Consider the following 56,239-nt stretch of genomic DNA (forward strand, 5'->3'; position numbering starts at 1 on the left):
GGCAGCCGGTGCGGATGCGAAAGAAGATGCCGTTGACCAGGGACCGTAGGTCCCAGGTGCGGGGGCGTCCCCGCCGTGACGGGGCCGGTAGCAGTGGGACAAGCAGGTCCCATTCAGCGTCGGTGAGGTCATGGCGTGCTGAGGGCGGTACAGTAGGCAACGAGGGTTTCCTTGCGAGCGTTGATGATTCGACACCAACAGCGTGCGCGGGGAGACCCTCGTTGCTGTTTATGACACGCCGGTCTCACTCACCGGATTTTCGTAACACGCTCTAGCCGCGGAGGACTTTCCCCCGATACACTGGGACAACAATCCACCACCCGCCACGGAAGGAGCGGCAGACACATGGGCACCAACAGCAACGGCTCACGGGGAGTCCACCGGCCCGCGCTGCCCCAGTCCGACCGCCCCTCCCTGCTCGACCGCGTCCGCTCGGTGCTGATCGGACCGACCGCCTCCCCCCTCGACTCCGGCCTGGCCCGCATCAACGAACGCCTCGGCCTCAACACCGGACTCAAGCCCGAGGCCGTCCGTGCCGCCGCCGCGAACATCCGCGTCGAGGCCACCGAACGGATGAGCCGCAACATCTATTACGCCCCCGACATGGACGGCCAGGCAGAACCCGGCGAGGTCGTGTGGATCTGGGCCCCCTCCGACGGCCCCGACCTGCCGCCGCGGGAACGCGCCATGCTCGTCATCGGCCGCGACCGCCACACCATCCTCGGCCTGCTCATCTCCCCCAACCCGAAACACGCGGGCGCGGAGACGTGGCTCGACATCGGGGCCGGCGAGTGGGACGCCTCCGGCCGGCAGTGCTGGATCCGCCTCGACCGGGTTCTCGAGGTCTCCGAACAGGGCGTCCGCCGCCAGGGGGCGCTGTTCCCGCAGCGCCGATTCGAGCGCATCGCCAACCGCCTGCGCAACCACTACCACTGGGGATAGCGGTTTGGGTTTCCGCTGGTCGGACTGCTAGTATTTCCGCTGTTATTCACTTCCGGGCGCGCCGGTCGGGACGGGCAGGACCTTGGGTCCGTTCATCGAACACCGACGCCGAGCGATCGCTGCTGGTCAGCAGGTCGCGGGACATGTCCGCTGGTGGGTTACCGACACCATTTCTTCGAATCCCAAGAGGTATCTTCATGGCAAACATCAAGTCCCAGATCAAGCGCAACATCACCAACGAGAAGGCACGCGTCCGCAACCAGACCGTCCGCTCCGCCGTGCGCACCGAGATCCGCAAGTTCCGCGAGACCATCGAGGCCGGCGACAAGGCTGCAGCCGAGGCTCAGCTGCGCGTCGCCTCCCGCGCTCTGGACAAGGCTGTGACCAAGGGCGTGTTCCACCGCAACAACGCCGCCAACAAGAAGTCCGCCATGGCCCTGGCCTTCAACAAGCTCGGCTAAAGCACTTCTGAGAAAAACCCGGTCCTCGGACCGGGTTTTTTGTTGTCGATCGCCGGTGAACATCGTGCTTCTCGACGCCCCCGGGGCGCGATCCTCACCGGCGATCTACCTCTGCAGATCCTCCATGCCGTTCCACACGAGCACCAAGCCGGCGACGAGGAAGAACACCCCGGAGATCACGTCGATCCACGGTCCGGCACGCAGGAGCTTCTGCCGCATCGCCGGGGTGGACACCAGCAGGGCCATGCCGAGCTGCAGGATGACCGACGAGATCGAGAGCATCGCCACCACGCCGATCGCCAGCCACACCGACGGGGACGCCGGCAGCAGCGGGGCGATGAGCGCGGAGAGGAACAGCACGATCTTCGGGTTCGACAGGTTGGTGGTCAGCCCGTGGAGGAAGGCGTGGCGCAGCCTGCCGAGGCGGGCCTGGGCCTCCTCGAGGTCGGCGGGCGGGGACTTCCGTTCGCTCAGGCCGCCGGACACCATGCCGTAGCCCATCCACACCAGCCAGGCGCCGCCGATGAGCTGGAGGAATCCCAGGATCGCCGGGAACGCCGTCAGCAGGGCCGCGAAACCGAGGACGGTGAGGGTGCACCAGAACAGGACCCCGACCTGGATGCCCAGGACCGTAGCCACGGCGTGCCGACGCGAGCGGATGGCCGTCCGCGTGATGAGCAGGATGTCAGGCCCGGGTGACGCCGCGCCCGCGATGTTCAGGATGAGGAGTGCGCCCCACTGCGCGGGGCTCACTCCGTGGCGCCGAGGCGGACCAGTGCGTCGTGCATCTGGAACAGTCGGGCGGTCTCCACGGCGGAGGGCGCACCCGCCTGCGGATCGGCTCCCGCAGCCACGAGCGTGTCGACGACCTCGTCGTACTTCTTGAACACCGCGCCCGCCAGCGGGGTCTGTCCGCGGTTGTTCTGCTTGTCGACGTCCGCCCCGCGCTCCACCAGCGCCTGCACGATGCCGTTGTGTCCGGCGTAGGCGGCGAGCATGAGGAGGGTGTTGCCGTCCTGGTTGGCCAGGTCCGGGCTGACGCCGTTGTCGAGGTACTCGATGAGGGCGTCGTCACCGGTGCGGGCCATGTCGAAGAGACGCGTGGCGAACTCGCGCACGTCGTCGGGGATCTCGGTCATGGGGTCAATTCTAGCCAGCGAGTTCGGAGACGCGTCGCACGGCGTGCTCGATCGCGAACTCCGGGTCGCCGCCCTGTCCCTTGACCTCCGCGTCGAGCTCCGCCATGAGGATGACGGCCTTGGAGACGTTGTCCCCGGTCCAGCGGCGGGCCACCCGGGAGGTCTTCTCCGCCAGCCACGGCGGCATGCCGACCTGCCCGGCCAGCGCGTTGAAGTTGGTGGTGCGCGTCGAGTACAGACGGGCGATACCGGCGACCTTCATGCTCAGGGCCGTGGCCAGGGCGACCGGGTGCATGCCCAGCTGGAGGGCACGTCGGCAACTGGCGACCGCCCGGGCGGTCTGCCCCGTGACGGCGAGGTCGGCGATGTCGAAGCCCGACACCTCGGCGACGCCCTCGTAGTAGTTGCGGACCGTCTCGACGGTCACCTCCCCGTCGGTGTCCGAGACCAGCTGCGACACCGCGGAGGCGAGCTCCCGCAGATCCGAGCCGACGCCCTCGAGCAGGGCGTGGATGACGTCCGGGGTGGGGCGCACGCCGTGGGAGCGGAACTCGTTGGTCACCCAGGCGGGGCGGTCGCCGGGCTTGAGCGGGTTCGCCTCGTGGACCTCGGCGAGCTTCCGGTACTTGGCCACCATCGCCTTCTGCCGTCCACCGCCGGTGTGGTGGATGATGATCGTGATGCCCGGCGCGACGCTCCTGCAGGTGGCCAGCAGCAGCTCGTTAGGTTCCTTGCCGGCAACCTCGGTGTGGGTGATGATCACCGCGCGGTCCTCGCCGAACAGGGAGGGGCTGGTGGCGTCGATGAGCTCGGGACCGCTGACCTCCGAGGCGCGCATGACGGTCAGTTCGAGGTCGGGTGCCTGCGCACGCAGCTGATCGAGGATCGAACGGCGGATACGTTCGCCGATGAAGTCCTCTTCGCCGAGGATGAGATGGACGGGCGCGACTGTCATGGGAACCACCTTAGAACCTCCCGTCGCGGGCGTGCTGCGAGCCGTCCGTGTGGAGGGTGACCTCGCCGTCGCGGTGCGGGAACAGCACGGGCACCCCCTCGCGGGTGACCGTGGGCCGGGTCGCCGGGCTGCCGGCGGGGTCGAGCACGACGATCACCTGGGTTCCGGCGGGGGCGTGCTCCACCTCCCCGAGCTTCTCGACGACGTGCACCACCAGGCCCTCCAGCGGGACCTCCGGCGGCGGGCGGGAGAGGTCGGCGTTCCACGCCCACCACGCGGCCACGATGAGGAGGGTCATCCAGGAGCGGCCCGCGAGCAGCCCGGCGAGGATCCAGCCGTAGGCGAGGAGCACCCACACGGGTCCGGCGGGCACGGTCGATACCGGCAGCCCGGCGCACCAGGTGGCGACCGTGTGGATCCACCACGTGCACGGCTCGAGGAGCGTCAGCGGGAGCCAGGCCAGCGGCCCGGGAATGAGTGCCAGACCGGCGGCGAGGAGCCCCAGCACGGTCACGGGTGCCACCGCCGGGGCCACGAGCACGTTGGCCAGCACGGAGACCACCGACACCTCCCCGGCCATCAGCGCGATGAGCGGGAGGGTGACCAGGTCCGCCGCGATCGCCACCGCCAAGGCGCGGACGAGAATGTCCGGTAGCCGGGTGCGTGCCAGGGCCGGGTAGAGCAGCGGGTGCAGGGCGATGATCCCGGCGGTCGCCGCCACGGAGAGCGCGAAACCGTAGCTGACGGCCAGGTCGGGGTCCCACAGGACGAGCCCGATGACCGCCAGGCAGAGTCCGTGGATCGGCTCCAGACGGGTGGAGCCCAGGACCGCGAGCAGGCCGACGAGCCCGGTGACGGAGGCCCGCAGCACCGAGGGCTCCGTGCCCACCAGACCGACGAAGACCGCCAGGGACAGGACCGCCGCCCCCACCTGGGCACGGGGCCCGAGGGTGAGCAGCCGGCAGGCCAGCACGGCGGCGGTGGTGACGATGGCGACGTTGGCACCCGACACCGCGCTGAGGTGCGAGAGGCCCGTGTCGGTGTACAGCTGCTGTTCCGCCCCGGACTGGGCGGAGACGTCACCGAGCACCATCCCCGGGATGAGGCCCCGCGAGGACTCCCCCACCGTCGCGTCGACGGCCGCCCGGAGCGACGCCCGGACCGTCGCCGCCATCCCCGTCGGCTCCGCCAGCACCGTGAGGTCGCCGTTGCCCACCACCTCTGCGAGGCCGGGGCGGCGGGAGGGGGACCAGGTGGCGTGGACGGACACCAGCGACCCCTGCTCGGCCGTGTCCGTGGTGAACACGGTGAGCAGCGCCGGGTGTTCGGGGGCGCGGAGGCGCACGAGGCCGGGGCCGGTGTTCACCACGCGGCCGATGAACTCCTCCGGCGCGGTCCACGCCGCCGCCAGACGCTGCCGCCACCACGTCGCGGCGGCGGCCAGCCCGCCGAGCACCCCGGTGAACAGCGCCTGCCCCGCCTGCCTCCCGAGGAACAGCCCGGTGGGGACGAGGAGGAGGAGAAGGGTGAGGAGGGGGACGTCGAGAAGCAGCGTCAGCGCGACCGCCCACACCACCACCGCGGCGGGCAGCAGGCGGAGTTCGCTCACAGGGTGACCTGGTCGCGGAGGGACTCGAACTTGGCGGGTCCGATGCCGCGGACGTCGAGAAGCTGCTCGACGCTGCCGAAACCGCCCGTGGACTCGCGGTGGGCGACGATGGCGGCAGCGGTGGCGGGGCCGACGCCGGGCAGTGCGGTGAGCTCGGACTCGGTGGCGGAGTTGAGGGAGATCCCCGAGGACGCCTCCGCGGGCGTCACCCCCACCACCGGGACGACCAGCTGCTGGCCGTCCGTGAGTTTCTGGGCGAGGTTGAGGGCGGTGAGGTCGGCGTCGGGAAGCGGGCTGACCTGCTGCAGCGCGTCGTGCACCCGCGCGCCGGGGGCGAGGGTGAGCAGACCGGGCTCCACCACCGCGCCGACGACGGAGACCACCAGCTCCTCCTGGTCCGCAGGTGGGGCCTCCACAGCGGGGGCCTCGAAGGCCACGGGCTCGGGGGTGCGGGACTGGGCAACGAGCAGCACGCCGACGACCACGACGACGCTCAGGGCGGCGAGGACGGCGTGACGGACGCTGAGATGCAGGCGTGGGGTGGGGTAGGCGACGTCGAGAAGATCCTCCTGCCCCGTGGGGCGGGTGAGGTCCTTGAGGCGGTCGAGCGGGCTCATGGCCCCGACGTTAGGGTCCCGGCACCACCTGTGGAAGGCAGGCGACCGGAACCTGTGGACAACTTTGTCCGGATGTCACCTATCTGGGGACAAGATCCTCCGGCTGCGACATGAACACCGCGGAGACCCCGATCGCGCCGGCGCCCGTGTGCACCGCGAGGGTCCGCTCCATCGGCAGGGTCATGAGGCTGGAACCGTCGGGCAGCACCTGCTCGAGCATCGACTCGAGGTGGGCGGCGGCCTCGGCGGCGTCGTTGTGCTGGATGGCGACGAACACGGGGCGGCCGTCGGCACGCTCGATGACCAGCTCCACCAGGCGGGTGAAGGCCTTCTCCTGGGTCCGGGTCTTGCCGACGAGCTCGAGACGACCGTCCGTGATCGACATGATCGGCTTCGTGGCCAGCAGCGTCGCCGACAGCGCCGTGCCGGTGGAGATACGCCCCGACCTCCGGATGTCCTCGATGCCGTGGAGGTAGACCCAGGTGGCGGAACGCGCCAGGGTGTCCTCCGCGATGTCCTGGCAGGTCTGCAGGTCAGCCCCCTCGGAGGCGAGCTTCGCGGCGGTCATCGCCGCAGCCCCCACCGCCATGCCGACGGAACCCGTCTCGATGACGCGGACCTGCTCCTCGGGGAAGACCGCCGCCGCCTGCACCGCCGCCGACCACGTGGAGGACAGCTCCTTGGCCAGGTGCAGCGCCAGCACGCCCTCGTCACCGCCGCGCTCCAGCTGGCGGGCGTACGCCGCGACCAGCTCCAGGGAGGACAGACCGGCCGTGGAGGAACCGTCACCGTCGGACATGACGTGCAGGTCGACGACGGTGATGCCCAGCTCCTCGACGACGTCGGCGGGCAGCCCGGAGGACGAGTCGGTGACAATACGGACCGGCATTTATCCCATGTTCCATCCGTCGAGGTACCACTGGGCGTCCCCGACGGTCTCCGGGGTGAAACGCGGCGCACCGACCTGGGTGCCACCGTTGCCGGACTCCACGCCGTGGGAGACGTCATCCAGGGCGTCACTGCTGCCCGGCTTGTAGCGCGGACGGGCGGTGAGCTCGGAACGGCGGGTGTTCTTCAGACCCGAGAGCATCGGGTACATGCTCACGTCGAGGCCCAGCAGGCTGGAGGTCAGGGCGGAGATGGTGCCGCCGTGCGCGACGATGAGGACGGCATGGGAGTCCCAGTCGTCGTAGTCGCGCATGAGCTCCTCGATGACGGGGCGGGCACGACCCGCCACCTGCACGCGGGACTCACCCCCGGGTGGGGCCCACGTGGCGTCGTGACGCCACGCCGCACGCGCCCCCGGCAGCTCCTCGTCGACCTCCGCGGAGGTGCGGGACTGCCACTCCCCCAGGTGCGTCTCCCGGAGACGGGCATCCGTCTGCACCTCGAGGCCGAGCTGCTCGGCAATGATCTGCGCGGTGTCGAAGGCACGCGTCAGATCGGAGGAGATGATGCGGGTGATCGGTGCGTCACTGAGCGCACGCCCCGCACGGGCCGCCTGTTCCCGGCCGAGATCGGACAGGTGGGTGTCCAGCTGACCCTGCATACGACGGGTCGCGTTGTAGTCGGTCTGACCGTGACGGATCAGAATCAGGCGGCGGGTCATGGTGTCAGTACTCCTCGTCGGCGTCGCCCGGAGCCTCCGCGGCGAGCGGGATCTCATCGATGGAGGCCACGGCGCGGGTGTCCACGTCATCCTCGGTCCAGGACCCCGGACGCTCCGGCGGCTCGAGGCCCTCGACCTCGATGAGCGGGCAGTCCCGGTACAGGCGGTCCAGGCCGTAGAACTCGCGCTCCGCGTCGCGCTGCACGTGGACGACGATCCCGCCGTAGTCGAGCAGCACCCAACGGTTCTCGCGGTTGCCCTCCCGTCGCAGCGGCTCCACGCCGGCCTTGGTGAGCTCATCCTCGACCTCTTCGACGATGGCGCCGACCTGGCGCTCATTGTCCGCCGAGGCCACGACGAAGATGTCGCTGATCGCCATCACGTCGGAGACGTCGATGACGGCGATGTTGCGGGCCAGCTTCTCGTCGGCGGCGAGAGCCGCAATGGTGGCCAGTCGGCGGGATTCGTCAGAAACAGTCACAGATGTCCTTCACAGTCAGCGTTGATGTGCCTTAAATCGCGTTCAGTTTCCCACGAAACCGGCGCTTTTCCTAGTCTACGCGGCCACCCGCGCCGCCGAGATCAGTACAGATCATTCTTCGCGATGTACTGCACCACCCCGTCCGGCACCAGATACCAGACGGGACGCCCCTGCGAGGCCCGCTCGCGGCAGTCCGTCGAGGAGATCGCCATGGCCGGGACGTCGATGAGGTGCACCCGCTCCTGGCGGGCCTCCGGCAGCATCTCCTCGGTGAGCTCATAGCCCGGGCGGGTGACGCCGACGAACTGCGCGAGGTCGAACATCTTGTCCCAGTCACGCCAGGTCAGGATGGACTGCAGGGCGTCCGCGCCGGTGATGAAGAACAGCTCCGCGTCCGGGTACTGCGCCCGCAGGTCCGTGAGCGTGTCGACGGTGTACGTGTCTCCCCCGCGGTCGATGTCCACGCGGCTGACGTGGAACCGCGGGTTGGAGGCGGTGGCGATGACCGTCATCAGGTAGCGGTCCTCCGCCGGGGAGACCTTCTTCCGCGCCTTCTGCCACGGCTGCCCGGTGGGCACGAAGATCACGCGGTCGAGTTCGAAGCGGTCCGCCACCTCACTGGCGGCCACGAGGTGCCCGTGGTGGATCGGGTCGAAGGTGCCACCCATGACACCGATACGCTCAGTCATGGCTCAGGATTATATCCCGTGACCCATCCCGCGAAGGTGTCCGCGACGTGCGCGTCCTCCTCCGTCGCGGTCTCGTCCACGTCAAGGAAGTACCGGTTGTGCACTCCCCCACCGGACCCCAGTGCGTCGCCGAGGTTGCTGGACGTCAGCTGGCAGGCGTAGTCACCGTCGAGGCAGTGGCGGTGTTTATTACTTATCGACGCCCCCGGCACCCCACCCGGACTGCCGAAGTACAACGCCCCCACCAGCTGACCCCGGTCGTGCAGCGCACGCTCCTGGGTGGCGAGCACCACCGCCCCCTGCGAGTACCCCACGAGCAGGTAACCGGGGGTGCAGCCGGTCGCGGTCTCCCAGTCGTCGATGAAGCCCGGCGTGCCGGTGACGGCCGAGTACATCCCGCCGACGAGTCCCCCGACGGCGTCCCCGACGATGACGTGCGGCGGGGTCGAGCTGAGCAGGGTACCCACTCGGCCGCTCATCTGGAGTGCGTCGAGGTCCTCGTCCTCCCCCGCCAGGGCAGGCAGCGGCATGCGTGCGGGGTAGACGGTGTCGTCCAACCCGAGGACCTGCACGTTCTCCATGGTCCCCGGGTGGCGCGCCTCCACGAAGTGCAGGAAGGCGCGGATGTTCTCCGCCTCGAAGCCGTTGGACGTCCACGGCGAGTCCGCGTGGTAGCGGGTGGGTTCCAGGTGCTCGTTCTGCTCGCTGCCGCGGGCGGCGAGCACGACGAGGTCAGGACAGGTGCCGGTGGGATCCTGCGCCTGCGCCGGCGGGGCGAGGAGCAGCCCACCGGCCAGCAGTACCGCCGCGGGGATCCTCATGCGTTAAGGACGGGTCTGTCCGGTGCCCTGCAGGATCCACTTGGTGGAGGTGAGCTCCGGCAGTGCCATCGGGCCGCGGGCGTGCAGCTTCTGGGTGGAGATGCCGATCTCCGCGCCCATGCCGTACTGCTCGCCGTCGGTGAAGGCGGTGGAGGCGTTGACCATGACGGCCGCGGCGTCGACCTCGTCGGCGAACTTCTGCGCGGTGGCGATGTTGCCGGTGGCGATGCCCTCGGTGTGGCCGGTGGTCCAGCGGGCGATGTGCTCGATGGCGCCCTCGACGCCGTCGACGACCTTGGCGGCGATGTCCATGGACAGGTACTCGTCGCCCCAGTCGGTGTCGTCGGCCGGGACGATGTCCTGCGCGCCGAAGGCCTCGAGCTCGGCGACGTCACCGTGGACGGTGACCCCCGCCTCCTGCAGCGCGGTGACGATGCGCAGCTTGTCGGCGTCGCTGAGGGCGGCGTCGATAAGCACCGTCTCGGTGGCGTTGCACACGGAGCAGCGGCGGGTCTTGCCGTTGAGCAGCATGGCGATGCCCTGCTCGAGGTCACCCTCGGCGTCGATGTAGAAGTGGCAGTTGCCGGTGCCCGTCTCGATGGCCGGGACCGTGGCGTTGGTGACCACCGTCTCGATGAGGCGGGCGCCGCCACGCGGGATGACCACGTCGACGAGACCGCGGGCGGTGATCAGGTCCTGCACGGAGTCGTGGGTCTCGCAGGGCAGCAGCTGGACGGTCTCACGCGGCAGACCGAAGTCGGCGACGACGTCCTGCAGGATCTCCACGAGCTTCGCGTTGGAGACCTTCGCGGTGCGCGAACCACGCAGCAGCGGCACGTTGCCGGACTTCAGCGCCAGACCGAAGGCATCGACGGTGACGTTCGGGCGGGCCTCGTAGACCATGCCCATCACGCCGAGGGGGACACGCACCTGACGCATCTGGATGCCGTTGGGCATGACGCCGCCGGTGAGGACCTCGCCCACCGGGTCCTTCAGGCCCGCGACCTGGCGCAGGCCACCGGCGATGCCCTCGATGCGGGCGGCGTCGAGGGAGAGGCGGTCGATGAGTGCCTCAGTGAGGCCCTCGGCGCGGCCGGAGTCGATGTCCTGCTGGTTCGCGGCGATGATGTCCTCGGTCTTCGCGACGAGCGCGTCCGCGGCCGCCAGCAGGATCTCGTTCTTCCGGGAGGTCGGCAGCTGCGCCAGAAGCGGGGCGACGGCCTTGGCCGCCCGGGCCTTGGTCAGTACTTCTTCACGTTCAATGGCGCGGGTGTCAGTCATGGGTCCCGAGTCTAGCGAAAGCTGCTTTCCGACGTGCCCCCTTCCCCTAGTAGCCCGCCTCCAGGTCGACCTCGTTCGGCATGCGCTCCCCCGCCTCGAAGGCGGCGGCGTTGTCGACGACGAGACGTCCCGTCCGCTGCTGGATGACCGTGTACGTGTTCGCGGTGTGCGGGGTGATCATGCAGGTGTCGATGTCCCACAGCGGGTGGTCGTCGGGCAGGGGTTCGGGGTCGGTGACGTCGAGGGCCGCCCCGCCGATGACGCCGTCGCGCAGGGCCTCCACCAGGTCCTCCGTGTGCACGAGGGGGCCGCGTGCGACGTTGACGAGCACGGCGGTGGACTTCATCTGCGCGAACACGTCCCCGTTGATCATGTGCCGGGTCTCCGGGGTGAGGGGCGCGAGCACGACGACGACGTCGGCGACCGGCCACACCTCGTCCACCTCCGCGATGGCGCGGGACTCGTCCGCCCCCGCCACCTCCCGCCCGGACCGGGTGACGGCGATGATCCGCACGCCGAAGACCCGGAGCATCTCGATGAGCTTGACGGCGATGCGGCCCGCCCCGATGATCGCGACGGTCTTGCCGTCGAAGAGCCACTGCTTGCGCCGGTCCACCTCGCGGCGCACCGACCAGCTGCCCGCCAGGGTGATCATCTTGTGCTGGTGCATCTGGGCCAGCAGGATCGCGATCGTCGACTCGGCGACCGTGTCGTCGTAGAGGCCGGAGGCGCAGGCCCAGCGGACGCCGCCGGGACGGATGAGGCCGGCGTCGACGAGCGCGTCGATGCCCGCGAACGTCGCCTGGACGTAGCGGATGTTCTCCGGCAGCGGGTCGGGAAACTTGCCCGGCCCCCCGTTGAACACGAGGAAGTCGGCGTCGTGGACGTCCTCGACGTAGGTGTGGCCGGCGGCCTCGATCTCGGCGATGGCGTCCGGCCACTGCTGCGGCTGGAAGGCGAATCTCATGGGTGACTCCTCCGGGGTGACCTGTGTCACCACGTTACCGGAACTCCACCCCTGGGCGGCCACCCTGTCTTTCCCCGGTTTTTCCGGGATAATGAAGACATGCGCTGGCCGTTCGGACGTCGTCCCCCGACTCCCCCGCCCCTGCCCTCGCCGCTGACCGTGGCGGAGCAGATCTCCCGGCTCGCCGAGCTGGGCATCCGCCTCCGCCCCGGGCTGACGGTCGCGGAGCTCGAGCGGGAGATCGTCTGGGCGCATGTCGCGGCCGACGACCTCGGGCATGACCAGCCCTTCCCGCCGGACCCCGCGCGACGTTGTCTCTACTGGTGGCTGCTCACGCAGGACGCGGTGGAGGGGGCCCGGCAGGTGCAGTACCCGCTGCGCAGCGAGTACGCGACACTGCTCACCGCGGAGCGGTTCCTCGCCCGGGTGCAGGAGCAGACGGACCTGCCGGTCGAGATGCTCGCCTGGCACCCCACCTGGCAGTCCACCGGGGCTGACCTCGTCACCATCGGGGGCCACGAGGTCATTCTCCTGCACGACTCCACCCTGGACTCCCGGCGGGAGTTCTTCACCGCGCTTCTCGACGCCCCCTCCGTGTTCGTCACCTCCGACCGCTGGATGTACAGCGCCGGCAGCGTCGTCCCCGTGCCCGCGGAGCACCGGGAGGAACTGCAGCGGCTGGTGGACGAGACCGTCGCGGTCGCCTTCCTGGGCACGGGGCAGGAGCCGCCCGAGCACCTGCTCACCGCCGGGCTGCCTGCGCAGCCGACGATGATCGCCACGACGGACCGTCAGCGGGCGACGGTCGCGCGGCGCCGCCACTACCTGGAGACCACCGGCGCTCCCCCGCTCACCCTGGAGCACAAACTCATGCTCCTCGAGAGGATCGGTATCCCGCCGGTACCCGGCGCCGACCTCCACCAGGTGGACGTGGACGGCTTCTACGCCCAGGCGGAGGACGGGGCCCCGCTCCTCCGGTACGTCCACTGGCAGGACCTCGAGTCCTTCGGGTCCTTCGCCGACTGGACGCCGCTCGTCCACCGGTTGTCGGAGGTAACGGGCACGCCGGTCACCGGCGTCTCGACGGGCGACGGCGTCGTCCGCCTCACCGTCGCCGGCACGACGCACGAGATCCCGGCGGAGGACCTCTCCCACGAGAGGTACACGACGCTGGACCTGGAGGCACTGGACCGGATCGCCGAGCTGCTCACCCCGGAGGGCCGCGAGCTCATCAGCACCGGCGACCTGCTCCTCTACCCGCGGGCGGGCACCTGGCAGGCCAATCCCGAGGTCCGCCGGATCTGACCCCGCTACAGGCGGGTGGCGTAGTTCGACAGGTAGTCCGCGTGGACCACCGGGCGGCGCTGCCCCTCGGGGAGCTCGTCGGTGTGCTTGCCCAGCATGTCGACGAGCACGTCCGAGTCGTAGGAGACCTCGCCGCGGCCGATGACCTGACCGTCGGGGCCGATGATGTCGACGATCTCACCTGCCTGGAACTCACCCTCGACGGCGGTGACGCCCACCGCCAGCAGTGAGGTGCCGCCAGCTGTGACGGCCTTGACGGCGCCGTCGTCGAGACGCAGCGTGCCTCCGGTGTCGGCGGCGTACAGCGCCCAGAACTTCCAGGCGGAGAGACGCTCGTCGCGCGGGTGGAAGACGGTGCCCACGGAGGCGTCGTCAAGTGCGGGGCCGATGTTGTCGGCGGAGGTCAGCAGCACCGGCACCCCGCCGCGGGAGGCGAGGCGGGCGGCGGAGACCTTCGAGGCCATGCCACCGGTGCCCACGAGGCCGCCGTCACCGGCGACGACCCCCTTGAGGTCACGTCCCGTGCGCACCTCGGAGATGAAGCGGGCGTCCGGCTCCGCGGGGTTGCGGTCGTAGAGGCCGTCGACGTCGGAGAGCAGCACCAGCGCATCGGCGCTGATGAGGTGGGCCACGATCGCGGAGAGGCGGTCGTTGTCACCGAAGCGCATCTCGGAGGTGGCGACCGTGTCATTCTCGTTGACGATCGGGATCGCCCGCATCTGACGCAGACGGTCGATGGTGCGCTGCGCGTTGCGGGCACGGTCACGGCGTCCGGCGTCGGAGGCGGTGAGCAGGACCTGGCCGATGGTGCGGTGGTAGCGGGCGAAGGAACGGCCCCACTGGTGCGCCAGGTGGACCTGGCCGACGGCGGCGGCCGCCTGCTTGGTGGCCAGGTCGGTGGGACGCTGCGTGAGACCCAGCGGGCCCATGCCGGCGGCGACGGCACCGGAGGACACGACGATGATGTCGGAGCGGACCATACGCGCCTGGAGGGCGTCGACGATGTGGTTGATCTTGTTGGGGTCGACCGTGAAGTCGTCGTTCGTCAGCGAGGACGAACCGATCTTCACCACCACCCTCTTGGCCTCGGCGATGTGGCTGCGCATCGCCGATTCGTGTCCGAACGCCGGACTGTCCTCCGGGGAAATGGCCGGGGCCGGGTACTCGACGTCGTCGTCATGATTCCGGTACGGGGACAGGGGCAGTCCATGAGGGCGCGTAGTCATATCCACTCAGCCTACCTAACTAGCCCTCCCAGCGTTCGCGGGACGCCTCCTCGCCGTCGCCGTAGTCGTACTCGTCGATGAGTCCACGGCGGGCCTGGGAGGCGCGCTTGCGCTCCGCGGCGGAGACACGGTCGGTGGACAGGAGGCGGGCGTCCCGGCCGCGACCTGCGACGGTCGGGTCGACGCCGGCGCCGGTGAGCGGCTCCCAGTCGAAGGAGATGTCGCCGATGGTGACGTGCGCCCCCTCCTTCGCCCCGGCCTTGTGCAGGGCGTCCTCCACACCGATCCGGTTGAGGCGGTCCGCCAGGTAGCCGACGGCCTCGTCGTTCTCGAAGTCGGTCTGCCTGATCCAGCGCTCGATCTTGGCGCCCTCGACGATGAAGCCGCCCTCGATCTCCGGGTCCTCCTCGACGGTGAACTCCGGCTCGCCACGACGGCGGGCGTCGACGGCCTGCGGACGGATGATCGTGTGCTCCGTGTCGACGGCCACCTTCGGGCGTCGACGACGGTCGGCCTTGACGATCTCCAGCAGCTTGTACTTCAGCGGGTCGAGACCCTGGTGGGCGACGGCGGAGATGATGAACACCGGCCAGCCGAACTTCTCCTCCAGATCCTCCCTGAGGAACTCCGCCAGCTCCAGCGCCTCGGGCACGTCGGCCTTGTTCAGCACGATGACGCGCGGACGGTCCCGCAGGTCGCCCAGGCCCAGGTCCCCGTCGAGCACGGACTCGTAGGCGGCGAGCTCGGCCTCGAGGGCCTCGATGTCGCTCACAGGGTCGCGGCCCGGCTCCATCGTGGCGGTGTCCACGACGTGCACCAGGACGGAGGTGCGTTCAATGTGCCGCAGGAAGTCGAGGCCGAGGCCCTTGCCCTCCGAAGCACCCGGGATGAGGCCCGGGACGTCGGCCATGGTGAAGGACTCGTGCCCGACGTTGACGACGCCGAGGTTCGGGGCGAGTGTGGTGAAGGGGTAGTCGGCGATCTTCGGCTTCGCCGCCGAGAGCACCGAGATCAGCGAGGACTTGCCCGCGGAGGGGAAACCGACGAGACCGACGTCGGCCATGGTCTTCAGTTCGAGGATGAGGTCGTGCTGCTCACCCTCCTCACCCTTCAGGGCGAAACCGGGCGCCTTGCGGCGGTGGGACGCCAGCGCGGCGTTGCCCAGACCACCGGCGCCACCCTCCGCGGCGATGAAACGGGTGCCCGGGACGGTGAGGTCCGCCAGGAACTCACCGCTCTCGGACATGACGACCGTGCCCACCGGCACCTCCAGCACGAGGTCCTCACCGCGGGCACCGTGACGGTGCCGGCCGGCGCCGTTGGCACCGCGGGAGGCCTTGAGGTGCGGGCGGAAGTGGAAGTCCATCAGGGTGTGGACCTGCGGCGAGACCTCGAGGATGATGTCACCGCCGTGTCCGCCGTTGCCGCCGTCGGGGCCGCCGAGGGGCTTGAACTTCTCGCGGTGGACGGACACGCAGCCGTGGCCGCCGTCGCCGGCGGACAGGTGCAGGACAACGCGGTCTACGAAGCGGGACATGGGCGGATTCCTCCTGTTGTGGTTCAGGTAACCGTCAAGATTACCCGTGAATGCGCCGGAGCCCGCCGCTCCCCAGCGGGGTGCGACGGGCTCCGGACACGGAACGTGGCGCCTTAGGCGTCGACGGCCACAGCCTCGTTCTCGACGATGTTGACCATGCGACGGTTGCGCTTGATGCCGAACTGGACGGCACCGGCCTTCAGGGCGAAGAGAGTGTCGTCGCCACCGCGACCGACGTTCTCGCCCGGGTGGAACTTGGTGCCGCGCTGACGGACCAGGATCTCACCGGCCTTGACCTGCTGGCCACCGAAACGCTTCACGCCGAGGCGCTTGGCCTCGGAGTCGCGGCCGTTGCTGGAGCTGGATGCACCCTTCTTAGTTGCCATTGGTTACCCTCCTTGGCTTACTTGATACCGGTGACCTTGACCACCGTCAGCGGCTGACGGTGACCCTGGCGCTTCTTGTAGCCGGTCTTGTTCTTGTACTTCATGATGTTGATCTTCGGGCCCTTGGTGTGCTCGACGATCTCCGCAGCGACGCTCACCTTGGCGAGGTCCTCGGACTTGGAGGTGACGTTGGCACCGTCGACGAGCAGAACCGGGGTGAGAGCCACGGACGCGCCCGGCTCACCCTCGATCTTCTCGACCTTGACGAGGTCGCCTTCGGCAACCTTGTACTGCTTGCCGCCGGTCTTGACGATCGCGTACATAGAGGGTTACCCCTTATCTAAACTCGGCTCAGGCCGGCGGATGCAGACCTGAATGGACGTATTTCACTTGCGTTCCAGGGCGGCAGCACGCTTGACCTGCTAAGATCTGGCGGCGCAATATCCCCAAAACAGCGACTGTCAAAGACTACCCCGCAAGGGTGTCAAAAGACAAACCGCCTCTACCGTCCACTCATCCGCCGTGCCACACGACGTCGGCCACGGGCCCGCTTCTCGACGCCGCCCTCCACCGGCTCCTGCCTCCGCTCCGGTTCCGCCTCCCGGACCGGGGTCTGGGTGGGCTGGGAGGTGCGGGTCGCGCGGCGCACCGCACGACGGCGACCACGGGAGCGGGTCGGCGCTCCGGCAGACACCTCGGAGGGGCGGTTGGAACGCTGCTTCACAGGCTCCTTCTCCTCCTTCTCCTCCTTCACCTCGGGTGCCTCCGGCTGCACGGCCCGGCCCCGGGTGACGCGACGACGGCGACGACGACCGGACTCCTCGGTGGTCTCCTCGGCCTCGGCGACCTTGATCATCGTCTCCTCGGCCTGCGCCACCGGACCGGAGGCCGCGGAACCCGGGTAGTCCTCCGGACGCGGACGGTGGTCCGAGCGGGAGTTGCCGCGGGTGCGGCGACGTCGGCGCGGGGAGGCCTCGAACTCGGCGACGGCCTGCTGGAAGGTCTTCTCCGGCACGTAGTCGGCGCCCGAAGGCTCGTCCGGGTCCTCGTCGTCGGCGTGGTCGACGGCGGCGTCGACAATGTCGACGATGTCAGCCACGTCGCTGCGACCACGGCTGGTGCCGCGGCGGCCGCGGCGGGAACGGCGGCGTCGGGAAGCGGTGTCCGCGGTGTCCGCGGTGGCCTCAGCCTCCTCGGCGGCCTCCTCACTGTCCGTGACCACCACGGCGGCGGCGAGCTCCTCGATGTCGTCGGACTGCGGCTTGTCGCGCTTCATGGCGGCGGCCGCCGGGTGCGGCTGGGCCGGCTTGCGGCGCGGCTTCTCCTCGATCTCGACGGGCGCCTCCACCGGGTCGTCGTGCAGGATGAGTCCGCGGCCACCGCAGGCCTCGCACTCGGTGGAGAAGGTCTCCAGCAGGCCGGTGCCCAGGCGCTTGCGGGTCATCTGGACCAGGCCCAGGGAGGTGACCTCCGAGACCTGGTGACGGGTGCGGTCGCGGCCGAGCGCCTCCTTGAGGCGGCGCAGGACGAGCTCCTGGTTCTCGGGCAGCACCATGTCGATGAAGTCGACGACGATCATGCCGCCGAGGTCACGCAGGCGCATCTGGCGGACGATCTCCTCGGCCGCCTCCAGGTTGTTGCGGGTGACGGTCTCCTCGAGGTTGCCGCCGGAGCCGGTGAACTTGCCGGTGTTGACGTCGATGACGGTCATCGCCTCGGTGCGGTCGATGACGAGGGAACCGCCGGAGGGCAGCCACACCTTGCGGTGCAGCGCCTTCTGCAGCTGCTCGTCGATGCGGTGCCGGGCGAAGGAGTCGGCGCCGTCGTGGGAGCTGCGCTGGTACTTCTGCACGCGGTCCAGCAGGTCCGGGGCGACGGACTTCACGTAGGCGTGGACGGTGTTCCAGGCGCGCTCGCCCTCGACGATGAGGGAGGTGAAGTCCTCGTTGAAGAGGTCACGGATCACCTTGACCAGCATGTCCGGCTCTTCGTACATGGTGACGGGCTTGGAGCCGCGGGAGTTGATCTCCCTGTCGGCGCGCTCCTGAATGTCCTCCCACAGGTGGTGCAGACGGTCGACGTCGGCGGCGATGGCCTCCTCCGACACGCCCTCCGCGGCGGTGCGGATGATCGCGCCACCCTGGCCGGGGACGACCTTGCCCAGGATCTCCTTGAGACGCTTGCGCTCCGGGGCGGGCAGCTTGCGGGAGATGCCCGCGCTGCGGCCACCCGGGACGTAGACGAGGAAGCGTCCGGCCAGGGAGATCTGCGTGGTCAGGCGGGCACCCTTGTGCCCGACCGGGTCCTTGCTCACCTGGACTAGCACCTGGTCGCCGGACTTGAGGGCCTGCTCGATGCGGCGGCTGCGCCCACCGAGGCCGGCGGACTTCCAGTCGACCTCACCGGCGTAGAGGACACCGTTGCGTCCCTTGCCGATGTCGATGAACGCCGCCTCCATGCTGGGCAGCACGTTCTGCACGCGGCCGAGGTAGATGTTGCCGATCATCGAGGCCTGCGCCTCGGACGTGACGAAGTGCTCGACGAGCAGCTCGTCCTCCAGCACGCCGACCTGGGTCACCATGCCCGGGTGGTCGTGGCGCTGACGCTCGCGCACCACCATCGTGCGCTCCACCGACTCCCGGCGCGCCAGGAACTCCGCCTGGGAGACGATGTGCTTCTTGCGCCGCCCCTCCTCGCGCAGCTCGGCGCGGCGGCGGCGCTGCGACTCCAGGCGGGTCGAGCCCTTCAGGGCGACGGGCTCCTCGGGGAGGTCCTCCTCCTCTTCCTCCGGCTCCTGCTTCTCGACGACCGCCTGCTCCCCCTGCTCCTCAGTGCCACGCCCGCGGCCGGCGCCGCGGCGGCCGCGACGGCGGCGTCGGGAAGCGGTGCGCTCCTCCTCGGACCCGGAGTCGTCGGACTCCTCCTCCGGCTCCGCCACCGGCTCCGGGGTCTCCGTCTCCGGGGCCATGAACAGCGGCACGAACTGCTCCACGGCCGGTTCGACGGCCGGCTTCGGGGTGATCTCCGGGGTGATGTCCTCCAGGAGTTCCTCGTCCGGCTGTTCCTTGAGCAGCTCGGCGAGGTCGGCCTCGACCTTCTCCTCGATCTGAGAGATCTCGTTGGCGACGTTCTTGCGCACCCGGGTGCGGATCTTCTCCTCGTCCGGCTCCGGGGTCGGCTCCGCGAGGGCGGCCTTGACCTTCTCCACCTCGTCGACGGTGAGGGTGGACTGCGCGACCTTCTTCAGGTCCATGCCGGCGAGGACCTCGATGAGTTCCTTCGAGGTCTTGCCCAGCTCCTTGGCCAGGGCGTGCACGCGGACCTTCGGGGCGGCCGGTGCGGTGGTCTTGCGGGTCGCCCGCCGGGTGGCGCGGCGCTTCTTCGGCGCGTCGGTCCCGTTCTGCTCGGCGTCCGGGTGGGTGGGTTCGGTGGAATCAGCCACGGATACTCCTGTAGTTGTGTTCGGCCGGCACCCCGGGCGCTGGCGAGGTGTCCTCGCCGCCGCCGCACAGGGGCCGTCCGCAAAATTCTTCTTCGGGTCTATTCATTTGTGCACTTCTCCGGGCCACGCTCGGCGCAGCCCGCGCTCCATTGTGGCACACCCCGGGCCACACGGGCAGGTTCCGCTACGGTGGCGGACATGCGCAGCTCCCTGTTCCCCGCCCGGGCGACGGTTCCGTTCAGCTTCGGCATCGGCGCGGTGTTCACGCTCATCCACATGGAAATGTTCCTGGCTGCGCTGGTGGTGTTCATCGTCGCCGCCGGAATCGCCCTGGTGGCGTTGCCGCGGGACGCGTGGTCCCCGGGGCTGGACATGAAGACCACCGCCGACACGGACTTCACCCGCCGGGACCATCTGCGCCTGCTCGTACCCGGCGCGCTGGTGTTCATTCCCGGCACCTGGGTCGGGGGAGCCGGGTGGCCGCTGTACTTCCTGGGTGTCTCCGGCCTCATGATGCTGAGTTTCCGCGCCGCGAACCGCCGGACCGCCGCGATGGGGCGGCGCCGCGCGCAGAAGGTGCTGGAGTCGACGTCGCTTGCCGACGCCACCCTCCCCCGCCTCACCACCGCCGACGAACACCGCGACGTGATCCGTGCGTTGGCCGACATGGGGGCCGTCGACGGTATCCGGGCGCGCACGTGGCTGCTGGCGAAGGAACTGGGGCGGGACGTCGGGAAGCTCAGGGCCGAGGTGGGGGACCTGGAACGCGACGGACTGGTGTCGGTGAGCACCGTCGACGCCGGCGCCGACATCTCCCGGCACCTGGTGGAGCTGACCCCCGTGGGGGTGCGGGTGCTCACGGAACTGTCCCGGAGATGACGAAGGGCCGCACCCCCGTGACGGGGATGCGGCCCTGCCGGAACCCTAGAGGTTCGGGAACCAGATGTTGATCTCGCGCTCGGCGGACTCCGGGGAGTCGGAGCCGTGGACGACGTTCTCGCCGACGGTCAGGGCGAAGTCACCGCGGATGGTGCCCGGGGTGGCCTTGGAGACCGGGTCGGTGCCGCCGGCCAGCTGACGCCATGCCTCGATGGCACGCTCGCCCTCGACGATGCCGGCGACCAGCGGAGCGGAGGTGATGAACTCGACGAGCTCGCCGAAGAAGGGCTTGTCGGCGTGCTCGGCGTAGTGCTGCTCGGCGGTGGCGCGGTCCGCGACGCGCAGGTCCAGAGCGGCGAGCTTGAGGCCCTTGCGCTCGATGCGGGCGATGATCTCGCCGACGTGGCCGTTCTTGACGCCGTCCGGCTTGATGAGGATGAGAGTGCGTTCAGTCATGGTTGGAGAGTGTACCGGAGTCCCCTCCCCGGGGCGCGGGAAGGCTGTGGGACCCGCGTCACTTCAGTTCCTGCACCGCCGCGCGGGCCGTCTCGGGCGTGGCGTCGCGGAACCACAGCTGGACCTGGCGGACGGCTGCACCCTCGTCGCCGCGGTCGAGCATGCCGCGGAGGGTGGTGCGCTTCTCCTCGTCGAGTTCGATCGGCGCGGCCTCCCGCCCGGCTGCCGCGGCCTTGAGGCCGAGGACCAGGAAGGCCCCGGCGAGCAGCAGTGCGATGACGGAGGTGAGGTTGGGGGCGCCGGAGAACTTGAACACGAGCGCCGCCACGCACAGGGCGGCGGCGAGTCCGAGGTAGAGAGCACGCATGGCGCCAGCCTAGTGCGGTCAATGGTTGGGTACATGTCAACATCTTCTCTGGTAAAGTGGCCTCATGTCCGTCACCGAACAGAACTCGGAGGAGCTCGTCCTCTCCCCGACCACCCCGCACTGCACCGACGGTGCCAAGGTGGAGATCATCACCTCCCGCGCGGTCCCCCTCGGCGGCCCCCGCGCCATGACCGTCCGCCGCACCCTCCCCCAGCGTCAGCGCAGCCTCATCGGCGCGTGGTGCTTCGTCGACCACTACGGCCCCGACGACGTCTCCGTCACCGGCGGCATGGACGTCGCCCCGCACCCCCACACCGGGCTGCAGACCGTGTCCTGGCTCTTCGAGGGCACCATCACCCACCACGACTCCGGCGACCACCACGCCGTCGTCCGCCCCGGCGAGGTCAACCTCATGACCGCCGGCGCCGGCATCTGCCACTCGGAGGTCACCACCCAGGCCACGACCACCCTCCACGGCGTCCAGCTGTGGACCGTGCTTCCCGACGCCCACCGCCACGGCCCCCGCCGCTTCGACCACCACGCCCCCGAACCCGTGCTCCTCGACGGCGCCCGCGCCCTCGTCTTCCTCGGCTCCCTCCTCGGCTACACCTCCCCCGTCCCCACCTTCAGCCCCCTCGTGGGGGCGGAGCTGCGGCTGGAGGCGGGGGCGTCGATAAGCATCGACGTGGGCCCCACCTTCGAGCACGGACTGCTTGTCGACGCCGGCGACGTCGACCTCGAGGACGTCACCGTCGCCCCCAGCGAACTGGCGTACACCGGCATCGGCGAGGAACGGCTGCGCATCCGCAACAACGGCTCCACCGAAGCCCGCATGCTGCTCATCGGAGGCGAACCCTTCGAGGAGGAGATCATCATGTGGTGGAACTTCATCGGCCGCACCTACGAGGAGATCGAGCAGTACCGCCAGGAATGGCAGGACGAGGACGAACGCTTCGGCGTCACCGAGGGCTACATCGGCCGCGACCCCGCCGGTCTCAGCCGCCTGCCCGCCCCGGCGCTGCCGCACGCCAGCATCCGCCCACGGAAGAACCCCGCCCCCATCGCCCGCCCCGACGAGAGGATCTGAATGGTCACCCACGGACACAACCAGTTCATCATCCACGCCGACGGACAACGCGTCGGCCACACCGACTACCGCGACCACGACGGAGAAAGACTCTTCTACCACACCGAGGTCACCCCCGAATTCGGCGGCCGCGGACTCGCCGGCCAGCTCATCTCCGATGCACTCGCGCAGACGGATCTGCCGATCGTCGCGATCTGTCCCTTCGTTCGTGGTTGGCTGGAGAAGAACGACCACGACCACACCTGGCGCAAGCCCACCCCCGCCGACATCACCTGGCTGCAGAAGGAGCTCCGATGACCCGCAAGGCCCCCTACCTCGACAAGTTCTACCCCGAGGTCTACAAGTCACTGACCGAGGTGTCCCGGAAGCTCACCATGCTCTACCCGGACGTCGACCTGCCCAAGTCCCTCATCGAACTCATCGCCGTCCGCGTGAGCCAGATCAACGGCTGCGGCACCTGCCTGTCCATCCACGTCCCCGCCGCCCGCAAGGCCGGCGTCCCCGAGAACAAACTCGACGCCCTGCCCGCCTGGCGCATGGTCGACGAATTCACCGAGAAGGAGAAGGCCGCCCTCGAACTCGCCGAGACCCTCACCCTCCTGCCCAAGGACCGGGACAACTCCCGCGCCGCCCTGCCCGCCTGCCAGGTATTCGCCGAGGAACAGGTCGCGGCCCTGGAGTGGTCGATCATCATGATCAACGCCTTCAACCGCGTGTCCATCGCGTCCGGGCACCCGCTGCTGTCGCGCTAGCGTCGCGCCGGAGGCAGGCGGGGACGCCCCTCGCTGCACGATCAACGCATCCCGATCGCGCCCGGCTGCCTCCACACCACGTGCCACCGCCCCATCAGCTCCACCTCCCGCTCCTCACCCCGGATCACCGCGACGATGAAGTCGACCACCCTCTCCAGGTGCAGGTCGACACAGATGTCGGAGAAGCTCAGGTGCCGGTACCCGCGGGCGGTGGCGTCGTTGGCCTTCCAGTAGTCCTTGATCTGCACGTCGATGGCGTTGTGGTGACGGTGACCGTGGACCTCCACGATCAGCTTCGCCGGCTCGTACACGCCGTCCCGGAAGTAGTTGCCGATGAGCCGGTTGTTCTCGAAGGCGTAACCACGCCGCCGCAGCGCCCGGAAGAGCACGCGCTCCGTCTCGGAGTCCGTGCCTGTCGACGCCCGGTTCACCCGCTCCCGCAGCACCTTCGGCACCCTGCCGAAGTCACCCAGGTCCTTCTCCAGCCTCCCGCGGGCGTCGCGTCCCGTGTAGTGCCGTTCAATCAGCCCCACCGCGTACTGGCTCCTGCTCTCGGGGATGTCACGGGCGGCGCGGAGCGGGGTGGCCACCCGCAGCCCGTCCATGAGCTCCCACGGGCGGTGCGCCGCCCGGATGACCGTGACCAGACCGGTGGACCGGAAGGTCCTGTTGCGGGCCACGAGCACGGTGACCGGGGTGGTGATCCGGTGGCCGTTCCGCAGCTGCCCGGCGGTCATCCCGGTGAACACGAGGTCGGGCCGCTGATGCTGCAGGGCGCGGAGGAGGAACTTCCCGTGCGGCCGGGAGGTGGTGTACAGACCCGGGACGACGCGGTGCAGCGTTCCGCGGCGGACCAGGGTCCGGATGTTCTGGGGGGCTGATGTCGGCGTCGGCGAGCTCCCTGGTGGTGAAGATGGAGCGTCCGGTGGGTAGGTGAACCATGTCCTCTTAGACTCCGCCGGACCCGGGAAGGTTCCGTGCGGCAACCGGAAGATGCCGCGAGGCCCCTCCCCCGGTGTGCGGGGAGGGGCCTCGCGGTACGTATTGGTTGGCGGCCCTACAGGTGCTGCGTGGTCAGCCAACCGCGCTTCATGCGCTCGATGAGCGTGGAACGCAGATGCAGCAGGTACCACCACACGATGATGAAGATGATCGCCACCATCACCGCGGAGTAGTGGACGAAGAAGCCGCCCACCAGCAGGATGACCTGCAGCGCCAGGTTGACCGGCAGGGCCCAGCTGAACCGCTGCAGACCGGACATCAGGACGTGCGCCACACCGACGACAGTGATGAACACCCAGTTGAAGGTCGTCCAGTAGGCGCCGTCGTTGACCTTGAGGATCACGGTGAGGATGAGCAGGATGGTGATCGCCTCGAGGAACAGCGTGCCGGCCATGACGCCACGGATGCCCTTCATCGGGTCCTTCTCCGGGGCGTGGCCGGGGCCGAGGGGGCTGACCTCGGGCTGGTCTGCGGGGGTACGACTCATGCGGGGTCCTTTCCGAACAGTGTGCGTGCCTCGCCCGCGGTGACCACGGAACCGGTGACGACGACTCCGGCACCCGACTGGATGTCCGCGTCCTCGGCCAGCTCCACGGCCAGCGCGTAGGCCCCGGCGAGGTCGTCGTCGACGTGGACGCGCTCCTCACCGAAGATCTCACGGGCGTGCTCCGCCAGATCGTACGCGTCGAGGGCACGGGGGCTGGAGTTCTGCGTGATGACCACCTCGGAGAGGTAGGGCTCCAGGGCCACCAGGATACCGCGGGCGTCCTTGTCGTCGAGGACGCCGACGACGCCGATGAGGCGGTTGAACTCGAAGTCACGGTCCAGGGCGGCACCGAGGGCAGCGGCGCCGTGCGGGTTGTGGGCGGCGTCGATGAAGGTGGTCGGCGAGGTGCGGACGCGCTCAAGGCGGCCCGGGGACTGCACCTGCGCGAAACCGTTGCGCACCGTCGCGATGTCGAGCGGACGGCCGGCGCCGGCCCCGAAGAAGGCCTCCACCGCAGCGAGCGCCACGGCGGCGTTGCGGGCCTGGTGCTCGCCGGAGAGCGGCAGGAAGATGTCCTCGTACTCGCCGCCCAGGCCACGCAGGGTCAGCTGCTGCCCGCCGACGGCCACGGCGGCGGAGACGACACCGAACTCGGCTCCGGCGCGGGCGACGGCGGCGTCCACCTCGACGGCGCGCTGCAGGATGACCTGCATGGCGGCGGGGTCCTGCTCGGCGACGATCGCGACGTTGTCCGGCGGGCTGAGCAGGTCGTCGGTGTCCCAGCGGGACTTGATGATGCCGGCCTTCTCCGCGGCGATCTCCTCGATGGTGTCGCCGAGGTAGTCGGTGTGGTCCATGCCGACGGGCATGATGACGGCCACGTCCGACTGGATGACGTTCGTGGCGTCCCACGTGCCGCCCATGCCGACCTCGACGACGGCGACCTCGACGGGGGCGTCCGCGAAGGCGGCGTACGCGAGGGCGGTGAGCACCTCGAACTTGGACATGCGGATGCCGGTCTTCTCGTCGACAAGCTCGACGTAGGGCTGGATCTCGCGCCACAGGCGGACGTAGTCGCGCGGGTGGATCGGGAGGCCGTCGATGCCGATGCGTTCGGTGACCAGCTGCAGGTGCGGGCTGGTCGTGCGGCCGGTGCGGCGGTGGAAGGCGCGGAGCAGCGACTCGATCATCCGCACCGTCGACGTCTTGCCGTTGGTGCCGGACACGTGGATCGCCGGGAAGGAGTTCTGCGGGGAGCCCAGCAGGTCCATGAGCATCTCGATCCGCTCGAGCGAGGGGTCGATCTTGGTCTCGGGCCAGCGGGTGTCCAGCTCCGCCTCGACGGCGGCGAGTTCCGCGAGGTCCTCCGGGGTGATCTCCACCGGCTGCGGCTTCTCGACGTCGCCGAGCTCGATGTTCAGCTTCAGGCCCTGGTCGGTGATCTCGACGGCGTCGTTGACGTCGGCGAGGTCCTCCAGGTCCTCGAGGTCCTCGTCGTCGGCGGCGTTGTTGAGGATGTCCTCGATCTCGTCGTGCCGGTCGTCGGCGGTCACTTGAGGGCCTCCAGACGGGCGGTGATGCGCTCGACCTCCTCCTGGGCGACCTGCTGACGGGTGCGGATCTTGTTGACGACCGCCTCCGGCGCCTTCGCCAGGAACGCCTCGTTGCCGAGCTTCTTGGCGGTGCCCTCGAGCTCCTTGTGGGCGGCGGCGAGGTCCTTCTCGAGTCGCTTGCGCTCCGCCTCGACGTCGACGGTGCCGGAGGTGTCCAGCGCCACGGAGATGGTGGCCTGGGAGAGGCGCAGCTCGATGGAGGCGGACTCCTCGAAGCCCTCCTCCGGGGCGGTGACCCGGGCCAGGGCGCGGACCAGGTCCTCCTGGTTCTGCAGGTCGGCGGCGGCGAAGTCGATGGCGGCCGGGACCGGCTGGGAGGGCTTGACGCCCTGGTCGGAACGGAAGCGGCGGATCTCGGTGACGAGCTTCTCGGCGTCGGCGATGCGGCGGACGGCGACCTCGTCGGTGGCGGCACCGTCGTTGGTGTCCGCGGCGGTGGGCCACGGGGCGGTGACGATGGTCTCCTTCTCCGTCAGGGCCTTCCACAGCACCTCGGTGACGAAGGGCATCGCCGGGTGCAGCAGGCGCAGGACGACGTCGAGGACGCGGCCGAGGACCAGCTGGGTGTTGGCGCCCTGGCGGGTCTCGCCGTCGCGCGGGATCTGGGTCTTGGCGATCTCCAGGTACCAGTCGCAGACCTCGTCCCACGCAAAGTGGTAGAGCTCCTCGTTGGCCTTGGCGAACTGGTAGTCGTCGAGGAACGCGTCGACGGTGGAGCGGACCTCCTCGAGGCGGTCGAGGATCCAGCGGTCGGCGTCGGTGAGCTCCTCACGCGGCGGCAGGTCGCCCACCTCGGCGCCGTTGAGCAGCGCGAACTTGGTGGCGTTGAAGAGCTTGGTGGCGAAGTTGCGGGAGGACTGGGCGGCGTCCTCGCCGACCGGCAGGTCCACGCCCGGGTTCGCGCCGCGGGCCAGGGTGAAGCGCAGGGCGTCGGCGCCGTACTCGCGGACCCAGTCCATCGGGTCGATGCCGTTGCCCAGGGACTTGGACATCTTGCGGCCGTGCTCGTCGCGGACGAGTCCGTGGAGGAAGAGGTCGGTGAAGGGGACCTGCGGACGGCCGTCCCTGCCGGTGCCGAGGATCTCCGGGGTGATCTTCGCGGCGAAGGTGCCGAACATCATCATGCGGGCCACCCAGAAGAACAGGATGTCGTAGGCGGTGACCAGCACGGACGTCGGGAAGAACTTGGCCAGCTCCGGGGTCTTCTCCGGCCAGCCCATCGTGGAGAAGGGCCACAGGGCGGAGGAGAACCAGGTGTCCAGGACGTCGGGGTCCTGGGTGTAGCCCTCCGGGGCCTGCTCGTCGGGGCCGACGCAGACGATCTCGCCCTCCGGGCCGTACCAGATCGGGATGCGGTGGCCCCACCACAGCTGGCGGGAGATGGTCCAGTCGTGCATGTTGTCGACCCACTCGAAGTAGCGGGGCTCCATCGTCTGCGGGTGCACCTTGGTGTCGCCCTCGCGGATGGCGTCGCCGGCCATCTTCGCCAGCTCCTCGACCTTGACGAACCACTGCAGCGACAGGCGCGGCTCGATGGCTTCGCCGGAGCGCTCGGAGTGGCCGACGGAGTGCAGGTAGGGGCGCTTCTCCTCGACGATGCGGCCCTGCTCGGCGAGTGCCTCGCGCACGGCGACGCGGGCCTCCTCGCGGGTCAGGCCGTCGAACTGGGTGCCGGTATCGCAGATGCGGCCGGTCTCGTCCATGATCGTCGGCATGTCGAGGTCGTGGCGCAGGCCGATGGCGTAGTCGTTCGGGTCGTGCGCCGGGGTGATCTTCACGGCGCCGGAGCCGAACTCGGGGTCGACGTAGTCGTCGGCGACGACGATCATAGACAGGTCGTCGCGGAAGGGGTGCGGCAGACGGGTGCCCACGAGGTGGGCGTAGCGCTCGTCCTCGGGGTGGACGGCGATGGCGACGTCGCCGAGCATGGTCTCCACGCGGGTGGTGGCGACGACGACGTGCGGCTCATCGTCGTTCATCGAGCCGTAGCGGAAGGAGATGAGCTCTCCCTCGACGTCCTTGTAGACGACCTCGATGTCGGAGACGGCGGTCTCGAGCACCGGGGACCAGTTGACCAGGCGGTTGGCGCGGTAGATGAGGCCGCGGTCGTAGAGCTCCTTGAAGATGGTCTGCACGGCGCGCGACAGGCCCTCGTCGAGGGTGAAGCGCTCGCGGGACCAGTCGACTGAGTCACCGATGGCGCGCATCTGGTCGGCGATGGCGCCGCCGTACTCCTCCTTCCACTCCCAGACCTTCCCGATGAACTCCTCACGGCCGTAGTCGTAACGGTCCTTGCCCTCGGTGCGCTTGAGCATCTTCTCGACCTTCGTCTGGGTCGCGATGCCCGCGTGGTCCATGCCCGGCAGCCACAGCACCTCGTAGCCCTGCATGCGCTTGCGGCGCACGAGGGCGTCCATGAGGGTGTGGTCCAGCGCGTGACCCATGTGGAGCTGGCCGGTCACGTTCGGCGGCGGGAGCACGATGGAGTAGCCCGGCTTGTCACTCTCCGGGTCTGCCGTGAAGTGTCCGGCGTCGACCCAGCCCTGGTAGATCTCAGCCTCCACGGACTGCGGATCCCAGGACTTCGGCAGTGCGTCAGCTCGGTTCTTACCCATCAACATCTTCCCCTCGGTCTGGTCGTTCACTCGGACCATCATAGCCCCTGCATGTCCAGGCTTGACCCTCACGTGACGTCATGGTTGATGCTGGTGCCATGAGAATCTCCGAGGTCGCCCGCGCCGCCGGCTGCTCCGTCCGTGCCGTACGCCACTACCACGCCTCCGGCGCGCTGCCGGAGCCCCCGCGCACGGCCGGCGGGTACCGGGACTACGGTCTCGGCGATCTGGCGGCACTGCTGCGCGTCCGCGCGCTTGTCGACGCCGGCATCACCCTCGCCGACATCCGTTCCGGCTCCCCCACCCTTATCGACGCCGCCCTGTCCCGCATCGACTCCCAGCTCGCCGCCCTCCGTGCGCAGCGCTCCCGCCTGCTGGCCCTGCAGGCCGGGGAACGCGGGCTGCCCGCCGACCTGCGCTCCGGGATCCGGGACCTGCTCGGGGACCACGACTACACGCGGATGGAGATCGACGCCCTCGACCTCATGGGGCTCAGTGGCGTGGCCACCGCGGAAACGTGGGAGGTGCTGCGCCGCAACCTCGCGGACCCGGCGCGCCGCGCGGAGGCGCTGCGGCTGCGGGACCTGTGGGAGGAGCTCGGGGAGACGGCGCCCACCGGGGCGGCGGCGGATGAGCTCATCGCCGAGCTGCGCCCGCTCACCGGACTGGTCCACGGCGTCGTCGACACCCTCACCCCGGGGGATGTGCCGCTGGGTGTCCGGGACGTCGCGACGCGTGGGGCCCAGGCCCGGGCGCTGGCGGAACTGACGGGTGCGCTGTGAGGCGGGCACTTCCCCTTGTGGCCCTCGCCGTGGCCGGCCTCGACGCGTGGCTGTGGTGGTCCGCGCGGCGGGGGATCCGGCCGACGCAGGCCCTGCCCGCGCTGCGGCTGTTCGTCCACGAGGCCCGCGCCCTGGCCGACCTGTGTCGACTGGGGCGCGGGCGCGTGGTGGTCCCGGAGGGGGCGGTGGCCCTGCCCGCCCGGCGCGGCTGGTGGCAGCTGCCCGCGATGCTCACGGTGGCGATGGTCATCGAGATCGTCGCCGTCGAGCTGCTGGTGCCCTGGCCCCTGGCCCGCCTGCTGCTGCTCATCGCGTCGCTGTACTCGATCCCGCTGCTGTGGGGCTACCTCGCCGGGCGGATCGTCCACCCGCACTACCTGGGCGCGGACCTCGTGCTGCGGGAGGGGCGGCGGGAGCTGCTCCGGGTGCCCGCCGACGAGATCGTGGCGGTGCGGGCGGTGCGGGGGTTCGCGGCGGAACGCGGGGGCGTCGGGAAGCAGCTGGTGCTGGGCGGCCCCGAGGGGACCAACGTGGAGATCCGGCTTGCCGACGGCCGCTCGGTGGCACTGTGGCTCGATGAGGGCGCGGGTGCGCTCCCGGACGTGCCCCCGTGATCAGCCCGCCACGGAGACCGTGGCGGTGACCTCGAAGCCGTCGTCCGGGCAGTGGATGCAGATCGACGCGATGCCGTTCGGGTCGATCGTCACGGTCTCGATGATCTCGGGGCCGTCCTCGCACCGCTCGACGGGCACGGCGGCCAGCTCGGCCTCGGAGAGGTCGCGGAGCGCCGGGTCGAAGGGGACGATGACCTCGGCCAGGAGGGTGAGGTCGCCGGGCTGCTCGGCGTCGGACTCCAGGGCGGAGTACTCCACGTAGCGGAACCAGCCGACGTTGTGGGCGGCGCGGTAGCGGCGGGTGACGGTGATGGTGTCGTCGGCCTCCGCCTGCGCCTCGGGTCCGACGAGGGCGTCGAAGCTGACGGCCGCGCCGGCGTCCCGCTCGCGGAACACGCCGATGCCGCGGGAGAGGCGGTCGCTGAGGTGGTAGAGGGAGTCCGGGTCGGCGGCGATCGCCAGGCCGACGGCCGTGGAGGCGGTGGGCAGCGGCGAACGGTGCACGCGGCGGCCGAAACGCTCGCGCAGCATGCGCGGGACGAGCGGCAGGGCGCTGGCGCCGCCGACGAGGTAGACGCCGGCGATGTCGGTGTCGGCGAGGGAGTCCTCCACGCCGATGAGCGGCTGCATCGCGTCGAGGGTCTGGTCCACGAGCGGGGTGACCGCCTCGTAGTACTCGGAGACCGGGACGATGACGTCCTCGTCGCCGAGCTCCATGACGATGCGGCGGGACTGCGGCTTGAGCTGCTCCTTGGCGGTGCGGGCCTCGTCGAGAAGCGTCTGGCGGGCGCGGCGGCCGAAGACGTCGTCGGCGCGGCCGGCGGTGGCCAGCGCCAGGTCGGCGAGGGCCTCGTCGAAGTCGTCGCCGCCGAGGCGGGAGATGCCGAGGGAGGTCTCGACGATGTGCTCGGGGCCGTCGAGACGCATGAGGGTCACGTCGAAGGTGCCGCCGCCGAGGTCGTAGACGATGATGCTGGAACGGCGGGCGGTGAGGGTGCGGGCGTGACGGTGGGTGTACTCGAAGGCGGCGGCGGAGGGCTCGTGGACCATGCCGATGACGGTGGCGCCGGCGCGGGTGAAGGCGTCGAGGGTGAGCAGACGCTGCGCGGAGCGCGCGTTCGCCGGGACGCCGAGGACGATCTCGATGTCCTCGTCGCCGGCGTGTTCACGGAGCTGCCGCATAACGCCGTCCGCGAAGGTCGTCAGCACGTCGCCCAGCGGGCGTTCCTCCTTGCCCAGCCGGACGGGGGTCTCCGCGGTGACGGTGCGGGAGGTCAGCAGACGCTTGAAGGAGCGGGTGAGGGTCGGGCCACCTACCGCCAGCGCCTCCCAGCCACCGACCAACCGTTCACCATCCAGCGCGACGACCGAGGGGATGTACTCCCGTGAGTCGCCGTCCGTGTCCGTGACGTTGACGACCGGGTAGTTTCCCCGGTCGACCGCCGCAATGACGGTACGGGTGGTTCCGAAATCAATCCCGAAGCGCATGTTCCTGAACACTACCGGGATTGGCGGCGGATGCGAGTTGACGCGCTAAGGAAGCAGGTCAGCGACTGCGTCACGCTCGGCCTTGAGCTCCGCGACGTTCCGGGCGATCATCTCGCGCTGGAAGTCGTTGAGCTCGAGGCCCTGGACGATCTCCCAGGAGCCGTTGCGGGAGACGGTCGGCAGGCCGGCGACGAGACCCTCGTCGATGCCGTAGGAGCCGTCGGACGGCAGGGCGGCGGAGGCCCACCGCTCAGTGCCCTGGACCCAGTCACGCATGTGGTCCACCGCGGCGGAGGCGGCGGAGGCGGCGGAGGACTTGCCGCGGACCTCGATGATCTCGGCGCCACGCTTCGCGACGCGCGGGATGAACTCGTTGACGTACCAGTCATGGTCGATCTTCTCGATGACCGGCTCACCCTTGACGGTGGCGAAGGTCACGTCCGGGAACTGGGTCGCGGAGTGGTTGCCCCACACGACGACGTTCTCGAAGTCGGTGGTGAGCACGCCGAGCTTCTCGGCCAGCTGGGACAGCGCACGGCTGTGGTCCAGGCGCATCAGCGCGGTGAAACGCTCGGCCGGGACGTCCGGGGCGTTGCGCTGGGCGATCAGGGCGTTGGTGTTGGCCGGGTTGCCGACGACGAGCACGCGGACGTCGTCCGCGGCGCGGTCGTTGATGGCCCTGCCCTGCGGGCCGAAGATGCCGCCGTTGTTCTTCAGCAGGTCGGCGCGCTCCTCGCCTGCACCGCGCGGCTTCGCGCCGACAAGGAAGGCGGCGTTGGCGCCGTCGAAGGCGACGTCGGCGCTGTCGGTGACGGTGATGTTGCGCAGGAGGGGGAAGGCGGAGTCGTTGAGCTCCATGGCCACGCCCTCGGCGCCGCGTACGGCGGCCGGGATCTCGAGGAGGGTGAGCTCGATCGGGGTGTCGCGGCCGTAGACGTCACCTGCGGCGATGCGCCACAGGAGGGAGTAGGCGATGTTGCCGGCGGCACCGGTGACGGCGATCTTCACGGGGTTCTGGGTCATGCGGGATCCTTTCGAGCGGTCTAATGCATCAACGCCTGCGAGTCTAGCCTCAAAGACCGTTCCGAGCCGCCACCCCCGGATGGGCGTAACCTCGCCGGAGATCCGGCTGTTTCCGCTGGAAGAACGTCGCTACATCGGGTGGTCCAGCATCTTCTCAGCCGCACCGCCCCACCACCGACCGATACATCAGGCACGATGGATCACAGCGCCGGTTGCGGCCCGCACAGACCCGCCGGCACCGCCCCCTTCCAGACCCTTCCACCCCGACCCGTGCCCCCGGAGGGACGACCCCGCATGTTCAACGACGACCTGCCCCTACTCGACGACGCAGCCACCGTCGACGGGGTCATTGACGTGGCCCTCCACCAGTTCGCGGAACTCGGATTCCAGGAGACCCGTCTGGACTCGATCGCACGGCTCTCGGGCATGTCCAAGCGGATGATCCACTACCATTTCGGCGACAAGAAGGGCCTCTACCACCGGTGCCTCACCGAGGCGGCGCACCGCCTCCAGCCGCACGCCGACGAGATCGTCAGCGACACCCTGGTCCCGGTCGAAGGGGTGACCCGACTGGTGGATGCGGTGTACCTCACGATGACCGAGAACCCGGACTCGATCCGCCTGCTCGTCCACGAGGGGCTCCACCGCGTGCTCAACATCACGAGTCTGGCGAACCTGGTTCCGGGGACACACGTCTCCCTCCAGCTGGACAAGCTGCTCATGCAGGGCCAGGACTCGGGCGCCTTCCGCCCGGGGATCGGCGCGGAGGACATCTTCTACCTCCTCCTCTCCCTCGCCTTCACCCGCGTGACGCACCGGGACCTCATGGTCAACCTCGTCGACGTCGACCCCACCAGCGAGCAGAACACCGAGGGCATCCACCGGCTGGCCGTGGACACGGTGCTGTCCTTCCTCACTGCCAACATCCCCGACAGCGGGCACGGCAGCTACCTCACCCCGGACCTGCCGAACGAGGACTCCCGCACCGGGCTGGGCATCTACGACGATGTCGGCGGCGACATGGTCGACGACATGGGGGACGTCGAAAAGCTCCTTGCAGAAGAAGAATAAAAGCACCCTGAGCTGGCTTTTCACCCAAACCACTTGATACCCCCCGGGGTATATGGCATGGTAGTGTCACAACCAAACGGAAAAATATTCATCCGCCAACACCATCTGGAGTGACTCACCATGCTGCTCGAACGTTTCTATGACGAAGACCTTGCCCAGGCCAGCTACTTCATCGGCTGCCAGGCGGAGAACACCGCGGTCGTCGTCGACGCCCGCCGTGACATCACCGAGTACCTCGACCTGGCCGCCCACCACGGAATGAAGATCGTCGCGGTCACCGAGACCCACATCCACGCCGACTACCTCTCCGGCACCCGCGAGCTCGCCGCCGCCACCGGCGCGAAGATCTACCTCTCCGGCGAGGGCGGCGAGGACTGGCAGTACGGCTTCGACGGCGAGCGGATGTACGACCGCGACACCATCAAGATCGGCAACATCACCATCGAGGCGCGCCACACCCCGGGCCACACCCCGGAGCACCTCTCGTTCCTCATCACCGACGGCGCCTTCGCCGACACCCCGGGCTACATGCTCTCCGGTGACTTCGTCTTCTCCGGCGACCTCGGCCGCCCGGACCTGCTCGACGAGGCCGCCGGCGGCGTCGACACCCGCTTCGGCGGCGCCAAGGACATCTTCCGCAGCCTCAAGGAGGTCTTCCTCGAGCTGCCGGACCACGTCCAGGTCTACCCCGCCCACGGCGCCGGCTCCGCCTGCGGCAAGGCCCTCGGCGCGCTGCCGTCGACCACCGTCGGCTACGAGCGCAACTACGCCTGGTGGGCGCCGTACCTGAAGAACGACGACGAGCAGGGCTTCGTCGACGAGCTTCTCGACGGTCAGCCCGACGCCCACGCCTACTTCGGCCGCATGAAGCGCCAGAACAAGATCGGCCCCGCGGTCCTCGGCTACCCGCTGGAGCCGCTGCCGGAGGTCGACCACGCCGAGCTGGCGACCCGCATCGAGAAGGGTGAGGCCATCGTCGTCGACACCCGCCACCACTCCGAGGTCCACCAGGGCACGGTCGCCGGTTCCGTCAACGTCCCGGGCATCGACAAGGCCGCGACCTACGGCTCCTGGGTCTACGACCCGGAGACCGACACCGCCGACCTGGTCGTCCTGGCGAAGGACTCCGCGGAGGCCGAGGACTACCGCCACCACTTCATGCGCGTCGGCATCGACGAGATGACCGGCTACATCACCGACTTCGAGGGCCTGCCCACCATGACCCCGCAGGTCCTGGCCCAGGCCGACCTCGAGGGCTTCGACCGTGACATGCTGCTCGACCTGCGCAACAAGACCGAGCACGCCGACGGCCACATCCCGGGCTCCCACCAGCTCTCCGGCGGCCGCGTCCTGTGGAACCTCGACGAGCTCCCGGAGCCGGGCGAGAGCACCATCGTCACCTACTGCCAGTCGGGTGTCCGTAACTCGGTCGCCGGTTCCGCACTCCGCCGCAAGGGCTACGACATCCACGAGCTGGAGGGCTCCTACCTCGGTTACCTCGACCACCAGAACGCGAAGTAAGCCGTGTCCGGAACCCTCATCGCGGTTCTGATCCTCGCCATCGCGATCGGACTCTCCCTGGGTCTGCTCGGTGGCGGCGGATCGATCCTCACGGTCCCGCTCCTCATCTACGTGGCGGGGATGGACCCCAAGGAGGCCATCGCGGCGTCGCTCTTCGTCGTCGGCGCCACCTCCGTCCTCTCGACCCTGACGCACGCCCGCATGGGCAACGTCCAGTGGCGCACCGGACTCATCTTCGGTGCCGCCAGCATGGCGGGTGCGTTCCTCGGCGGCCTGGCCGGCGGCTACATCCCCGGCGTGATCCTCATGCTCGCGTTCGCGGTCATGATGATCGCCACGGCGATCGCCATGCTGCGCGGCCGCAAGAAGCGTGACACCGTCGAACAGACGAAGCTCCCGCTGGGCAAGATCCTCCTCGAGGGTCTGGTCGTCGGCCTGGTCACCGGCCTCGTCGGCGCGGGCGGCGGCTTCCTCGTCGTCCCGGCGCTGGCGCTGCTCGGCGGCCTGAGCATGCCGGTCGCGGTGGGCACGTCGCTGCTGGTCATCTCGATGAAGTCCTTCGCCGGCCTGGCGGGCTACCTCACCACGGTGTCGCTCAACTGGCCGCTGGTCCTCGGCGTCACCGGCATGGCGCTCATCGGCGCCCTCATCGGCGCCCGCCTGACGAAGGTCGTGCCGGAGCAGGCCCTGCGCAAGGGCTTCGGAGTGTTCGTCCTGGTGATGGGCATCTTCGTCCTGTCCCAGGAGCTGCCGGCGCTGTTCTCCTGATCTGCTTGTCGACGCCACCGCCCCGGCCCCTCACCAGAGGGGACCGGGGCGGTGGTGTCTCTGTCCGCGGGACCCCACCCCGAAAAATCTATGACCCCGGCGATGTACATCTAAAATGCAGGGATCGACCCGGGGCCTTCGGATTTAGGGTATCACTTGAAGTCATGGCGAACAACGCGTTCTCCGACAACGACCCCACGGTTGACTTGAACAGCTGGTTTTCAGGCGCACGGATGAGCAGGTACGCATTCCACCCTGCAGTCGAAGATCTCTATGTGTGGAACACGCGACTGAGCAAAGCCCTTCTGGAAGACATTCAGCATGTCGAGGTCCTGCTGAGAAACCGCGTGGATTCAGCACTTTCCCCGCATTATGGCTCGCACTGGTTCAACAACACGCAGATTCCATTCGATCACCTCGCCAGGAAATCCATCGGTAAAGCTCAGAGAAGAGCAGGTGGCGCGGATGCTGTCCCCGCCCCGAGCGGAAAAATCATCGCGGAGTTGAGCTTCGACTTCTGGTTCTTCCTTCTCTCGAGCAGGTATCAGACAACCGTCTGGCCCAAGCTCCAGGCCACGTTGATCGGTTCGCCGCCACCGTCACTGGCTGCCTTCCGCGGGGAAGTCGAGTTGATCTACAGGCTGCGAAACCGATGTGCACACCATGAACCCCTGGTGCAGGCCAGCCGCCCCGCAGAGGACTCCTACCTCGACAGGAGACAGCTGGCACTGGACCGGACAGCGCGGTGGATCTGCCCCGCCGCAGCGGACTGGATCCTCTCTCACTCGCGCATCGCAGGACTCCGGGAACTCCGCCCCGGCAATCCCTGAGGAGCGGGACCTAGGCCGTCTCCTTCTCCTCGTCGGCCTTCTCGGTGTCGAGGATGAGCTGCGGCTCCGCCTCGCCGCGGACGACCTCGGCGGTGATGACGACCTCGACGACGTCGTCACGGTCCGGGATGTCGTACATCACCGGGACGAGGAGCTCCTCCATGATGGCGCGCAGACCACGGGCGCCGGTGCCGCGCTCGAGGGCGAGCTCGGCGATGACGCCGAGGGAGTCCTCGGAGAAGGTGAGCTGGACGTCGTCCATCTCGAAGAGTCGCTGGTACTGCTTGACCAGGGAGTTCTTCGGCTCGGTGAGCACCTGGACGAGGGAGTCGCGGTCGAGGTTGTCCACGGTGGCGACGATGGGCAGACGGCCGATGAACTCGGGGATGAGGCCGAACTTCACCAGGTCCTCCGGGCGGACCTGCTCGAAGAGGTCGGTCTTCTCCCGGTCGGAGGCGGACTCGATCTCCGCGCCGAAGCCGAGGCCCTTCTTGCCGACGCGCTCCTGGATGACCTTCTCCAGACCGGCGAAGGCGCCGGCCACGATGAAGAGGATGTTGGAGGTGTCGAGCTGGATGAACTCCTGGTTCGGGTGCTTGCGGCCGCCCTGCGGCGGGATCGAGGCGGTGGTGCCCTCGAGGATCTTCAGCAGGGCCTGCTGCACACCCTCGCCGGAGACGTCGCGGGTGATCGAGGGGTTGTCCGACTTACGGGAGATCTTGTCCACCTCGTCGACGTAGATGATGCCGCGCTGGGCGCGGGGGACGTCGAAGTCGGCGGCCTGCAGCAGCTTGAGCAGGATGTTCTCCACGTCCTCGCCGACGTAGCCGGCCTCGGTGAGGGAGGTGGCGTCGGCAATGGCGAAGGGCACGTCGAGCATGCGGGCCAGGGTCTGCGCCAGGTAGGTCTTGCCGGAGCCGGTGGGGCCCAGCAGGAGGATGTTGGACTTCGCGATCTCCACGTCGTCCTTCTTGCGGCGCGAGGTGGTCGTCGCGGCGATCTCCTCCGTGCGGATGCGCTTGTAGTGGTTGTACACCGCGACGGCGAGGATGCGCTTGGCCTTGTCCTGGCCGATGACGTACTTGTCCAGGAAGGCGGAGATCTCGGAGGGTCGGGGAAGCTTGTCCTCCTTCTGCTCCGCCTCCTGGGCGGCGCCGAGCTCCTCCTCGATGATCTCGTTGCACAGCTCGATGCACTCGTCACAGATGTACACGCCTCCGCCGGCGATGAGCTTCTTGACCTGCTTCTGGCTCTTTCCACAGAAGGAGCACTTGAGCAGGTCGGCGCTTTCTTGCATGCGTGCCATGGGGTGTTTCTATCTCGCTTCGCTCGTGCGGGTGGGACAGGTTCTCCCCCACTGTAGTCGGCGGGTCAAACCACGGCCGCGCGACAGGGAGGATGCTTGTCGACGAGGCCCGCCCGGAGGTTCCGGGGCGTCGACAAGCGTCAAAGAATGCCGCGAAGCCTCCTCTCCACGTACCGGAAAGGGGCTTCGCGGCATTCTTTGCGCACCCGGCGGACTTAGAGTCCCTCAGCGACCTCGAAGGGCGCCTCGGTGACCGCGCGGACGGACTCGACGGTCTCGCCCTCGGCGCACTGGAGGAGGGTGAGGCCCTCGACCGGGTCGACGGTGAAGACGGCGTAGTTGCTGACGATCATGTCGACGCACTTCGCGCCGGTCAGCGGCAGGACGCACGCCGGGAGGAGCTTGGAGTCGCCCTTCTTGGTGGTGTGGTCCATCATGACGATGATCTTCTGCGCGCCGTGGACGAGGTCCATGGCCCCGCCCATGCCCTTGACCATCTTGCCGGGGATCATCCAGTTGGCCAGGTCGCCGAACTGGGAGACCTCCATCGCGCCGAGGACGGCGACGTCGACGGCGCGGGAGCGGATCATGGCGAAGGAGTCGGAGGAGGAGAAGTAGGAGCCGCCCTCGGTGATGGTGATGGTCTCCTTGCCGGCGTTGATGAGCTCCGGGTCGAGGGTCTCCTCCGTCGGGTACGGGCCGACGCCGAGGATGCCGTTCTCGGAGTGCAGCACGACCTCGAGGCCCTCGGGCAGGTAGCCCGGGATGAGGGTCGGCATGCCGATGCCGAGGTTGACGTACTGGCCGTTCTCGAGCTCCTCCGCGACGCGCGCGGCCATCTGTTCCTTGGTCCAGGTCATTACTGGCTCACCGTCCTGTTCTCGATGCCGGTCTCCTGCGGGCCGACCTCGACGACGCGGTCGACGAAGATGCCGGGCAGGTCGACGTCCTCGGGGTCGATGACGTCGACGAGGTGCTCCACCTGCGCGATGGTGACCTTGCCGCTCATCGCGGCGTCGGGGTTGAAGTTCTGGGCCGTTCTGTTGAAGACCAGGTTGCCGTAGCGGTCGCCCTTGTGGGCGTGGACCAGCGCGTAGTCGGCGCGGATGGACTCCTCGAGGACGTAGAGCTGGCCGTTGAACTCGCGGGTCTCCTTCGGCTTGGAGTACACCGCGACGGTGCCGTCGGGGTTGTAACGCTGCGGCAGGCCGCCCTCGGCGACCTGGGTGCCCACGCCGGCGGTGGTGTAGAAGGCGGGGATGCCGGCACCCCCGGCGCGCATGCGCTCGGCGAGGGTGCCCTGCGGGGTGAACTCGACGGTGAGTTCACCGGCGAGGTACTGGCGGGCGTACTCCTTGTTGGAGCCGAGGTAGGAGCCGATCGACTTGGCGATGCGCCCGTCGGCCAGCAGCAGGCCGAGGCCGAAGCCGTCGGTGCCGAGGTTGTTGGAGACGATGGTCAGGTCGGTCGCGCCCTGCTCGCGGAGGGCGTCGATGAGGCGGGCGGGGATGCCGACCAGACCGAATCCACCGACGGCGATCGTCGCGCCATCCGGGATATCGGCCACGGCCGCATCTGTAGTGGGGAAGGTCTTGTCAAGCATGACTCAGACTGTACACTGGAGTTCACTTGCTGCACAAGGGTTCACATTGCGAACAAGAAAGGAGTCGGTCATGACGCCACCCGAGGCCCCCAACGTCCAGTCACTGGTACGCGGCCTGTCGGTCATCCGCACCTTCAACGCCGACCACCCCCGCCAGACACTCGCCCAGGTCGCCGAGTCCACCGGACTCGCCCGCGCCACCGCCCGCCGCTTCCTGCACACCCTGGTCACCGTGGGCTACGCAGGCACCGACGGCACCGAGTTCTGGCTCGCCCCCCGCGTCCTCGAACTGGGCTACAGCTACCTCTCCGGCCTCGGGCTCCCCGCCATCGCGCAGCCGCGCCTGGAGGAACTGTCCCGCCACATCGGCGAGTCCTCCTCCCTCTCCGTCCTCGACGGCAACGACGTCGTCTACGTCAACCGGGTGCCGGTGCGCAGGATCATGACGGTGTCCATCACCATCGGCACCCGCTTCCCCGCGTACGCCACCTCGATGGGCCGCGTCATCCTCGCGGGACTGCCCGACGAGGAACTCGAGGCGTACCTCGCCGACGTCGAGCTCGAGCCCCTCACGCCCGCCACGCTTGTCGACGTCCCCTCCCTCCGCGCCGAACTCACCCGCATCAGGGAGCAGGGCTTCGCCATCGTCGACCAGGAACTCGAGCCGGGACTACGCTCACTTGCAGCCCCCGTGTACTCGCCGTCCGGGCGGGTGGTGGCGGCGGTGAACGTCTCGACGCAGACCGTCGTCCACGACCTGGAGGACCTGCACGACCGCTTCCTCCCGGCGCTCATCGACACCGCCGAACTCATCACCGCCGACCTGGCGGCCACGGAACTCTTCTAGAAAGGCCCACTACCTTGTCTGACACCGACATCGTCATCTGCTCCCCGCTGCGCACCGCCGTCGGCGGCTACGGCGGACAGTTCACCACCGTGCCCGTCCAGGAACTCGCCGCCACCGTGGTCAGGGCAGTCATGGAACGCACCGGCCTCAACCCGCAGGACGTCGACGACCTCATCCTCGGCCAGGCCTCCCCCAACGGTGCCGCCCCCGCCCTCGGCCGCGTCGTCGCCCTCGACGCCGGCCTCGGTGACACCGTCCCCGGCATGCAGCTCGACCGCCGCTGCGGCTCCGGCCTCCAGGCCGTGGCCACCGCGGCCGCCCACATCGCCTCCGGCGCCGCGGACCTCATCATCGCCGGTGGCGCCGAGTCCATGTCCCGCACCGAGTACACCGTCGACGCCGACGTCCGCTGGGGCAAGAAGGCCGGCAACATGGTCTTCCGCGACCGCCTCGCCGAGGCCCGAGAGACCGCCGGCGGCAAGAACCACCCGATCCCCGGCGGCATGATCGAGACCGCCGAGAACCTCCGCGAGGAGTACTCCATCACCCGTGAGGCCCAGGACGAGATGTCCGTCGCCTCCCACGCCCGCGCCGTCGCCGCGCAGGAGAACGGCATCTTCGCCGAGGAGATCGTGCCGGTCACGATCCCGCAGCGCCGCGGTGAGCCGCTCGTCGTGGACACCGACGAGCACCCGCGCCCGGGCACCTCCCTGGAGAAGCTGTCGACGCTGCGCCCCATCATGGGCCGCCAGGACGCCGACGCCACCGTCACGGCCGGCAACGCCTCCGGCCAGAACGACGGCGCCGCCGCCATGATCGTCACCACCCGCGCCCGCGCCGCGGAGCTGGGCCTGACCCCCTCCGTCGTGCTGCGCGGCTGGGCCGTCGCCGGCGTCGCCCCGGAGACCATGGGCATCGGCCCGGTCCCGGCCACCAGGAAGGTCCTCGACCGCCTCGGCATGACCCTCGACGACATCGACCTCATCGAGCTCAACGAGGCCTTCGCCGCCCAGGCGCTCTCCGTCCTGGCCGAGTGGGGCATCTCCGCCGATGATCCGCGCCTCAACCCGCTGGGCTCCGGCATCTCCCTGGGCCACCCGGTCGGCGCCACCGGTGCCCGCATGCTCGTCACCGCCTCCCACCAGCTGCAGCGCACCGACGCGAAGACCGCCCTGGTCACCATGTGCATCGGCGGCGGCCAGGGACTGGCGGCCGTGATCGAGAAGGTGGAGGCTTAAGGCATGATCCTCCACTCCGTCTCCCACGGTGCCGAACACGGCGGCGAGCCCATCGTCTTCCTCGGCTCCATCGCCTCCACCACCGACATGTGGCTCCCACAGCTCGATGCCCTGTCCGCCGGCCACCACGTGATCGCCCTCGACCACCGCGGCCACGGGCTCTCCCCCGACCCGGACGTCGCCCCCGGGGAGACCACCTTCGACGACCTCGCCGACGACGTCCTGTCCACCCTGGACTCCCTCGGCGTCGACCGGTTCCACGTCGTCGGCCTGTCCCTGGGCGGTGCGATCGCGCAGTACCTGGCGCTGACGTCCCCGCGCGTGATCAGTGCCGCGTTCCTGTGCACCGCCGCCTACTTCGGCGGCCCGGAGAAGTGGAACCCGCGCGCCGAACTCACCCGCGCCCAGGGCCTCGAGCCCATGGCCGACGGCGTCATCGACTTCTGGCTCACCCAGGGTTTCCAGGAGGCACACCCCGCCACCACCGCCGCCTACCGCCGCATGGTGACCTCCACCCGCGGCACCGGCTACGCCTCCTGCTCCGACGCCCTCGCCCACTGGGACGTCCGCGAACGCCTCGCCGAGATCACCGTCCCCGTGCTCGCCCTGGCCGCCGTGGATGACCAGTCCACTCCCCCGGCGGCCCTCAAGGAGATCGCCGACGGCGTTACCGGCCCGGTCACCTACGTGAAGGTCTCCCCCGGCGCCCACGTCCCCGCCATCGAGGTGCCTGAGCAGGTGAACAAGGCTCTGCTGGAGTTCTTCGGCTAGGTCTGCTTCTCGCCTGCTTATCGACGCCGCCGCCTCCCCGTTACCGGGGAGGCGGCGGTGTTGTCATGTGGTGCGCAACCTCACTCGTAGTGGCTCCACATTCTGAGCACGTGGACCACGCGTTCTTCCGGATGCACCTCATAGAGCAATCGGTGCTGGATGTTGATCCTCCGGGAGTACACACCGGCCAGATCCCCCACGAGCTTCTCGAATCGGGGCGGAGATGTGAAGGGGTCTTTCCTCAGCACCTCGAGCAACTGCTGCGTCCTCGCCTTCAGCCCTGCAGCTGCGAGCTTCTTGGCATCCTTGTGGGCGTGTCGGGAAAAGACCAGAGTCCACTCCGCTGTCACCACTCAATCTCCGTGGTTCCAGCCTGGTGACCCTCGAGCCGTGCCTGGCGGACGGACTCCACCAGTCCGGGAACACCGACCAGGTGCAGGGTCTCTTGAACGGCCACCCAGTCAGCCTCCGAGATCAGCACGGCATTGCCGCGCTGGCCCGTGATGGTAACGGGAGTAGAACTCTCGTTGACCTCGTCGATCAGGCGGTAGAGGTTTGCCCGCGCGTTGGTCGCGCTCACTGTGCCCATCGTGCACTCACCCTCCGAGTCTTCGCACGTACGTGATTCCGTACCTCAAAACGTACGCCTTCTCGTACGTGAGGTCAAGGGCCACTTCCGCGGGTCCGGCAGTATGTGCCCCGCGCTTTGCGCACTCAGGCACAATATCTTCCATGTCTTCGATCATGGATGCCCTGTCTGCGCTGCGCGAGAACCCCACCCACGGCAATCACGGGTTGTCCTTCGAGAAGCTCATGGTCAACTACTTCAAGCTCGACCCGACCCTGGCGAAGGAGTACGACGAGGTCTACGAGTGGAGTGACTGGCCGTACAACGACAACCTGCCGGACACCGGGATCGACCTTGTCGCCCGTCACGCGGAGAGCGGTCGGTGGGCCGCCATCCAGTGCAAGTTCTACGCGCCGACGACCTACCTGCAGAAGAGCCACTTGGACACCTTCTTCGAACGGTCCGGGCGTACCTTCACCACTGAACGCGGGGTGGAGACCTTCGCCAACCGCATCATCGTCTCCACCACCGACCGGTGGAGCAGGAACGCCGAGGAGATGCTGGAGAACCAGCCCATCCCGGTCAGCCGCATCGGCATCGGCGCCATGGCCGAGTCCCCCATCAACTGGGACATCGCCTACCCGAACTCCGAGCTCACCATCAACCTCTCACGGCGGGAGACGTTCAAGCCGCGTCCGCACCAGCACACGGCGATCGAGAAGACCCTGGCAGGCTTCGACACTCACGACCGCGGCAAACTCATCATGGCGTGCGGCACCGGCAAGACCTTCACGGCGCTGCGCCTCGCCGAGCAGGTGGCCATCAGGAACGCTCCCCCGACCGCCACGAAGGAGGAGGACAGGAAGAACCGGGCGAACGCCCGCGTCCTCTTCCTCGTCCCCTCGATCTCCCTGCTCTCCCAGACCCTGCGTGAGTGGACCGCCCAGACCGAGCTGGATCTGCGCGCCTACGCCGTCTGCTCCGACTCCAAGGTCTCGAAGGCCGCCGAGGACATCGCCACCTATGACCTCGAGGTCCCCGTCTCCACCAACGGCAGGGACATCGCCGCCCGCCTCGCCCAGCGCAAGCGCGCCGCCGGCCTGACGGTGGTCTTCTCCACCTACCAGTCCCTCCCCGCGATTCACGATGCCCAGCAGGAGGGCCTCGCCGACTTCGACCTGGTCATCTGCGATGAGGCGCACCGCACCACCGGCGTCACCCTCGCCGGCGAGGACGCCTCCAACTTCGTCCGCATTCACGACAACAACTACGTCAAGGCCGCCAAGCGCCTGTACATGACCGCCACCCCACGGCTTTTCGACGACGCCGTCAAGGGCAAGGCCGCCGAGCACTCCGCCGAACTGGCGTCGATGGACGACGAGTCCGTCTACGGCCCTGAGTTCCACCGCCTCGGCTTCGGTGAGGCCGTGGAGAAGGGCCTGCTCACCGACTACAAGGTCCTGGTCATGACCGTCGATGAGCAGCTCGCCTCCGACACCATGGCCCGCTTCACCCCGCAGCCCGGCCAGGAGCTCACCCTCGACATGGCCTCGGCGATGATAGGCACCTGGACCGCGCTAGCCAAGCGGTCCGGCCGGGAGCAGGGCACGAAGAGCGGTTTCGAGGAGGATGCCGCGCCCATGCAGCGCACCGTGGCGTTCGCCCGCGACATCAAGACCTCGAAGAAGATCGCCGAGTCCTTCCCCACGCTGATCTCCAACTTCACCGACACCCTCCGCGAGAAGGCCGCGACCAACGACATCTCACTCCACAACATCGATCTCGAGGTCGGTGCCCACCACGTCGACGGTGGCATGAACGCCATGGAGCGCAGCTCCCACCTCACGTGGCTGGAGGCCCCGCTCCGGGAGAACAAGACCCGTATTCTCACCAACGCGCGGTGCCTCTCCGAGGGCGTCGACGTCCCCGCCCTCGACTCCGTGGTCTTCTTCAACCCGCGCAACTCCATGGTCGACGTCGTCCAGTCCGTCGGCCGCGTCATGCGCAAATCGGAGGGCAAAGACTACGGCTACATCATCCTGCCTGTCGCCGTCCCGCCCGGAGTCTCCCCCTCCCAGGCGCTCAACGACAACGTCCGCTTCAAGGTCGTGTGGCAGATCCTCAACGCCCTGCGCGCCCACGACGACCGCTTCAACGCCCAGGTCAACTCCATCTCACTCAACGAGGGTGACGTGAAGGACCTTCCGGTCGTCACCGATCACGTCGGCGCCACCTCCGGCACCGAGGCCTACGCCGACGCGGACAACACCGCCACCCAGATGGTGCTGTTCTCACTTGAACAGTGGCAGGAGGCGCTCTACACCAAGCTCGTCGACAAGGTCGGCACCCGCACCTACTGGGAGGACTGGGCCGACGATGTCGCCGACATCGCCGAAGCACAGGTCCTCCGCATCACCTCGCTTATCGACGCCGCCGACACGCCCGTCCGCGCCGAATTCGAGCGCTTCGTCGAAGGCCTGCGCGGCAACCTCAACGACTCCATCACCGAGGCCGAGGCGATCAGCATGCTCTCCCAGCACCTGATCACCGCCCCCGTCTTCGACGCCCTCTTCGCCGACAGCGACTTCATCTCCCACAACCCCGTCGCCCAGGTGATGAACCGCATGGTCGAGGCACTCGCCGATTCCCAACTCGAATCCGAAACCGAATCCCTGACCAAGTTCTACGACTCCGTCCGCATCCGCGCCGCCGAAGTCACCAGCGCCTCCGGCAAACAGACCGTGATCAAAGAACTCTACGAACGCTTCTTCCGCAAGGCCTTCAAGAAGCAATCCGACGCCCTCGGCATCGTCTACACCCCCATTGAAATCGTCGACTTCATCCTCCGCACCGCCGACGACGTCTCCCGCAAACACTTCGGCCGCGGACTCACCGGTGAGGGCGTACACATCCTCGACCCCTTCACCGGCACCGGCACATTCATGGTCCGACTCCTCCAGTCCGGCCTCATCACACCCGAAGACCTGGCCCGCAAGTACGCGACCGAACTCCACGCCACCGAGATCATGCTGCTCGCCTACTACGTGGCAGCAGTCAACATCGAATCCACGTATCAGGCACTTCGTGAAGAGGCCGCCCAACGTGAGGGCACCGAATCCCCCGCCTACGAACCCTTCGAGGGCATCGCCCTGGCAGACACCTTCCAAATCCACGAGGAGGACGACCAACTCGACCTCGACTACTTCGTAGACAACAACTCCCGCATCGAGCGACAGAAGAAAGCCCCCGTACGGGTCATCATCGGCAACCCGCCCTACTCCGTGGGCCAGACTTCAGCCAATGACCTCAACGCCAACCTGAAATACCCCACCCTCGACGCACGCATTTCGGAGACTTACGCCGCGAAGTCCACGGCCACGAACAAGAACTCCCTCTACGACTCCTACCTGCGTGCCTACCGCTGGGCCACCGACCGCATCGGAAACCAGGGCGTTGTCGCGTTCGTCTCCAATGGCGGCTGGATCGACGGCAACACCGGCGACGGCGTGCGCCTGTCCATGGCCGAAGACTTCACCGACCTCTACGTGTTCAACCTGCGTGGAAATGCACGGACAGCGGGAGAAGTCCGTCGCAAGGAAGCCGGCAACGTCTTCCGCGATGGCGGTCGAACATCCATCGCGATCACGATTGGAGTCATCGACCCGGATAAGACCGGCTGCACGATCCACTACCGGGACATCGGTGACTACTTGAGTGCTGAGGAGAAGCTAAAGATTGTTGATCGCTCCACGGTGGAGAACACCCAGTGGCAGGTCATCGTCCCGAACAAGCACGGCGACTGGGTATCCCAACGATCCGAGGACTTCGAAACCTGGCCGGTCCTCGCGGGCAAGGACAATTCCGAACTGAGATTCTTCAATACGTTTTCCGCTGGCCTCAAGACAGCTCGCGATGCCTGGTGCTACGCCCCCACCAGTGCACAGGTCGAAGAAAACATGCGTCTGCTCATCGACACCTACGAATCAGCCCGCCAAGCATTTCCGGACTGGGCGGCTGACAACGGTATTGCGAAGCCACGGGAAGCCGATGTCAATCAGTTCCTGGCCCAGAATCCCGAGTACGCCAACCTCAGGAAAATCTCGTGGAACCGGAGCCTGAAAAACCAGCTGGCCAAGAATGACTCAATCGATCTTCGAAGCGCAGCGATAACAACATCGCTGTACCGACCTTTCACCTCATACCAGGTGTACTTCGACAGACCTGTCAACGACATGGTCTACCGCATGCCCTCGATGTTCCCGACCCCGCAGCACACCAACATCGGAATCGAATCAGCTGGTGCGAGTTCTCCGACAGGTTGGTCAGTGCTGGCATCCTCCCTAATGCCCGATGTTCAGCTCCTTGGGAACGGTCAGTTCTTCCCGCGTTTCACTTGGGAACCGGTGGAGGCACCTAAAGGCCAACTTGCTTACGGCCAGGTGCTCGTCGATGCACAAATGGAGCCCAGCCGTTACGGCGATATCGGTGAAATCGTTGACGGTTACCGGCGCGTAGATAATGTCACCGATGAGATCAAGCATCTCTACCGCGAGGCCCTCGGTGACGATGTCACTGGAGATGACATCTTCCACTATGTCTACGGCCAGCTGCACGACCCGCAGTACCGGGAGACGTATGAGGCGGATCTGAAGAAGATGCTGCCGCATATCGAGACCCCGACGGATCGGTCGCGCTTCGACCAGGTTTCTGCCGCCGGCAAGGAACTGATGGACCTGCACGTCGGATACGAGGATGTTGCACCATGGCCGGTCACCGTCGAGGTCAAGCCCTCCGCTGATCCCGATGATCGGGAGACCTGGCGGGTCACCGCCTTGAAGTGGGCGAAGTACCGTGACCCGGAGACGAAGAAGCTGGTCAATGACGTCACGCGGATGATCTACAACCCGAAGGTCACGATCTCCGATATTCCGGCCGAAGCGGATGAGTACATGCTTGGGTCACGGTCTGCGCTGGCGTGGATCATCGACCGGTACAAGGTGAAGAAGGACAAGGCCTCTGGCATCGTCAACGATCCCAACGACTGGGCTGATGAGGTCGGCAACCCGAGGTACATCGCTGAGCTGATTGCTAAAGTGACCCGCGTTGCGGTGGAAACAGTCCGTATTGTCGACGGACTTCGGGAAGGAACAGAGTAAATGTCATTCTCCGATAGGGGCATGCCCACTCATCAGGAGCTGGTTCTGCCGGTGCTGCAGGCAGTGAAGAATCTGGGAGGCACCGCACGGTCCCGGGAAGTGGTCGACGAGGTCATCTCACTCTTGCCCAACTCGGATGCCCTCATCGAGATCTCTTACCCGAATCGTCCCAACATGAGCGTTCTCCGGGACCGCACGGAATGGGGCCGGTCCACTGCCAAGCTCGTTGGTGGCCTCGAGCAGCCCAACCGCGGAATGTACATGCTGACTGACTTCGGAGAGGAACTCCTCGCGCTTCCGGAGTCGGAAGCAATCACGCTCGTCAAGGCGACGTACAAGGAGCGTATTCGTGAGCGGCGAATGGAGAATTATCAGAAGCCGGGATCTCCTTCTGAACCGCAGAACGATGTCGAGAACGAGCACGAGGAGCCTTCGGCCGAGGTCATCGCCGAAACCCAGGCCGACAAGGAGGAGTACTCCAACTGGGAGGAGCAGCTGCTCAACCGGCTCCATCAGATGAGTCCGGAGGCCTTCGAGAAGTTCGTCCTGTATCTGCTGCGTCGATACGGGCTGAAACTCACTCATATCGGCGGCACCGCAGATGAAGGAATCGACGGAATTGGCACCGCTCCCCTCAGTCCTGTGCTGTCCTCCCGTGTGGCTGTCCAGATCAAGCGTTATGCCCCGAACGGAAAGCCCATCACCCGGGAAGTGGTCGCTCTTTTCCAGCGCGACGCGCAGACCAAGGGGGCGGAACGGGCCATCCTGGTGACCCTGAGCCGGTTCACAGAACCCGCCCGGAAGGCGGCGACGCTGACCACGCCCACAGTTGATCTGATTGACGGCGAACGCCTGGCGCAGCTCATCAAGGACGACGGGGAATCAGGGGTCCGGCTTGAGCCGACGGTCAACGAGAAGTGGTTCGACCAGTTTGAGTGACAGGCGGCCACGCCGACGTCGATAAGCCCCTACCCCTGATACACCTCCGGGTTGAGCAGTTCCCGGGCACCGTCGAACTCGATGCCGATGATGCGGCCGGAGGCGTCGAGGTCGAAAATGACCTCGCCGTTCATGCCCTGGAGGGCGAGCCCGCCGACGACGCGGTGGGTGCGCTGCGCACCAGGGCTGAGCGGGAGGTAGGCGGAGTTGGCCGTGGAGTCATAGGAGAGATTCATGGCTCCACGGTAGCGTCGACAAGCACTCAGAACGGGAAATGTGCCTGACCGGGGGCGACACCCACCCAGTGTTCCGTGGTGAAGGCGTCGATGGCCCACTGTCCGTTGAAGCGGCCGAGGCCGGAGTTCTTCTCGCCGCCGAACATGACGTGGGCCTCGTCATTGACGGTGATGTCGTTGACGTGGGTCATGCCGGCCTCGATGCGGCGGGCGAAGGCCATGCCGCGGGCGAGGTCGCGGGTGTACACGGCGGAGGCGAGGCCGAACTGGGTGTCGTTGGCCAGTTCGAGGGCGTGTTCCTCGTCGTCCGCCTTGATGATGCCGACGACGGGGCCGAAGATCTCCTCGCGGAACAGTTCCATGTCGGGGGTGACGTCGGCGAACAGGTGCGGGGCGACGACGCGGCCCTCGATCGGTCCGGAGAGAAGTTCGCGGGCGCCCTCCTCGCGGGCCTTCTCGATCTTGGCGGTGACGGACTGGACCTGCTGGTCGTTGATGAGGGGGCCGACCACCGTGGTGGGGTCGAGCTGGTTGCCGTAGGTGAGGGTCCTGACGCGCTCGGTGAGCTTCTCCACGAACTCGTCGTAGACGGGTGCCTGGACGATGATGCGGTTGACGGCCATGCAGATCTGCCCCTGGTGGAGGAACTTGCCCAGGGTGGCGGCGCCGACAGCCTGTTCCATGTCGGCGTCGTCGAGGATGACCAGCGGCGCGTTGCCGCCGAGTTCGAGGGCCACCTTCTTCATGCGCTTCCCGCCGACCGCCTTGACGCCGACGTTCTGGCCGACCGGGGTGGAACCGGTGAAGGAGATGAGGGAGGGGACCTCGTTCTCCACGAAGTGGTCGCCGATCTCCGAGCCTGCGCCGACGACGACGCCCAGCACGCCCTGCGGCAGGCCGGCGGCCTCGAAGATCTTGCCCAGCAGCAGCCCGCCGACCAGCGGGGTGTCCGACGCCGGCTTGAGCACCACCGCGTTGCCGCAGGCCAGTGCCGGGGCCACGGAGCGCATGGACAGGGCGAAGGGGAAGTTCCACGGGCTGATGACGCCGACCACACCGAGCGGCTCGCGGAACACGTAGTTCGTCTTGCCCGGGGTGTTGGAGGGGAGGATGGTGCCGGTGATGAGGGTCGGGAACTGCGCCGACTCTCGCAGGGAGCCGATGGCCAGACCGGCCTCGATGCTGGCCTTGATGGCCGTCGACGCGGATTCGGTCTGGATGAGCGCGACGACGGCGTCGAAGTTCTCCTCGATGAAGTCCGCCGCCTTGTTCATCACGGCGGCGCGGTCCTTGGGTGGCAGCGCCGCCCAGGCGGGCTGCCGCTGCTGCGCGACGTCATAGGCCTTGTCGACGTCCTCCTTCGACGCCTGGCGGATCGTGGCGATGGACTCGTCGTTGAAGGGGTTGACGGTGGTGGCGGTGCGCTCGGAGGTGCCGTCGGTCCAGCCGTCGATGTAGAGCTGCTCGGAGATGAGGTCGGTGTAGTCGGACATGTCTTTTCCTTGGGGTGTGAGGTGGCGGTGTCAGATGTCGGAGACCCGGAGGACGGCCTTGATGGTGCCGCCTTCGTGGGCGTCGTGGATGGCCCGGTCGATGTCGTCGAAGTCGTAGAGGGTGATCAGCCGGTCGAAGGGGAAACGACCGGCCTGGTAGAGCCTGATCAGGCCGGGGATGAGCTCGTGGCTGGTCGAGGAGCCGCCGAGCGTGCCCACGATGGTCTTGCCGAACAGCGTGCGCATGTGGTCGACGGAGAAGCGGGCCTCCGCCGGGGCTCCGCCGACGAGGATGAAGGTGCCCAGCAGTCCGACCATGTCGGCGGCCTGCTCGATGACGCGGATGTTGCCGGTGCAGTCGACGACGTAGTCGGCCGGGCCGCCACAGATCTCCGCGACGGCCTCCGTCATGTCGGTGTCACGGGAGTTGACGGTGTGGGTGGCGCCGAGCTCCTTCGCCAGCTCCAGGCGGTTGTCCTGCAGGTCGACGGCGATGATGGTGGCGGCCGGGGTGTTGCGGGCCGCCATGACGGCGGCCAGGCCCACGGCCCCGGCTCCGATGATCACGACCGACTCGCCGGGGCCGGGCTGCGCGGTGTGGAAGATCGCCCCGGCACCGGTGGTGATGCCGCAGGCCAGCGGGCCGAGCAGCGCCAGGTCGACGTCCTTGTCCACCTTCACCACGGCGTTGGCGCGGGTGAGGGAGTGGGTGGCGAAGGAGGACTGGCCGAAGAAGTGGCCGGACAGGGAGGAGCCGTCGGCGCGGGTGTAGGCGGAGGTGCCGGCGTCGGGGCCGTGCAGACGCACCCCGGCGAGCAGCTCCGGGCCGATGTTGAGGCAGTAGCGGTGCTGGCCCCGGATGCAGTTGCGGCAGGTGCCGCAGTAGGGCCAGCCCATGATGACGTGGTCGCCCGGTGCGACGTTGTCCACGCCCTCACCGACGGCCTCGACGACGCCGGAGCCCTCGTGCCCGAGGACGCCGGGCAGCGGCAGGGGCATGTCCCCGCCCTGGGTGTTGAGGTCCGTGTGGCACACGCCGGTGGCCACGACCCGGACGAGTACCTCCCCGGGGCCAGGTTCGGCGAGGGTGAGGTCCTCGCGGACGAAGGGGGCGCCGATGGCGTCCACGACGTAGGCGTTGATCTTCATGATGTGTCCTCGTGTCAGTCAGTGACCCCATTTTCTACGGGATCTGTGATACATAACTATCTCAAATGTGACCCAAGACACGCTAGGACTGGAGTGCAGAGAGACTGGACCGGGAGTGCGCGGCAGCCTCCTCCGCTCAGGCGCCGGCGGCCCGGAACTCGCCCGGACTCATGCCGAACTCCCTGCGGAAGGCCCGGGAGAAGTACGAGGGATCGGAGAAGCCCGACCAGCGGCCGACCTCGGCCAGCGCCCAGGTCGGGTGCAGGATGAGCAGCTCCCGGGCACGGTCCAGGCGCAGCCGCCGCACCACGGTGCCCACCGTGGTGTCCACCTCGGCGAACAGGGCGTGCAGCGCCCGGGTGGACATGAAGTGGGCGGAGGCGATGCGCCCCGGGGACAGGTCAGCGTCGAGAAGGTGCTCCCTGATCCACGCCTCGACATCCTCGCGTCGCCGCCTGCGCCTGAGCTCCGGGCTGTCCGGCGCGGAGCCCACGGCGGACGCGAAGAGCATCGTGAGCAGGTCGACGGTGCTGCGCACCAGCTGCTGCCCCTGGCCGCGGATGACCTCGTCGAGGCCACCCGCCAGCCCCTGCAGGTACGGGAGCACCACCCGACCGGCCCCCTCCCCCGCGGTGAACCGCGCCGCGCTGAGGTCCGCGTAGCCTGCGCCGAGCGTGAGCAGACGGGACTTCGGCACGACCATGATGAGGCTGTCGAAACCGGTCTCCGTCCAGATCTGGTACGGCTGCATGGAGTCGTGCACGCCGAGCTGACCGGCCTCCACAGTCTGCTCGCGGCCCTCCTGCCGGATGACGGCCGTGCCGGAGGAGACGTAGTAGATCTTCAGCGCGGAGTCATCGGGCGCGACGGTGCCCCGGTAGTCGACCTCATGGCCGGTGACGTTGACGGTCGAGAGCACCACCCCGTCACGCTCGTGCGCGCTGAGGGCGGCGTGGAAACCCCGCCCGCCGGGCCTGTCCACCACCTCGACGTTCGCCCGCCGACCGTCATCGTCGTGGAAGACCGGACGGTAGACACGGGTGATGCTCTCCCCGAAGAGCGCGGCGTCATCAAAGGAGGCATGCGAGGAGGACCGTGCATCCCCCGCCGGCCGGACAGTCACCTCACCCTCCTCTCGGCTCCGTGGGCGGAACCCGTCTGATGAGCTCATTGTGCCAAAACCCACAACCCCGCTGGTAGCCTCAACCGCACCATGACCTCCCTGTATCTGCGGCACATCCACCGCCGCCGGCTGCACCGCGCCGCGCTGCGCGTGACGGCCGGCGGACCGGGGACGGTGCTGCTGCTCACCGGCCCGGAGGGCGCCGACCGTCGCGGCGTCCTCGATTCCGTGCTGGCCCACCTGGCCGGACGGCCGCAGCACCGGGTGGCGCTGTTCCCGTGGAGCCGCGACGAACCCGGCGCGCTGTCCGCCCTGCTGCCCTCGCCGTTGGCGGACACGCTCGTCGTCGTGGATGATCTCCACCACGCGGACGAGGGCTCTCTGCGGCAGCTGATCTCGACGGCGCGGCACCCGGAGTCGACGGTGTCGGTGATCGCGACGGTCGACGGCCCCGGGCTGAACCACCTGGCCACCGACGTGGTCGCCCTGCTGCCGCTGACCCTGACGGAGACGTCCGGTTACCTCCAGTCCGTCACCGGCCGGAACGTGCCCGTGGGGCTGGTCGAGCAGATCCACGCGGAGACCGGCGGCTGGCCCGGCGCGATCGACGCACTGCTCACCTCGCTGCCGGAGGGGGAGCTGGTGCGTGGGGGCGTCGGCAAGCAGGATCCGGCCGCGCACCTCGCCCGGGCCCGTGCGCTGACCGCCGCCTTCGAGCTGCCCACCGCGGAGCTCCACCTCGACGAGTGCCCGCCGGATTTCGCCCCCGCGGAGCAGGCCAGCCTCCGCGGTTACCTGGCGCTCAACCGGGGGTTGCGCCGCCGCGCGCACGAGTACCTCGCCGAGCCAGGTCCGGAGCCGCACCACCGTGCCCGCGGTGTGCTCCTCTCCCTGGCGGACTGGGATCTGCCGGGCATGCGTTCCAAGGTCGCCGCCCTGCGTGCCGACGCCCCCTCCTCCCCCGCCACCACCTGGGCCCGCATCCTGGGGCTCGTCGCCGACGCCGCCTGCTCCGGGCGGATGCCCGCGCTCGACATCACGCCGGACACCGCGGTCAACCGGCAGCTGCGGGACATGGTGCACGGCTGGCTCGCGCTCACCTTCGACGACCCCCTGACCGCCCGGGAACGTCTGCAGCACCTGCCGGGGCAGTCCCCGGCGATCGGCGTGTGGCAGGACGCGTGGCTCTCCCGCACCCTCTACGTGCTGGGCGAATGGACCACGGCCGCCCGCGTCGTGGAACGCGGCCTGGCCACCAGCGAGGCCCACGGCATGGAGCTGCTCGAGCCGATGCTCCTGTGGACCGGCGTGCAGATCGCCGCGATGCAGGGCGATGACCTGCTCGCCGCCGACTACCTCCAGCGTCTGACGCTGAGTGAGGACGCCTTCCTGCTGCAGTCGCTGCCCGCCGCCATGGGCCGCATGATCGTGGCCGCGAACTCCGCGGACCTGCCCGCCGCCCTCCGCGCCGGTGCGCTGCTCGCCCGCACCGTCTCCTCGACGGACACCCAGCATCCCGGCTTCTGGCCCTGGGAGGACGTCTACGCGCAGACCCTCATCCGGGCGGGGCGTATCGACGCCGCCGACGAGGTCATCACCGGCGCCGAGGAACGCCACACCCCCTCCGGTCTGGTCTCGCTCACGGCGAAGAACGCCGTCCCCCGCGCCACGATCCAGTTCCAGCGTGGCGACGTCACCGGCGGGCTGCAGACCTTCGAGAATGCGGTCGAGGCGATCCTGGGCACCCCGATGCCCGCCTACCAGTCGCGCATCCTCTTCGAGTACGGCAAGGTCCTGCGCCGTCACGGCCGCCGCCAACGTGCCGACGAGATCCTCTCCCACGCCGCCGAGATCTTCCGGCAGATGGGGGCGAGCGTCATGGTCGAACGTTGTGCGGCGGAGCGCCGGGTCGGTGGCGTGGGTGGTGTCGGTGCGGTGGCGCGCACCAACCCGCACGGGCTCACCCCGCAGGAGGAGCAGATCGCCGCGCTCGTCGCGGAGGGGGCGACCAACAGTGCCGTCGCCCGTGAGCTCTCCCTGTCGACGAAGACCGTGGAGTACCACCTCACCCGCATCTACCGGAAGCTCGGGGTGCGCACGCGGCAGGGGCTGCGGGAGGAACTCGCCCAGGGCTGAGCCCCCGGGGAAGCCCCGGGGGCGGGTCGGTGTCTACCGCACGTACACCGGTCGGGTGAACGCGAAGATCACCGCACCGGCCAGGCCGACAGCCGCGTAGGCGAAGAAGCCCCACGGGTGCGCCATGCCCAGGCTGATGAGCAGGCCACCGACCATCGGGCCGGAGATCGCACCCAGGCGGCCGATGCCGGCGGAGAAGCCCATCGCGGTGGCGCGCATGTTGGACGGGTGGTTCTCGCCGACGAAGGCGTAGACGAGGTTCTGCGAGGAGAACACGAACACACCCGTGATGAACACCACCACGTAGAGGCCGAGGAGCGGCAGCTTGATGGCCATGAGCGCGAGGAACACCGCGGAGGCGAGGAACCACACGAGGCCGGTCCGCCGCGGGGAGTGCACGTCGGAGACCTTGCCGGCGATGATGAGGCCGACGACGGCACCGACGTTGAGCACCAGCAGGAAACCGAGGGAGTTGCCCAGGTCGTAGTCGGCGGCGCGCATGATCTGCGGCAGCCAGGTGTTGAGTCCGTAGACCAGGAGCAGGCCCATGAAGGACGTCGCCCAGATGGCCAGCGAGTTGCGGCGGTACTTGGGAGCGAGGACGGAGGCCAGGGAGCTGCGCTGCTTGTCCTCCTGAGCGGCCTGGGCGGCGGAGCGGTCGAGTTCGTCGGACAGTTCCATGCCGTACCGGGAGGCGATGTCCTCGGCCTCGGCGATGCGTCCCTTGGCCAGCAGGTACTGCGGGGATTCAGGGAGCAGGAAGAACATGATCGGGGCGAGGATGATGCCGGGGACGGCGCCGATGATGAACAGGGAGTGCCAGCCGAAGGGCTCGATCATGAGGATGGCCAG

The 56,239-nt window shown here is 68.5% G+C and carries 55 protein-coding genes (2 of these 55 running past the window's edge); 19 read left to right on the forward strand and 36 right to left on the reverse strand.

The window, feature by feature from the left end; translation table 11 throughout:
- Positions 1 to 160: the 5' portion of an IS5 family transposase gene (locus B842_RS10030; protein WP_040084736.1), read on the reverse strand. The gene continues 728 nt to the left of window position 1, outside the view; the window shows 160 of its 888 coding nt (coding positions 1–160); the start codon lies at positions 158 to 160; the stop codon falls past the left edge of the window.
- Positions 161 to 345: 185 nt separating this feature from the next.
- On the opposite strand from B842_RS10030, the gene B842_RS10035 reads away from it, so the two are divergent.
- Together B842_RS10035 and rpsT are read left to right on the forward strand one after the other, a co-directional pair.
- Positions 346 to 942 carry a type II toxin-antitoxin system PemK/MazF family toxin gene (locus B842_RS10035; RefSeq protein WP_082028431.1) on the forward strand — a complete coding sequence of 199 codons (597 nt, stop codon included), beginning with the start codon at positions 346 to 348 and terminating at the stop codon, positions 940 to 942.
- A gap of 197 nt (positions 943 to 1,139) precedes the next feature.
- Positions 1,140 to 1,403 carry a 30S ribosomal protein S20 gene (gene rpsT, locus B842_RS10040; protein ID WP_040086463.1) on the forward strand — a complete coding sequence of 88 codons (264 nt, stop codon included), beginning with the start codon at positions 1,140 to 1,142 and terminating at the stop codon, positions 1,401 to 1,403.
- 105 nt (positions 1,404 to 1,508) lie between these two features.
- Here rpsT and B842_RS10045 read toward each other — a convergent pair whose 3' ends face one another.
- The 12 genes from B842_RS10045 to B842_RS10100 form a co-directional block, all read right to left on the reverse strand.
- Positions 1,509 to 2,156: a LysE family translocator gene (locus tag B842_RS10045; protein WP_040086465.1), complete on the reverse strand. Its 648-nt coding sequence runs from the start codon at positions 2,154 to 2,156 to the stop codon at positions 1,509 to 1,511.
- A complete protein-coding gene (locus tag B842_RS10050; protein ID WP_040086466.1) occupies positions 2,153 to 2,542 on the reverse strand; it encodes an ankyrin repeat domain-containing protein in 390 nt (129 codons plus the stop codon). Before B842_RS10050 ends, B842_RS10045 begins: the two co-directional genes overlap by 4 nt.
- A 10-nt stretch (positions 2,543 to 2,552) precedes the next feature.
- Positions 2,553 to 3,497 carry a DNA polymerase III subunit delta gene (holA, locus tag B842_RS10055; protein ID WP_040086467.1) on the reverse strand — a complete coding sequence of 315 codons (945 nt, stop codon included), beginning with the start codon at positions 3,495 to 3,497 and terminating at the stop codon, positions 2,553 to 2,555.
- Between the two features lie 10 nt (positions 3,498 to 3,507).
- Positions 3,508 to 5,106 carry a ComEC/Rec2 family competence protein gene (locus B842_RS10060; RefSeq protein WP_040086468.1) on the reverse strand — a complete coding sequence of 533 codons (1,599 nt, stop codon included), beginning with the start codon at positions 5,104 to 5,106 and terminating at the stop codon, positions 3,508 to 3,510.
- Positions 5,103 to 5,723, reverse strand: a complete 621-nt coding sequence (locus tag B842_RS10065) for a ComEA family DNA-binding protein (protein WP_040086470.1) — start codon at positions 5,721 to 5,723, stop codon at positions 5,103 to 5,105. The genes B842_RS10060 and B842_RS10065 overlap by 4 nt, the downstream gene beginning before the upstream one ends.
- A gap of 79 nt (positions 5,724 to 5,802) precedes the next feature.
- Positions 5,803 to 6,612, reverse strand: coding sequence for a DegV family protein (locus B842_RS10070; protein WP_040086471.1), 810 nt, complete (start codon positions 6,610 to 6,612; stop codon positions 5,803 to 5,805).
- On the reverse strand, positions 6,613 to 7,332 hold the full coding sequence (locus B842_RS10075; protein ID WP_040086473.1) for a histidine phosphatase family protein: 720 nt from the start codon (positions 7,330 to 7,332) through the stop codon (positions 6,613 to 6,615).
- A gap of 4 nt (positions 7,333 to 7,336) precedes the next feature.
- Positions 7,337 to 7,813, reverse strand: a complete 477-nt coding sequence (gene rsfS, locus B842_RS10080) for a ribosome silencing factor (protein ID WP_040086476.1) — start codon at positions 7,811 to 7,813, stop codon at positions 7,337 to 7,339.
- 101 nt (positions 7,814 to 7,914) lie between these two features.
- Positions 7,915 to 8,502, reverse strand: a complete 588-nt coding sequence (gene nadD / locus B842_RS10085; RefSeq protein WP_040086478.1) for a nicotinate-nucleotide adenylyltransferase — start codon at positions 8,500 to 8,502, stop codon at positions 7,915 to 7,917.
- Positions 8,499 to 9,323 carry a hypothetical protein gene (locus B842_RS10090; RefSeq protein WP_052437881.1) on the reverse strand — a complete coding sequence of 275 codons (825 nt, stop codon included), beginning with the start codon at positions 9,321 to 9,323 and terminating at the stop codon, positions 8,499 to 8,501. Before B842_RS10090 ends, nadD begins: the two co-directional genes overlap by 4 nt.
- A gap of 3 nt (positions 9,324 to 9,326) precedes the next feature.
- On the reverse strand, positions 9,327 to 10,604 hold the full coding sequence (locus B842_RS10095) for a glutamate-5-semialdehyde dehydrogenase (protein ID WP_040086480.1): 1,278 nt from the start codon (positions 10,602 to 10,604) through the stop codon (positions 9,327 to 9,329).
- A 46-nt stretch (positions 10,605 to 10,650) separates the two neighbouring features.
- Positions 10,651 to 11,571, reverse strand: coding sequence for a D-isomer specific 2-hydroxyacid dehydrogenase family protein (locus B842_RS10100; protein ID WP_040086482.1), 921 nt, complete (start codon positions 11,569 to 11,571; stop codon positions 10,651 to 10,653).
- A 99-nt stretch (positions 11,572 to 11,670) separates the two neighbouring features.
- On the opposite strand from B842_RS10100, the gene B842_RS10105 reads away from it, so the two are divergent.
- On the forward strand, positions 11,671 to 12,876 hold the full coding sequence (locus B842_RS10105; RefSeq protein ID WP_040086484.1) for a hypothetical protein: 1,206 nt from the start codon (positions 11,671 to 11,673) through the stop codon (positions 12,874 to 12,876).
- A 5-nt stretch (positions 12,877 to 12,881) separates the two neighbouring features.
- On the opposite strand, the gene proB is transcribed toward B842_RS10105, so the two are convergent.
- The 5 genes from proB to B842_RS10130 all read right to left on the reverse strand — a co-directional run bounded on the left by proB (position 12,882) and on the right by B842_RS10130 (position 19,467).
- Positions 12,882 to 14,102, reverse strand: a complete 1,221-nt coding sequence (gene proB, locus B842_RS10110; RefSeq protein WP_040086486.1) for a glutamate 5-kinase — start codon at positions 14,100 to 14,102, stop codon at positions 12,882 to 12,884.
- A gap of 19 nt (positions 14,103 to 14,121) precedes the next feature.
- Entirely contained in the window at positions 14,122 to 15,639 is a 1,518-nt protein-coding gene (gene obgE, locus B842_RS10115) for a GTPase ObgE (protein WP_040086488.1), read from the reverse strand.
- Between the two features lie 113 nt (positions 15,640 to 15,752).
- Positions 15,753 to 16,025, reverse strand: coding sequence for a 50S ribosomal protein L27 (gene rpmA / locus B842_RS10120; protein ID WP_040086490.1), 273 nt, complete (start codon positions 16,023 to 16,025; stop codon positions 15,753 to 15,755).
- 17 nt (positions 16,026 to 16,042) lie between these two features.
- A complete protein-coding gene (gene rplU / locus B842_RS10125) occupies positions 16,043 to 16,348 on the reverse strand; it encodes a 50S ribosomal protein L21 (protein ID WP_040086493.1) in 306 nt (101 codons plus the stop codon).
- Between the two features lie 179 nt (positions 16,349 to 16,527).
- A complete protein-coding gene (locus B842_RS10130; protein WP_052437882.1) occupies positions 16,528 to 19,467 on the reverse strand; it encodes a translation initiation factor IF-2 N-terminal domain-containing protein in 2,940 nt (979 codons plus the stop codon).
- 198 nt (positions 19,468 to 19,665) lie between these two features.
- Between B842_RS10130 and B842_RS10135 the strand changes: the two genes are divergently transcribed.
- Positions 19,666 to 20,346: a hypothetical protein gene (locus B842_RS10135; protein WP_040086495.1), complete on the forward strand. Its 681-nt coding sequence runs from the start codon at positions 19,666 to 19,668 to the stop codon at positions 20,344 to 20,346.
- A gap of 45 nt (positions 20,347 to 20,391) precedes the next feature.
- Here the strand turns inward: B842_RS10135 and ndk are convergent, their stop codons facing one another.
- Both ndk and B842_RS10145 read right to left on the reverse strand, forming a co-directional pair.
- A complete protein-coding gene (gene ndk / locus B842_RS10140; protein WP_040086496.1) occupies positions 20,392 to 20,802 on the reverse strand; it encodes a nucleoside-diphosphate kinase in 411 nt (136 codons plus the stop codon).
- Positions 20,803 to 20,860: 58 nt separating this feature from the next.
- Complete coding sequence (locus tag B842_RS10145; protein WP_040086497.1) at positions 20,861 to 21,169, reverse strand: hypothetical protein; 309 nt, start codon at positions 21,167 to 21,169, stop codon at positions 20,861 to 20,863.
- 64 nt (positions 21,170 to 21,233) lie between these two features.
- Between B842_RS10145 and B842_RS10150 the strand changes: the two genes are divergently transcribed.
- Genes B842_RS10150 through B842_RS10160 form a run of 3 tightly spaced genes read left to right on the forward strand, consistent with a single transcriptional unit; the run spans position 21,234 to position 23,008 of the window.
- A complete protein-coding gene (locus B842_RS10150; protein ID WP_040086499.1) occupies positions 21,234 to 22,256 on the forward strand; it encodes a pirin family protein in 1,023 nt (340 codons plus the stop codon).
- Positions 22,257 to 22,553 (forward strand): GNAT family N-acetyltransferase, encoded by a 297-nt coding sequence (locus tag B842_RS10155; RefSeq protein ID WP_040086500.1) that lies wholly within the window; start codon positions 22,257 to 22,259, stop codon positions 22,551 to 22,553.
- Entirely contained in the window at positions 22,550 to 23,008 is a 459-nt protein-coding gene (locus tag B842_RS10160; protein WP_040086501.1) for a carboxymuconolactone decarboxylase family protein, read from the forward strand. The genes B842_RS10155 and B842_RS10160 overlap by 4 nt, the downstream gene beginning before the upstream one ends.
- Positions 23,009 to 23,049: 41 nt before the next feature.
- Here B842_RS10160 and B842_RS10165 read toward each other — a convergent pair whose 3' ends face one another.
- The 4 genes from B842_RS10165 to B842_RS10180 form a co-directional block, all read right to left on the reverse strand.
- Complete coding sequence (locus B842_RS10165) at positions 23,050 to 23,745, reverse strand: DUF559 domain-containing protein (RefSeq protein WP_156119502.1); 696 nt, start codon at positions 23,743 to 23,745, stop codon at positions 23,050 to 23,052.
- Between the two features lie 320 nt (positions 23,746 to 24,065).
- The gene (locus B842_RS10170; protein WP_040086504.1) at positions 24,066 to 24,497 is read right to left on the reverse strand and encodes a DUF4233 domain-containing protein; all 432 of its coding nucleotides are present in this window, start codon (positions 24,495 to 24,497) and stop codon (positions 24,066 to 24,068) included.
- Complete coding sequence (gene folC / locus B842_RS10175; protein ID WP_373277284.1) at positions 24,494 to 25,939, reverse strand: bifunctional tetrahydrofolate synthase/dihydrofolate synthase; 1,446 nt, start codon at positions 25,937 to 25,939, stop codon at positions 24,494 to 24,496. The genes B842_RS10170 and folC overlap by 4 nt, the downstream gene beginning before the upstream one ends.
- A 107-nt stretch (positions 25,940 to 26,046) precedes the next feature.
- Positions 26,047 to 28,764 carry a valine--tRNA ligase gene (locus B842_RS10180; protein ID WP_040087594.1) on the reverse strand — a complete coding sequence of 906 codons (2,718 nt, stop codon included), beginning with the start codon at positions 28,762 to 28,764 and terminating at the stop codon, positions 26,047 to 26,049.
- Positions 28,765 to 28,823: 59 nt separating this feature from the next.
- On the opposite strand from B842_RS10180, the gene B842_RS10185 reads away from it, so the two are divergent.
- Together B842_RS10185 and B842_RS13260 are read left to right on the forward strand one after the other, a co-directional pair.
- Positions 28,824 to 29,507 (forward strand): MerR family transcriptional regulator, encoded by a 684-nt coding sequence (locus B842_RS10185; RefSeq protein WP_040086506.1) that lies wholly within the window; start codon positions 28,824 to 28,826, stop codon positions 29,505 to 29,507.
- 17 nt (positions 29,508 to 29,524) lie between these two features.
- A complete protein-coding gene (locus B842_RS13260) occupies positions 29,525 to 30,121 on the forward strand; it encodes a hypothetical protein (protein ID WP_052437883.1) in 597 nt (198 codons plus the stop codon).
- On the opposite strand, the gene B842_RS10195 is transcribed toward B842_RS13260, so the two are convergent.
- Positions 30,122 to 31,609: an Hsp70 family protein gene (locus tag B842_RS10195; RefSeq protein WP_040086507.1), complete on the reverse strand. Its 1,488-nt coding sequence runs from the start codon at positions 31,607 to 31,609 to the stop codon at positions 30,122 to 30,124.
- Between the two features lie 45 nt (positions 31,610 to 31,654).
- Positions 31,655 to 32,632 (reverse strand): malate dehydrogenase, encoded by a 978-nt coding sequence (locus tag B842_RS10200; RefSeq protein WP_040086509.1) that lies wholly within the window; start codon positions 32,630 to 32,632, stop codon positions 31,655 to 31,657.
- A 294-nt stretch (positions 32,633 to 32,926) separates the two neighbouring features.
- On the opposite strand from B842_RS10200, the gene B842_RS10205 reads away from it, so the two are divergent.
- The 4 genes from B842_RS10205 (at position 32,927) to B842_RS10220 (ending at position 36,822) form a co-directional block, all read left to right on the forward strand.
- The gene (locus tag B842_RS10205) at positions 32,927 to 33,703 is read left to right on the forward strand and encodes a TetR/AcrR family transcriptional regulator (protein ID WP_052437884.1); all 777 of its coding nucleotides are present in this window, start codon (positions 32,927 to 32,929) and stop codon (positions 33,701 to 33,703) included.
- A 120-nt stretch (positions 33,704 to 33,823) separates the two neighbouring features.
- Positions 33,824 to 35,224: an MBL fold metallo-hydrolase gene (locus B842_RS10210; RefSeq protein WP_040086511.1), complete on the forward strand. Its 1,401-nt coding sequence runs from the start codon at positions 33,824 to 33,826 to the stop codon at positions 35,222 to 35,224.
- A gap of 3 nt (positions 35,225 to 35,227) precedes the next feature.
- A complete protein-coding gene (locus B842_RS10215) occupies positions 35,228 to 35,992 on the forward strand; it encodes a sulfite exporter TauE/SafE family protein (RefSeq protein WP_082028432.1) in 765 nt (254 codons plus the stop codon).
- A gap of 164 nt (positions 35,993 to 36,156) precedes the next feature.
- On the forward strand, positions 36,157 to 36,822 hold the full coding sequence (locus tag B842_RS10220) for an Abi family protein (RefSeq protein ID WP_040086512.1): 666 nt from the start codon (positions 36,157 to 36,159) through the stop codon (positions 36,820 to 36,822).
- Positions 36,823 to 36,832: 10 nt separating this feature from the next.
- On the opposite strand, the gene clpX is transcribed toward B842_RS10220, so the two are convergent.
- The 3 genes from clpX to B842_RS10235 form a co-directional block, all read right to left on the reverse strand.
- On the reverse strand, positions 36,833 to 38,128 hold the full coding sequence (clpX, locus tag B842_RS10225) for an ATP-dependent Clp protease ATP-binding subunit ClpX (protein ID WP_040086513.1): 1,296 nt from the start codon (positions 38,126 to 38,128) through the stop codon (positions 36,833 to 36,835).
- A gap of 215 nt (positions 38,129 to 38,343) precedes the next feature.
- Positions 38,344 to 38,988, reverse strand: a complete 645-nt coding sequence (locus B842_RS10230) for a 3-oxoacid CoA-transferase subunit B (RefSeq protein ID WP_040086514.1) — start codon at positions 38,986 to 38,988, stop codon at positions 38,344 to 38,346.
- A complete protein-coding gene (locus B842_RS10235; protein WP_040086516.1) occupies positions 38,988 to 39,731 on the reverse strand; it encodes a CoA transferase subunit A in 744 nt (247 codons plus the stop codon). The genes B842_RS10230 and B842_RS10235 overlap by 1 nt, the downstream gene beginning before the upstream one ends.
- A 70-nt stretch (positions 39,732 to 39,801) precedes the next feature.
- Here B842_RS10235 and B842_RS10240 point away from each other — a divergent pair, with 70 nt between their 5' ends.
- From B842_RS10240 to B842_RS10250, 3 genes are read left to right on the forward strand one after another with little or no spacing between them, the layout of a single operon-like run.
- Entirely contained in the window at positions 39,802 to 40,578 is a 777-nt protein-coding gene (locus B842_RS10240) for an IclR family transcriptional regulator domain-containing protein (protein WP_040086518.1), read from the forward strand.
- A gap of 14 nt (positions 40,579 to 40,592) precedes the next feature.
- Positions 40,593 to 41,816: an acetyl-CoA C-acetyltransferase gene (locus B842_RS10245; RefSeq protein ID WP_040086519.1), complete on the forward strand. Its 1,224-nt coding sequence runs from the start codon at positions 40,593 to 40,595 to the stop codon at positions 41,814 to 41,816.
- A gap of 3 nt (positions 41,817 to 41,819) precedes the next feature.
- Entirely contained in the window at positions 41,820 to 42,587 is a 768-nt protein-coding gene (locus B842_RS10250; protein ID WP_040086521.1) for an alpha/beta fold hydrolase, read from the forward strand.
- Positions 42,588 to 42,667: 80 nt separating this feature from the next.
- Here the strand turns inward: B842_RS10250 and B842_RS10255 are convergent, their stop codons facing one another.
- A complete protein-coding gene (locus B842_RS10255; RefSeq protein WP_211257054.1) occupies positions 42,668 to 42,940 on the reverse strand; it encodes a Txe/YoeB family addiction module toxin in 273 nt (90 codons plus the stop codon).
- Positions 42,934 to 43,167 (reverse strand): type II toxin-antitoxin system Phd/YefM family antitoxin, encoded by a 234-nt coding sequence (locus B842_RS10260; RefSeq protein ID WP_428839097.1) that lies wholly within the window; start codon positions 43,165 to 43,167, stop codon positions 42,934 to 42,936. The genes B842_RS10255 and B842_RS10260 overlap by 7 nt, the downstream gene beginning before the upstream one ends.
- Before the next feature lie 152 nt (positions 43,168 to 43,319).
- Between B842_RS10260 and B842_RS10265 the strand changes: the two genes are divergently transcribed.
- Positions 43,320 to 48,311 carry a DEAD/DEAH box helicase gene (locus B842_RS10265; RefSeq protein WP_040086524.1) on the forward strand — a complete coding sequence of 1,664 codons (4,992 nt, stop codon included), beginning with the start codon at positions 43,320 to 43,322 and terminating at the stop codon, positions 48,309 to 48,311.
- Entirely contained in the window at positions 48,312 to 49,250 is a 939-nt protein-coding gene (locus tag B842_RS10270) for a restriction endonuclease (protein ID WP_040086526.1), read from the forward strand. It begins immediately after the preceding gene.
- Positions 49,251 to 49,279: 29 nt separating this feature from the next.
- Here B842_RS10270 and B842_RS10275 read toward each other — a convergent pair whose 3' ends face one another.
- The 4 genes from B842_RS10275 to B842_RS10290 all read right to left on the reverse strand — a co-directional run bounded on the left by B842_RS10275 (position 49,280) and on the right by B842_RS10290 (position 53,251).
- On the reverse strand, positions 49,280 to 49,486 hold the full coding sequence (locus B842_RS10275) for a DUF2283 domain-containing protein (protein WP_040086528.1): 207 nt from the start codon (positions 49,484 to 49,486) through the stop codon (positions 49,280 to 49,282).
- A gap of 26 nt (positions 49,487 to 49,512) precedes the next feature.
- Positions 49,513 to 50,979, reverse strand: a complete 1,467-nt coding sequence (locus B842_RS10280) for an aldehyde dehydrogenase family protein (RefSeq protein ID WP_040086530.1) — start codon at positions 50,977 to 50,979, stop codon at positions 49,513 to 49,515.
- 30 nt (positions 50,980 to 51,009) lie between these two features.
- Positions 51,010 to 52,128 carry an NAD(P)-dependent alcohol dehydrogenase gene (locus B842_RS13490; RefSeq protein WP_082028433.1) on the reverse strand — a complete coding sequence of 373 codons (1,119 nt, stop codon included), beginning with the start codon at positions 52,126 to 52,128 and terminating at the stop codon, positions 51,010 to 51,012.
- 136 nt (positions 52,129 to 52,264) lie between these two features.
- Positions 52,265 to 53,251, reverse strand: coding sequence for a helix-turn-helix domain-containing protein (locus tag B842_RS10290; protein WP_040086532.1), 987 nt, complete (start codon positions 53,249 to 53,251; stop codon positions 52,265 to 52,267).
- A gap of 90 nt (positions 53,252 to 53,341) precedes the next feature.
- Here B842_RS10290 and B842_RS10295 point away from each other — a divergent pair, with 90 nt between their 5' ends.
- Positions 53,342 to 55,387, forward strand: coding sequence for a helix-turn-helix domain-containing protein (locus B842_RS10295; protein WP_052437885.1), 2,046 nt, complete (start codon positions 53,342 to 53,344; stop codon positions 55,385 to 55,387).
- A 33-nt stretch (positions 55,388 to 55,420) separates the two neighbouring features.
- Here B842_RS10295 and B842_RS10300 read toward each other — a convergent pair whose 3' ends face one another.
- Positions 55,421 to 56,239: the 3' portion of an MFS transporter gene (locus B842_RS10300; protein ID WP_040086533.1), read on the reverse strand. Its footprint extends 486 nt past the window's final position; the window shows 819 of its 1,305 coding nt (coding positions 487–1,305); the start codon falls outside the window, past its right edge; the stop codon is at positions 55,421 to 55,423.

Source organism: Corynebacterium humireducens NBRC 106098 = DSM 45392 (assembly GCF_000819445.1).
Lineage (GTDB): Bacteria > Actinomycetota > Actinomycetes > Mycobacteriales > Mycobacteriaceae > Corynebacterium > Corynebacterium humireducens.

Bases quoted from the DNA above. Each gene is read 5' to 3' on its own strand.
- B842_RS10035 (WP_082028431.1), top strand. From the start codon at position 346: ATGGGCACCAACAGCAACGGCTCACGGGGAGTCCACCGGCCCGCGCTG.
- rpsT (WP_040086463.1), top strand. From the start codon at position 1,140: ATGGCAAACATCAAGTCCCAGATCAAGCGCAACATCACCAACGAGAAG.
- B842_RS10050 (WP_040086466.1), bottom strand. From the start codon at position 2,542: ATGACCGAGATCCCCGACGACGTGCGCGAGTTCGCCACGCGTCTCTTC.
- holA (WP_040086467.1), bottom strand. From the start codon at position 3,497: ATGACAGTCGCGCCCGTCCATCTCATCCTCGGCGAAGAGGACTTCATC.
- B842_RS10065 (WP_040086470.1), bottom strand. From the start codon at position 5,723: ATGAGCCCGCTCGACCGCCTCAAGGACCTCACCCGCCCCACGGGGCAG.
- B842_RS10070 (WP_040086471.1), bottom strand. From the start codon at position 6,612: ATGCCGGTCCGTATTGTCACCGACTCGTCCTCCGGGCTGCCCGCCGAC.
- B842_RS10075 (WP_040086473.1), bottom strand. From the start codon at position 7,332: ATGACCCGCCGCCTGATTCTGATCCGTCACGGTCAGACCGACTACAAC.
- nadD (WP_040086478.1), bottom strand. From the start codon at position 8,502: ATGACTGAGCGTATCGGTGTCATGGGTGGCACCTTCGACCCGATCCAC.
- B842_RS10090 (WP_052437881.1), bottom strand. From the start codon at position 9,323: ATGAGGATCCCCGCGGCGGTACTGCTGGCCGGTGGGCTGCTCCTCGCC.
- B842_RS10095 (WP_040086480.1), bottom strand. From the start codon at position 10,604: ATGACTGACACCCGCGCCATTGAACGTGAAGAAGTACTGACCAAGGCC.
- B842_RS10100 (WP_040086482.1), bottom strand. From the start codon at position 11,571: ATGAGATTCGCCTTCCAGCCGCAGCAGTGGCCGGACGCCATCGCCGAG.
- B842_RS10105 (WP_040086484.1), top strand. From the start codon at position 11,671: ATGCGCTGGCCGTTCGGACGTCGTCCCCCGACTCCCCCGCCCCTGCCC.
- proB (WP_040086486.1), bottom strand. From the start codon at position 14,102: ATGACTACGCGCCCTCATGGACTGCCCCTGTCCCCGTACCGGAATCAT.
- obgE (WP_040086488.1), bottom strand. From the start codon at position 15,639: ATGTCCCGCTTCGTAGACCGCGTTGTCCTGCACCTGTCCGCCGGCGAC.
- rpmA (WP_040086490.1), bottom strand. From the start codon at position 16,025: ATGGCAACTAAGAAGGGTGCATCCAGCTCCAGCAACGGCCGCGACTCC.
- rplU (WP_040086493.1), bottom strand. From the start codon at position 16,348: ATGTACGCGATCGTCAAGACCGGCGGCAAGCAGTACAAGGTTGCCGAA.
- B842_RS10135 (WP_040086495.1), top strand. From the start codon at position 19,666: ATGCGCAGCTCCCTGTTCCCCGCCCGGGCGACGGTTCCGTTCAGCTTC.
- ndk (WP_040086496.1), bottom strand. From the start codon at position 20,802: ATGACTGAACGCACTCTCATCCTCATCAAGCCGGACGGCGTCAAGAAC.
- B842_RS10145 (WP_040086497.1), bottom strand. From the start codon at position 21,169: ATGCGTGCTCTCTACCTCGGACTCGCCGCCGCCCTGTGCGTGGCGGCG.
- B842_RS10150 (WP_040086499.1), top strand. From the start codon at position 21,234: ATGTCCGTCACCGAACAGAACTCGGAGGAGCTCGTCCTCTCCCCGACC.
- B842_RS10155 (WP_040086500.1), top strand. From the start codon at position 22,257: ATGGTCACCCACGGACACAACCAGTTCATCATCCACGCCGACGGACAA.
- B842_RS10160 (WP_040086501.1), top strand. From the start codon at position 22,550: ATGACCCGCAAGGCCCCCTACCTCGACAAGTTCTACCCCGAGGTCTAC.
- B842_RS10165 (WP_156119502.1), bottom strand. From the start codon at position 23,745: ATGACCGCCGGGCAGCTGCGGAACGGCCACCGGATCACCACCCCGGTC.
- B842_RS10170 (WP_040086504.1), bottom strand. From the start codon at position 24,497: ATGAGTCGTACCCCCGCAGACCAGCCCGAGGTCAGCCCCCTCGGCCCC.
- B842_RS10180 (WP_040087594.1), bottom strand. From the start codon at position 28,764: ATGGTCCGAGTGAACGACCAGACCGAGGGGAAGATGTTGATGGGTAAG.
- B842_RS10185 (WP_040086506.1), top strand. From the start codon at position 28,824: ATGAGAATCTCCGAGGTCGCCCGCGCCGCCGGCTGCTCCGTCCGTGCC.
- B842_RS10195 (WP_040086507.1), bottom strand. From the start codon at position 31,609: ATGCGCTTCGGGATTGATTTCGGAACCACCCGTACCGTCATTGCGGCG.
- B842_RS10200 (WP_040086509.1), bottom strand. From the start codon at position 32,632: ATGACCCAGAACCCCGTGAAGATCGCCGTCACCGGTGCCGCCGGCAAC.
- B842_RS10205 (WP_052437884.1), top strand. From the start codon at position 32,927: ATGTTCAACGACGACCTGCCCCTACTCGACGACGCAGCCACCGTCGAC.
- B842_RS10210 (WP_040086511.1), top strand. From the start codon at position 33,824: ATGCTGCTCGAACGTTTCTATGACGAAGACCTTGCCCAGGCCAGCTAC.
- B842_RS10220 (WP_040086512.1), top strand. From the start codon at position 36,157: ATGGCGAACAACGCGTTCTCCGACAACGACCCCACGGTTGACTTGAAC.
- clpX (WP_040086513.1), bottom strand. From the start codon at position 38,128: ATGGCACGCATGCAAGAAAGCGCCGACCTGCTCAAGTGCTCCTTCTGT.
- B842_RS10230 (WP_040086514.1), bottom strand. From the start codon at position 38,988: ATGACCTGGACCAAGGAACAGATGGCCGCGCGCGTCGCGGAGGAGCTC.
- B842_RS10235 (WP_040086516.1), bottom strand. From the start codon at position 39,731: ATGCTTGACAAGACCTTCCCCACTACAGATGCGGCCGTGGCCGATATC.
- B842_RS10240 (WP_040086518.1), top strand. From the start codon at position 39,802: ATGACGCCACCCGAGGCCCCCAACGTCCAGTCACTGGTACGCGGCCTG.
- B842_RS10250 (WP_040086521.1), top strand. From the start codon at position 41,820: ATGATCCTCCACTCCGTCTCCCACGGTGCCGAACACGGCGGCGAGCCC.
- B842_RS10265 (WP_040086524.1), top strand. From the start codon at position 43,320: ATGTCTTCGATCATGGATGCCCTGTCTGCGCTGCGCGAGAACCCCACC.
- B842_RS10270 (WP_040086526.1), top strand. From the start codon at position 48,312: ATGTCATTCTCCGATAGGGGCATGCCCACTCATCAGGAGCTGGTTCTG.
- B842_RS10275 (WP_040086528.1), bottom strand. From the start codon at position 49,486: ATGAATCTCTCCTATGACTCCACGGCCAACTCCGCCTACCTCCCGCTC.
- B842_RS10280 (WP_040086530.1), bottom strand. From the start codon at position 50,979: ATGTCCGACTACACCGACCTCATCTCCGAGCAGCTCTACATCGACGGC.
- B842_RS13490 (WP_082028433.1), bottom strand. From the start codon at position 52,128: ATGAAGATCAACGCCTACGTCGTGGACGCCATCGGCGCCCCCTTCGTC.
- B842_RS10295 (WP_052437885.1), top strand. From the start codon at position 53,342: ATGACCTCCCTGTATCTGCGGCACATCCACCGCCGCCGGCTGCACCGC.